Source organism: Bacillus salacetis (genome assembly GCF_003581585.1).
GTDB classification, from domain to species: Bacteria; Bacillota; Bacilli; order Bacillales; family Bacillaceae_B; genus Rossellomorea; species Rossellomorea salacetis.
Genome location: NZ_QXIR01000029.1, coordinates 1 through 57,405, shown reverse-complemented (window position 1 = coordinate 57,405; position 57,405 = coordinate 1). Strand labels below are relative to the sequence as shown.

Sequence of the window (57,405 nt, the reverse complement as noted above, 5' to 3'; positions counted from 1 at the left end):
CATACTAAACCCCAAGCATACGGAGATGGATGAAAGAACGGAAGCGTTATTATACGCTGCGGCGAGAAGGCAGCACTTGGCAGAGAAAGTCATTCCTGCTTTGGAAAACAAACAGATTGTCCTATGTGACCGTTTCCTGGATAGTTCACTGGCTTATCAGGGGCATGCAAGGGGAATCGGCATGGAAGAGGTATACAGCATCAATCAATTCGCTATAGGAAATACAATGCCGGATATAACGCTGTACTTTGATGTTGAACCGGAAGTAGGGTTGCAGCGCATCAGTAAACATCAAGGCAGAGAAGTGAACAGACTCGACCTGGAAACTCTGGAATTCCATGAACGTGTCCGCGAGGGCTACTTAATGCTTCTCGAAAAATTTCCTGATCGTATAAAAAAAATTGATGCAGGCAAGTCTTTTACTGAAGTTTACCAACATGCGTTCAATATAGTGGAGAAATATATAGCCGCGAGACCAGTCAAATAAAGGCTGGTCTTCTCTGGACTATAGAGCCTTTTTCGAAAGGTTGTTTTAATTTTCCAATATTTATTTAAAAAGTTTGAACATGATCAGATATTATGTAAGGAATATTCTTGCTATAATGGATATAAACAGATTTTCGGAAAGAGTCACTCGAAAGGAAGTGGAAGAGATGAAAATGATAATGGCAGTTGTACAGGATCAGGATAGCAATCGTCTTTCCAATGCTTTGATGGATCATAATTTCAGATCAACGAAATTGGCCAGTACCGGTGGATTCCTGAAATCCGGAAATACCACCTTTTTAATCGGCGTGGATGATATAAGGGTTGAAAAAGCCCTCCAGGTCATCAGGGATAACTGCAAGTCCAGGGATCAAATGGTGGCTCCGGTTTCCCCTATGGGCGGCAATGCCGATTCATACGTCCCTTATCCAGTAGAAGTCGAAGTTGGCGGTGCAACCGTGTTTGTCCTGCCTGTGGAACAGTTTCACCATTTTTAAAAGTGAGGGAATCGGGATATGAAAATCAATCAAGATCTCCGCGTCGGTGTCGATAAGATCCGTACCGATCAAAAGCCGAACCCTGAAGGTTCTGTAAAGTTCAGCGCGCTGGTCGGAAAACAAGATCAGAAACTGCAGATGGAACAGCTTGGAAAGCTGATGGGGGATATCACCAGTGCAGGAGAAAGGCTTGCCCGATCAAGGACCTTTAAGGACCTGGCTAAATATAAGACCCTGGTCAAAAGGTTTGTGAAAGAGGCAGTCGATTATGGCATGAACCTGAAACAATCCCATACCTGGAACCAGCATGGGGAAGGCAGGAAGCTTAATATTGTCGAGAATGTGGACCATAAGCTGATGGAACTGACAGAAGATATTCTAAATGAAGAAAAACAGTCAATTGATATTTTAGGAAAGATAGGCGAAGTAAGAGGCTTATTAATTAATTTATATACGTAAGTGAGTGATCGCGATTGTCCATGACCTGGGAAGAACTCAATGAAATACAGCCTGTTGTCCTGCAAATGCTGGCCAACAGCATTACAAGAGATCGAGTGGCGCATGCTTATCTCTTTGAGGGAGAAAGAGGAACGAGGAAGAAAGATATTGCCGTCCTCTTTGCTAAGTCGCTTTTGTGTGATCAGCCAGTGAATGGGATAGCGTGCGGCAAGTGCAATAACTGTAAACGGATCGACAATCAAAACCACCCTGATGTGCATGTGGTTGAACCGGATGGGCTTTCCATCAAGAAAGATCAGATTCGCGCTTTGCAGAGTGAATTCAGCAAAACAGGGGTTGAGTCCAAGCAGAAAATTTACATTGTTTCACATGCCGACAAGATGACCCCTAATGCAGCCAACAGCTTGCTGAAGTTTTTGGAGGAACCTTCTTCAGAGACAACAGCGATCCTGATGACAGAACAGGTTCACCGGATCCTGCCCACCATCATTTCACGCTGCCAGGTTGTTTCATTTCAGCCACTACCTAAAGAATTGATAAAGGACAGGCTGATTTCTGAGGGAATCAATCCCGGTATGGCCGCCTTGACAGCAAGTTTAACTAATAATTACCAGGAAGCATTTGAATTAAGCAGCGAAGACTGGTTTGCACAAGCAAGAATAATAGTGTTAAAATTGTATGAAGTCCTCCGCAAAAGTCCATTTCAGGCAATGATTACTTTGCAGGAGGATTTTAACGAGCATTTCAAAGAGAAGCATCAAATAGATCGAGCATTGGATCTTTTACTGCTTATATATAAAGATCTCCTATATATACAGATAGATAAAGGGGATAAGCTGGTTTACCCGGATAAGAAACAGGATTGGGAGTCAGATGCGCTTCAGGTTTCCACAAACAGTCTGTCTGGGAAGATGACAGCCGTACTTGAAGCAAAACGGAAGCTTAACGCAAATATGAATACTCAGCTGTTATTGGAACAGCTTGTGCTAAAATTACAGGGGTGATTTCCTTTGTACGATGTTGTAGGCGTACGCTTTAAAAAAGCGGGTAAAATATATTATTTCGATCCAGGCGAACTGGCAATCGAAAAGAATGATTATGTCATCGTGGAAACAGTCAGGGGAGTGGAATATGGGAAAGTTGTCGTCGACCGCAAGCAGGTTGGCGAAAACGACGTAGTCCTTCCTCTGAAAAAAGTTATAAGGCTGGCCGATCATAAAGATCAGATGGCTGTCCAGGAGAATAAAGATGCGGCAGAAGAAGCTTATGAAGTCTGCTGCAATAAAATTACCGAACATCAGCTGGATATGAAACTGGTTGATGTGGAATATACATTCGATAGAAATAAAGTAATCTTCTATTTCACGGCAGACGGCAGGGTGGACTTCCGTGAATTAGTCAAGGATTTGGCATCCATTTTCCGTACCCGCATCGAACTTCGTCAGATCGGCGTCAGGGACGAAGCAAAAATGCTTGGCGGAATCGGCCCTTGCGGCAGGATGCTTTGCTGTTCAACTTATTTGGGAGATTTTGAACCAGTTTCAATTAAGATGGCGAAAGATCAAAACCTTTCTCTGAACCCGACGAAGATCTCCGGTTTATGCGGCCGTCTCATGTGCTGCCTGAAGTATGAGAATGACGAATATGAAGCGGCCAAGGAAGAACTTCCGGATGTGGGAGAGGTAATCAGCACGCCGCATGGCAAAGGCAGAGTAGTCGGTCTCAACATTTTAGAACGTGTCATCAAAGTCGATATCAAAGAGGCTGAACGTGTTCTTGAATTTACTTTGGATGAAATCTCAAACGAAAGTGCCGTCTCAATTCAAGCCACAGAGTAACGGGGTGGAGTTTAGTGGATAAAAAAGAGTTCTTTGATTCAGTCAGTAATATGGAGCAACAAATAGGACAGCTTTACCAGCAGCTGGGTGAGTTAAAACAAGTCTTAGCGGAAATCTTAGAAGAGAATAATTCCCTTCAGCTGGAAAACGATCATTTGCGCAGAAGACTGGAGCAAACAGGGAACTCTTCGAAAGGCGCTGCACGTAAAGGTAAAAAGGGATCCAAGCAGTCTCAGTCCGAGGATAAATCATTGGATGTCGGTGAAGGCTATGACAATCTTGCCCGGCTGTATCAGGAAGGATTTCATATCTGCAATATCCACTTCGGCAGTCCCCGTAAAGATGAAGATTGTTTGTTTTGCTTATCTTTTCTTAATAAGAAATAGCTATCACTTTAAGCCTTCCTGTCCAGCAGGAAGGCTTCGTTTTTACATATAAGCAGCCTCATGAGTAAATATAGCAGGATGCCAGACACTAAAAAACAATATATTTTACATAGACGTGTACGGAGGGGAAGAGATGGTTGAGTTGAAGGAAGATGAAAGGCTGGATTATTTATTGGCGGAAAACTTAAGGATCATCCAAAGTCCTTCGGTGTTTTCATTTTCGCTCGATGCCGTATTGCTTGCGAATTTTGCAGGCATCCCGAAGCGGAAAGGGAAAATCATCGACTTATGCTCAGGGAACGGAGTGATTCCTTTGATGCTGAGCAATCGGACCAGTGTACCGATTACAGGGGTGGAGATTCAGGAAAGATTATTTGAGATGGCCAATCGAAGCATCGATTATAACCAGCTGGGAAACCAGATTTCCATGATTCATGGAGACCTTAAAGATATGCCTGCCCTTTTTGGAAATGATAAATTTGATGCGGTTACATGCAATCCCCCTTATTTTTCAAAAAGTGAAAAAGTAAAAATCAACAGTAATGAACACTATGCGATTGCCCGCCATGAATTGCTTTGTACACTCGAAGATGTGGTGAAGACGGTGAGCTTCCTCCTTAAGCAGGGAGGAAAGGCTGCATTTGTACACAGGCCGGGAAGAGGAGTGGATCTTCTCACTCTTATGAGGGAGTATCGTATAGAACCGAAGAGGGTTCGGTTTGTTTATCCCAATCAACAGAAGGAAGCCAACACGGTGCTGGTGGAAGGGATCAAGGATGGAAGCCCGGATTTGCAGGTCTTGCAGCCCCTGGTCGTATATAATGAAGAAGGCAGTTATGGGAGTGAAGTCCACCGTATGCTGTATGGACATGAGTAAAGCCCCACTATTGAAAAGAAGGTGAAGAGGATGAAAACACAAAAAAGCTTTCTGGATACTGAAGCAGGATCTCTGTATCTTGTGCCGACACCCATCGGCAATCTGGAAGACATGTCTTTCAGGGCTGTCAGGATATTAAAAGAGTGCGATGTAATTGCTGCAGAAGACACCCGAAACACGAAGAAGTTATGTAATTACTTTGAGATTGACACCTATGTCGTCAGCTATCATGAGCATAATAAAGAAGCAAGCGGTGAGAAGCTGCTTGAACGAATAGAGAATGGTGAAACAGTTGCCCTTGTGAGTGATGCAGGTATGCCGTGTATTTCCGATCCCGGCTATGAAATCGTGAAGGAGGCGGTGACCAGGGGGATAGCCGTCATTCCCCTTCCCGGTGCAAACGCAGCCCTGACAGCCTTGGTTGCCTCCGGGCTGGTCCCGCAGCCATTTTACTTTTATGGCTTTCTATCGCGCAATAAGAAGGAAAAGCGGAAAGAACTTGAAACGCTTTCCAAACAGAACAGTACGCTGGTTTTTTATGAATCGCCGCACAGACTGAAAGAAACCTTGAAAGAAATGAAAGAAATCCTCGGCAATCGTTCCATAGTCTTATCACGTGAACTTACCAAGAAATTCGAGGAGTTCATCAGAGGGTCCCTTGAAGAGGCATTGGAATGGTGCAGTGAGGGAGAGGTCAGGGGAGAATTCTGTCTTATTGTAGAAGGTAATCCTCATAAAGAAACAGATGTTGAAGAAAGCTTTTGGTGGAGTGAGCTTACGCCTGCACAACATGTTCAGCAATATATAGATGAAAAAGCCATCACCCCGAAAGAAGCAATCAAGATGGTGTCCAAAGAAAGAGGGCTCCCGAAAAGGGATGTCTATCAAGCGTTCCATATTGAATGAAACCAAAACATCCTGCCTTCAAGCTTGTTTAGTTTTCAATTAAAATACAGAGTGCTAAACTGAAATGGAAATAACTTTCCAAAGGAGTTACCTATGACACAACCGATGAACGAGAAATTATATAAGGCGCTTATAGAAAATAAATCAGATTTGGCCGATCAATGGTTGAAGATGAGGGGAAAGAAACCCAACTCCATCTATTCTTATGATGCTGATGAAAAATATGAAATGCTTCTAAGGGAACAAAATAAACTGACGACCCAAACAATCGCCAGCTCCTTGTTGGAGGATAAAGAAGAATACTTTAAGAATCGAGAACAATGGGCATCCATGGTAGCCAGAAGTCGGGCGGACTTAGGGACTCCTATTTATGAAGTGCTTGAATCAGTGCACCAATTCAGAGCGGTCATCATGGACTTCTTAAATGAATTTACAGAGGATGAAGAAGAAGAGATCACGAACAAGCAGCTGCAGGAATGGAATCAGTCCATTCACACCGCCTTTGACCTGTTAATCCAGGAGTTTTCAAAAATGTACTATGATATCACCCGGGATCGAATGAAGGCCCAACATGAATTGATTGCAGAGCTTGGTTCTCCTGTGATCCCTGTCGGGGAGGCAATTGCTGTCCTTCCGTTGATAGGGGATATCGATACGGATAGAGCAGCAAGAATAATGGAATCTGTACCAGCCAGATGCATGGAAGAACAAGTCGATATGCTTTGTATCGATTTATCTGGTGTACCTGTAGTCGACACCATGGTTGCGCACCAGATTTATAATATCATTCAAGCCTTATCTCTTCTGGGAATAAAAACCGCGTTATCCGGAATCAGGCCGGAAGTGGCAATGACGTCCGTCCAGCTTGGAATCGATTTAAAAGAGATCAACACCTTTCATTCCTTAAAGCAGGCTTTGAAGAAAATGGGCCAAACAAATTGAATATGAAAAAAAGCACCCTGGGGAGGTCCTTTTAAAAGGTACCGTTCTTCAGGGTGCTTTTACATGCATTCTTCATCTATTATTTTTCAATTTGGAAAGAGCTTTGAATTTCTTTAACGATCTTTTCAGCGCCTTCACGGCTTAAGATCAGCTTTCCATCTGCTAATTTGATGTTATCATCAGATACTTCACCTGTTACATGGCAAGTCATGCTAGGCTTATATTTCTTAAGGATAATTCTTTCATCATCCACATAAATCTCCAAAGAGTCTTTCTCGGCAATTCCCAACGTACGGCGCAATTCAATTGGAATTACTACACGTCCAAGTTCATCTACTTTACGTACAATACCAGTTGATTTCATATTAATAAACTCCCTTCCAAATAATAATGTATTTTAATTCGTCATTTTTCGACATCTTTTTTGAATATGAATCTATAATAACAGCGATTCCAAAATCCGTCAATAATAAAAATTGTAAATTTTTTTATTTTGTATCTCGAAACAAACCTGATTTTACAAGGTTTCCATAAGTTTGATACTGTTAAAATTTCCAATTTATTATTATTATCAGAAAACAAATATAAGTAAACCTGTGTCGAATCAAAAGTTTACATATATCTTAATTCGACAAAATACGACATAAAAATAAAATGCATGTCGAATGAAAAGCTCTCCAACCCTCCCTTAGTTGCAGAATCGGCTTATTTTAGGTATATTTTGAGGATACAAGAGGTTATGATGTATTTATTGCAGCAGTTAAATAGCAGGGGTCTTTCACCTGTCGAATCAATAAAATACACTAGGAAAAATTGATAAGGGAGGAACAGCAATATGAAGGAGAAGCTAAAAACCTTCTATCTTACAACGCCAATTTACTACCCCAGCGGGAATTTACATATTGGACATGCCTATACAACAGTAGCAGGAGATGCAATGGCCCGCTATAAAAGAATGCGCGGTTTCGATGTAATGTATCTGACTGGTACTGATGAACACGGCCAGAAAATCCAGAGAAAAGCGGAAGAGAGCGGAATTACACCGCAGCAATATGTGGATAATATTGTGTCAGGCATACAGGACCTATGGGAGAAGCTTGACATATCATATGACGACTTCATTCGTACAACTGAAAAGCGCCACAAAGATATTGTCGAGAAAATCTTCAGCCGTTTGCTCGAACAGGGGGATATCTATCTTGACCAATATGAAGGATGGTATTGCACGCCGTGCGAATCCTTCTTTACAGAACGCCAGCTTGAGGATGGAAAATGCCCAGACTGCGGACGCCCGGTTGAAAAAGTAAAAGAAGAATCTTACTTTTTCAAGATGAGCAAATATGCAGACCGCCTGATTGAATATTATAATGAAAATCCTGAATTTATCCAGCCGGAGTCCCGCAAGAATGAGATGATCAATAACTTTATCAAGCCGGGACTGGAAGATCTGGCTGTGTCACGAACAACATTCGATTGGGGAGTGAAAGTGCCCGGAGATCCTAAGCATGTCATTTATGTATGGATCGATGCACTTTCCAACTATATCACTGCCCTGGGATATGGGACAGAGAACGATGCCAAGTATCTGAAATACTGGCCAGCCGATGTGCATCTGGTCGGAAAAGAAATTGTCCGCTTCCATACGATCTATTGGCCTATCATGCTTATGGCACTGGACCTTCCGCTTCCAAAGAAAGTCTTTGCTCATGGGTGGTTATTAATGAAAGATGGAAAGATGTCGAAGTCGAAAGGAAATGTCGTCGATCCTGTCACATTGATTGACCGATACGGTTTAGATTCCCTTCGTTATTATTTATTGCGTGAAGTTCCATTCGGATCCGATGGAGTGTTCACTCCGGAAGGTTTTGTCGAAAGGATCAACTTCGACCTTGCCAATGACTTAGGGAACCTTTTGAATCGTACTGTAGCTATGATCAACAAGTACTTTGATGGTGATATTCCAAACTATAATGGATCTGAAGGCCAGTTTGATAAAGAACTACTGACAGTCAACAAAGAAACGGTTGCCCATTATGAAGCAGCGATGGAAAAGATGGAGTTCTCTGTCGCGTTATCGAGCCTGTGGCAGCTGATCAGCCGTACGAATAAGTACATCGATGAGACCCAGCCGTGGGTATTGGCTAAAGAGGAAGAACACAAAGATGAATTAGGAAATGTAATGGTCCATCTTGCTGAAACACTGCGTCGTGCTGCGGTCATGCTCCAGCCGTTCCTGACGAGAGCACCTAAGAAAATCTTTGAACAATTAAACGTGGACCAGGAAGAGTTGACAACTTGGGAAAGCCTTGAAGAGTTTGGCATCATTCCTGCTGGAACAAAGGTTGTCAAAAAAGGAGAACCGATTTTCCCAAGGCTGGATATTGCTGAAGAAGTTGAATATATTAAAGAAAAAATGCGCGGCACTGCTCCTCAGCCAGAAGAAGAGGCGGAGAAAGCAGAAGAGGTACCGGAACCGGAGGAAATCACAATTGATGATTTCATGAAGGTGGATTTCCGTGTTGCCACTGTGATTAAAGCAGAACCTGTGAAGAAGGCAGATAAGCTTCTGAAAATCCAATTGGACCTTGGTTATGAAAAACGCCAAGTTGTTTCCGGGATTGCGAAATTTTATAAACCTGAGGATCTTATTGGCAAAAAAGTCATCTGTGTGACCAACCTTAAACCGGTTAAACTGCGCGGAGAACTATCCCAGGGAATGATTCTTGCGGGAGAGAAAGACGGTGTACTATCATTGGCAAGTGTGGACCAGTCTCTTGCAAATGGTGCAAAAGTTAAATAAACCCGTTATAGGGAGAGTGTTCCACGTGAAACACTCTCTTTATTTTTTCCAATAAATGTTTAGTGCGTTTTAGAGAGGGTAACAATAAATTTGCACCAGCTTTTCTTTAGTCAATTGGTGTGCAGGTGCAACGAAAGCTTTCTGGGAAAAACCATTTATCATTTAAGAAATGCGTAATTTGTAATGAAATCCCATTTGTTATGAAAACGTTACATAGGTGAGAAGCTTGTCATAGAAGAATATTATAAAATAGTACTATTAAAAGGAGTCTAATTATGCTGTTTGATACTCATGTGCATTTGAACGCAGAGCAATTTGATGAAGATCTTGAAGAAGTGATTGGACGAGCACAAGATGAAGGAGTCCGGAACATGGTGGTAGTCGGGTTTGACCGCCCCACCATCAACAAGGCAATGGAGCTCGTTGAGAGGTATGATTTCCTTTATGCTGCCATTGGCTGGCACCCGGTCGATGCCATTGATATGACGGATGACGACCTAAAGTGGATTGAAGAATTGTCTGCTCATCAAAAAGTTGTGGCAATAGGTGAAACAGGATTGGATTACCATTGGGATAAATCCCCAAAAGATGTACAGCAGGAAGCTTTCCGCAAACAGATCAGGCTGGCTAAGAAGGTCAAGCTGCCGATTGTCATACATAACCGTGAAGCTACACAGGATATTATTGATATTTTACAAGAGGAAGATGCGAAGGAAGTAGGCGGCATCATGCATTGTTTCAGCGGAAGTCCGGAAACAGCCCGTGTCTGCCTCGAAATGAATTTTCTCATTTCATTAGGGGGACCAGTGACGTTCAAGAACGCAAAAAAACCGAAAGAAGTAGCAGAAGAGGTGCCTCTTGATAAGCTTCTGATTGAGACAGACTGCCCGTATCTTGCGCCTCACCCTTACAGGGGGAAGCGTAACGAACCTTCTTATGTCAAACTGGTTGCTGAGCAAATAGCCGAATTGAAAGGCATCACACTTGATGAAGTGGCACAAAGCACAACACAAAATGCAAAAAAAATATTCGGCATAAATTGATAAGTGAATTTGTCGAGGTTTGTGAAAGCTTGTCCCGCTTTCATTAAAAAAACTAAAGTTCTACATTTTCCATCTCTTTCATAGGATAACCATGTCGAGAAGTTATCCTTCCCTTTTAGTTTGGGTTTTTGCATAATGGCGATATGTTCCCAAAACTATCAGACTCATAAACTAAGGGGGTTAGGCTTGACAAGTGTATTACTAGTCTAATATAATCACTCCGAGAAAAGGAGGCGTTTTTCATGAGTGATAATAACATGAAAAACCTGTTTTCCAAGTCGATGAAAAAAAGGAAATGGGCCATTCTGTCCGTAGGTATAATCGCATTTGCGGCAGTTTTCGGTTACCTTCTGTTCGAGGGGACGAAGAAGTCGGTTGCGTTGACGCTGAATGGCGAAGAAAAGGAAATTAGGACACACGCAAATACGATACAAGATATTTTGCAAGATATGAAAATTCCTTTGCAATCAGAAGACTATTTGTATCCTACAGGATCGACCGAGGTTACAAATAACATGAAAGTGGTTTGGGAACCGGCAAAACAGGTAGAAATAAAGGTTGGAAGCGAGGCCAGGAAGGTCTGGACAACAGCTGAGACAGTCAAGGAACTGCTGGCTGATGAAAAGATCGAGATTGGTGAGCATGACAAGGTCAATATGAGCCTTGACGAGAGAGTAACAGAGGAAACAAAAGTTGAGATAGCACCTGCATTTCCAGTGAAGCTGGTTGATGGCGGAAATGAAAAGGCTGCATGGTCAACTTCGACTACGGTCGCTGACTTTTTAAAGCAACAAGGAATCACACTAGCGGAAGAAGACCGAGTGGAACCCAAGTTAGACAGCAAAGTTAATGCAAATGATGTCGTAAAAGTCGTTCGAGTTGAAAAAGTCACCGATGTAGTGGAAGAACCGAAGGAGTTTACTGTAGTCACCCGGAAGGATTCCGGCCTTACAAAAGGCAAGGAGGAAATCGTTCAGGATGGACAGCAGGGCTTGATTGAAAAAAAGTATGAAGTCGTTAAGGAAAACGGAAAAGAAGTTTCACGAAAGCTAGTCAGTGAAAAGACTGTCAAAGAAAGCCAGGATAAGATCGTCAATGTCGGTACAAAAGTACTGGTTGCACAAGTATCGCGCGGCAGTTCATCCAGTTCGTCGTCTTCAAGCAGTGCATCATCCAGCCCAAGCAGCGGAGGCAAGGAATTCTATGTCAGTTCTACCGCATATACTGGCAGCTGTAACGGCTGTTCGGGTGTAACAGCTACAGGAATCAACCTGAAAGCCAATCCAGGGGTCAAAGTGATTGCTGTAGACCCTTCAGTCATTCCATTGGGAACGAAGGTATATGTTGAAGGATATGGATATGCAGTTGCTGCCGACACGGGCGGAGCGATTAAAGGAAATAAGATTGATGTATTCTTCTCTTCCAAATCTGACGCATACCGTTGGGGCAGGAAACAAGTGAAAATAAAAATCTTGAACTGAGTTACAGGGCAGGGGGATTTCCTCCTGCTTTTTTTAATTGCCTTTCGTAAACTTTGTTGCTATTCACTATAAATTTCAACTAATATCCTTGTAAATCGTCGTGAAAACCCCTGTGAGCAGGAAAGAAAAGAGCTGCTCGTTCTTTTTCGAGAGTGAAATCTTTGTATTACAGGGGAAAAATCCGGAACCTGGGACTTTCCGAAAGCAACAATATATGCGAAAACAGCCTTAATTGTATAGGGGCTATAAAATTCCCGGGTTGTAGATACAGGACTTCCGCATCCGGCTCCTGCGCCCTCGTAGTCATAAGCCAATCCCTCAAGAAGGTTAAAGAACATTCTTCCCGCCAGCTCGTCTTGCACTTTTGTTCTTTTCTTTTCTCTTTAACCTATAAAACGATATAATAACCATTACAAGGAAAATACCATGTTACTTATTAGACGGAACAGATTACAAAAATGTTTCAATTTTTTTGGAGGAAATATGAAAATCAAAGAAATTATTGTGGTGGAAGGCAGGGATGATACAACCGCTATACGCCGCGCTGTGGATGCTGACACTATTGAGACGAATGGATCGGCTGTTTCCAAGGAAACTTTATTGAAAATTAAACATGCCCAGGAAAAAAGAGGGGTCATTATTTTTACAGATCCTGATTATCCTGGTGAACGAATAAGAAAAATAGTAAGTGACAATGTACCGGGATGCAAACATGCTTTTATCGCCAAGCGGGATGCCCTCCCGAAAAACGGCAGGGGTATAGGAGTGGAGCATGCATCACCGGCTGTGATACAAGAGGCACTGAAGGAAGCACATATCATGAATGAAACACTCCATGAGGAAATCAGTGTAGATGATCTGATCGATGCCGGTCTTATCGGCGGACCGAGGGCCAAGGCAAGAAGAGAGCGGCTTGGGGAAATGCTGCGTATTGGCTATACCAATGGGAAGCAGCTTCATAAAAGATTAAAGATGTTTGAAATCACACAAAAAGAGTTTGCTGAAGCCATAAATATGATTTTACAGGAGGAAACAGATGCATAAAGATATTGCGACCCCTATACGTACAAAAGAGATTTTAAAGAAGTACGGCTTCTCGTTTAAAAAGAGCCTGGGCCAGAACTTTTTGATTGACCCCAACATTTTAAGAAACATTACAGAATACGCCGGCCTGACGGAGAAAACAGCTGCTATTGAAATCGGTCCGGGAATCGGTGCCCTGACCGAACACTTAGCTCGTTCAGCAGGAAAGGTCCTTGCATTCGAAATTGATCAGCGGCTTCTGCCAATCCTTGCCGATACACTTTCTCCGTACAGCAATGTAACAATCGTGAATGAGGACATTTTAAAAGCTGATGTAGGGGAAATGGTTGAAAAGGAATTGACAGGATATGAAGATATCATGGTCGTGGCCAACCTCCCGTATTATGTAACAACCCCGATCATCTTGAAGCTTCTGACGGAGAACCTTCCGATCAAGGGCATCTGTGTGATGCTGCAGAAGGAAGTAGGAGACAGGATAGCGGCGAAACCAGGTACCAAGGAGTATGGCTCCTTATCCATCGCCATTCAGTACTATACGGAAGCAGAGACGGTCATGACGGTACCAAAGACAGTGTTCATGCCTCAACCTAACGTTGACTCTGCCGTCATCAGACTAATCAAAAGAGATAAGCCTGCAGCGGAAGTTCACGATGAGGAATTTTTCTTCCAGGTAACGAGGGCTTCTTTTGCCCAAAGGCGAAAAACCATTTTAAACAACTTAACAAGCCAGCTGCCGGACGGAAAACAGAAGAAGGAAGGAATATTGGCATCTTTGGAAAAAGCCGATGTTGATCCGGGAAGAAGGGGAGAAACGCTCAGTATTCAAGAATTTGCGAAATTAAGCAATGAACTACTTCCATTATTTAAATAGAAGCAAAGGACCGGGGCTAGCCCCGGTCCTTCTTTATGGCTCATTGTCCCTTGTGCAGCACATTTGTCGCACTCAGTAAATTTCCGTCTGGGTCCCTGAAGCCAAAACCGCCACTGCCGTTCTCAGGATGCACATTCAAAGGCCCTGCTTCTATACCCCTTGTATTTAGCCACTCATGAAATCCCTTTAGATCAGCTGTATAAAAATCTATGATACTATGCTCCACATCGTTATTGGTATTTCTAAAAGATATCCGGTCTATTTCTTCGGTTTCAACCATAAATATAGTCGGTACCCCTTTTTTCCTGAACGTCAACATCGCATTCCTTTCACCTTTGAACTCAACTTCAACACCAATAACCTCTTTATAAAATGGAATCGCTTTGTCCAGGCTGCTGACCGGAATCTCTATCGTCGCCACATGTGTAATAAATTCAGGCATTAAGTCATCCTCCTTTCTTTAAAAGGCTCTTTTCGTAACCTTTTGCTATTCAATATAAACCTTCAAATAATCTCCTGGTAAATGGCCGTCATATTCCCGGGAGCAGGAAAGAATAGAGCTGCCCGTTCTTTTTCGAGAGTGTAACCTTTTGAATACAGGAAAAAATCCGGGACCCGGGATTTTTCCACAAGCAACAATAAATGCGAAAACAGCCTTTTAGAAAGGCTCTATTTAAAATGAAGCCGAAAAATAATGACTCACCCGGCTGCTTTTCTTAATCCAGTTAAAGCCAGGCTTTAAAAAAGCTAAATATAATGTTCGCTGAAATGTCTGGAAATCCTTCATATCTTTTTGAAAATAATTGAATGGAAGTTATCGCTCCATTGGAATCTTTAAGGGAAGTAAGCATATGGCAGCGCCGGATGCTGCACAGCGTTGGCGGTTGACACCGTTTTTCGGGCTGGTGCATAGGTTACTAAAGGAAGTTTTATTTGAAGGATGTATTATCCAATGGAGTTGACGCCAGTGAAATTAGAGGTCAATGCAATCGTCGGCCGGAAGTCTCACCAGTGTGACATATTATTCAGGATCATCGATATTTTAGAATCGGGCGGCGTTCGAACAGCGATTTTATATGGAGAAGACTACAGGCTGGTTGCAGATGCCCCGATTGATGATCTTGAGCTTATCGATCCCCGTGAATATAAGAGGAGGACCAAGGAGTTCAGGTCGATGGAACAGCAGTCGCTGGAGCTTTTCCGGCAGGATATCGATCTGCAGAAACAGAAGCAGGAGTACAGTTCAACCAACGCTTACCGTGAAGAATACAATTACTTTCATGTACCGGGAAAGGTGCTCCACTTGGATGGAGACCAATCTTATTTGCAAAAATGCCTTGATTTATATGAGAAAATAGGGGTACCTGTTACAGGAGTTCACTGCAATGAGAAAGAGATGCCAGAGAAAATCGGCCCGCTCATTGAAAAATACCGGCCCGATATTCTTGTGATAACGGGTCATGATGCCTATACAAAATCCAAAGGCAAAAAGTCGGACATAAATGCCTACCGCCACTCCCGTTTCTTTGTCAACACTGTCAAGGAAGCAAGGAGGCGTGTGCCTCACCTTGACCAGCTCGTAATCTTTGCAGGGGCGTGCCAATCACATTTTGAATCATTGATCCATGCAGGAGCTAATTTTGCCAGTTCTCCGCTTCGTGTCAATATTCATGCGCTGGATCCTGTCTATATCGTCGCAAAGATCAGCTTCACAGCGTTTACCGAACCGGTCAATGTCTGGGATATCTTGAGAAATACATTGACTGGCGATAAAGGGCTGGGCGGCATTGAAACACGGGGCGTGCTGAGAACGGGAATGCCATATAAGCCAGTCGAAGATGAGTAAAGAAAAAGCCGTATGAAGTCATTCAATACGGCTCTTTTAGTGTTAACCGGCTCTTCACTGGTGCCGGATATTCCAGATAGGATAGGATCATGTGTTGGAAATTGATTTTCGGGGTATTATACCTAAAAAAATGAATAGTAAGGTAAATATAAGGTGGAAAAGTGGAAAAAACATTCGACAAAATCCTATAAAACCCGGCAAAAGGATGCTGTAAAAATTACATACATAATATGAAAGTACTAGGGGAAAGATAATATTGTTGAAAAAAAAAGCATTTTGTTGAATGAAAAGCATTGACAGAGTTTAAATGTTATTGATAAAATTATAAATTTATTTGACTTTCGCTACATAAAGTGTTATACTAATCATAGTGAGGTGGAAGCGTAATGCCAAAAACATTAGCCGACATAAAAAAATCCCTTGATTCTAATTTAGGAAAACGTTTGATGCTTAAAGCCAATGGCGGACGTCGCAAAACGATTGAACGTTCTGGTGTGTTAGCAGAAACTTATCCTTCAGTCTTCGTTGTACAATTAGATCAAGATGAAAACGCGTTTGAAAGAGTTTCTTACAGCTATGCAGATGTACTCACTGATACAGTCGAGTTAACTTTCTATGATGAAGCAGCAGGAGCAATGATCCTAGAGCAGTAAACAACCAAGTTTGCTGCTTTTTTATTTGCGTGCAATATGTATTATTTATTTCAGGGGACCTGTATTCAGGTCTTTTTTGCATTTTACCAATCCAGCTCCAGCGCCTAGCCCCTCGGGGTCAAATAACCCGAAGAGAATAAAAGGAAATGGCGCCTTTTTTTCTCTTCGGAACATTTGCCTGTCGGGACTGATCAAGGCGCTTCCGCTTTTTATCAATCTAGCTCCAGCGCCTAGCCCCTCGGGGTCAAATAACCCGACGAGAATAAAAGGAAATGGCGCCTTTTTTTCTTTTCGGAACATTTGCCTGTCGGGGCTGATCAAGGTGCTTCCGCTTTTTATCAATCCAGCTCCAGCGGCCAGCGCCTAGCGGATTTCGGTCATCCTCCTTGCGATTAGTCAACATCAACTCACTTCCGTTCGTTGTGTTTCCTATATCTCATACGGAAGCCCTGAAATCCGTACGGCGCTGAACGGCCGCTTCCGCTTTTTATCAATCCAGCTCCAGCGCCTAGCCCCTCGGGGTCAAATAACCCGAAGAGAATAAAAGGAAAGGGCGCCTTTTTTTCTCTTCGGAACATTTGCCTGTCGGGGCTGATCAAGGCGCTTCCGCTTTTTACCTTGCAATGTTTTTGTTTTTTTGTTCATGCTAAGGTTGCGGCCCTTAGTTAAGGAGGAATGGTGATGAGCAGAAGACGTGGTGTAATGTCTGACCGTTTGAAGGAAGAAATTGCAAAGGAACTTGGCTTCTATGATACTGTCCAGCGTGAAGGCTGGGGAGGTATCCGGGCGAAGGATGCCGGCAATATGGTCAAAAGAGCAGTGGAGCTCGCGCAAAGAGGGATGATGAACAACCAGCCCTGAGATTCCTGAGAAAAGTGATATCGCTGATTGCCGCATATAATGGACCGGCTTTATGAAGGGAAAAATCCTCCATGCCGGTCCATTTTTCTATTCAATCAGAAAAAAACTGAAGCAAAACGTGTGGATTATGAATTTTCTTTCCTGATAAAGGCTAGCATGAGAGTAAACTATGCAAAAAAGTCGGGGGTTTTGACGCATGCCAAACAAGGAATATGCTAAAATAGTCTTCATAGATATTTCCACGAAAAGCATAATGCGAACGAATGGAGCATTTCAACTTTAAATTTATCAATTTAAGGGTATATGCTCAGTGAATTGGTTTGTAAAAGTAGGTGATTTATATGAGAACGTTAGTAAAGGCGCCAGCTAAAATCAATCTTACTCTTGATGTCCATCATAAGCGCCCGGATGGTTATCATGAGGTCGAAATGATTATGACGACCATTGATTTGGCGGATCGGATTGAATTGAATGAGTTGAAAGAAGACACGATTGAAATCCTGTCACATAATCGTTTTGTTCCGGATGATCAGCGTAATCTTGCCTATCAGGCAGCTCATTTATTGAAAGACAGGCTGGGGATCAAAAAGGGCGTATCAATTTCCATTGATAAAATCATCCCGGTAGCGGCAGGACTTGCGGGAGGCAGCAGTGATGCAGCGGCTACACTGCGAGGCCTGAATGATTTGTGGAATCTGGGCCTTTCCCTGGATGAACTCGCTGTGCTTGGTTCCGAGATAGGTTCCGACGTATCCTTCTGTGTTTATGGAGGGACTGCACTGGCAAAAGGCAGAGGAGAGAGAATCCAGCATATCGCGGCGCCGCCAAACTGCTGGGTTATCTTAGCCAAGCCTTCCATTGGGGTATCCACAGCTGATGTATACAGAAATCTTAAGCTTGATCACGTTCGCCATCCTGATACCAAGGGAATGCTGTCTGCTTTGGAGAATGGTGACTATGGCCGTATGTGTTCAAGCTTGGGCAATGTTTTGGAGTCAGTAACACTGAAGATGCATCCTGAAGTACAGCAGATCAAAGATCAGATGGAGCGTTTCGGTGCTGATGCAGTTTTGATGAGCGGGAGCGGCCCTACGGTATTTGGCTTAGTCCAATATGAATCCAGGCTGCCGAGAATCTATAACGGGCTTCGCGGGTTTTGTGACCAGGTTTTTGCAGTCAGGATGCAGGGTGATCGAAACATACTTGCTTAAAACCGTATATTAATGATATATTTAGCACATAATATTCGGGTTTTAAGGAGGTAGACGATGAAGTGAAATTCAAAAGAAGTGAACGGCTGATAGACATGACGCACTATTTACTTGAACGTCCGCATCAACTGGTGCCTCTTACATTCTTTTCTGAACGGTACAGTTCCGCCAAGTCTTCCATCAGTGAAGATCTTGGGATCATTAAAGAAACCTTTGAGACGCGCGGGGTAGGAACTGTCCAGACTGTGCCCGGCGCAGCTGGCGGTGTAAGGTACATTCCTAAAGTAAGTGCTTCGGACGCCAAAGAAGCAATAGATGAGTTATGCGGACACCTGGCCAATCCGGACCGGCTGCTGCCGGGTGGTTATTTGTACATGACTGATCTGCTCGGGAACCCCCGTGCTATGGACAAAGTAGGAAAGCTCTTTGCATCTGCTTTTTCTGAAAGTGATATTGATGTAATCATGACTGTTGCCACAAAAGGGATACCGATTGCCCATGCCATTGCAAGCCATATGAACGTTCCTGTAGTCATTGTCCGAAGGGACAGCAAAGTGACAGAAGGGTCGACTGTAAGTATCAACTATGTGTCAGGTTCCACAAAGCGGATCCAGACAATGGTACTTTCGAAGAGAAGCTTAAAGGAAGGTTCTAAAGTCCTGATCGTTGATGACTTCATGAAAGCCGGGGGGACGGTCAACGGCATGAAGAACCTGCTTGAGGAATTTTCCGCGCAATTATCGGGAATTGCTGTCCTGGTAGAAGCTGAAAAGGCAGATGAGCGCCTGGTGGATGAGTATATATCTCTTGTGAAATTGTCTGATGTAGATGTCAAAGAAAAACAAATCAATGTATCAGAGGGCAATTATTTTCAGTCAAACATCTCATTTCTTAAAACGGGAGGAAATTAATATGAGAAGCATTTCCACATCCAAAGCTCCAGCAGCAATCGGACCCTACTCTCAAGGCATCGTCGTTAACAATTTATTCTACAGTTCCGGCCAGATTCCTCTGACAGCAGAAGGTTCAATGGTTTCAGGATCTGTTCAAGATCAGACTCATCAGGTATTTCAAAACCTGAAAGCAGTATTGGATGAGGCAGGGGCATCTCTTGAAACCGTTGTGAAAGCAACTGTCTTCATCAAGGATATGGGCGATTTTGGGGCCATCAATGAAGTTTATGGCGAATATTTTGATACTCATAAGCCGGCAAGGTCATGTGTAGAGGTAGCCAGACTGCCAAAAGATGCCCTTGTGGAAATTGAAGTCATTGCACTGGTAAAATAATAATGAAGAAAACAGGCAGCTGCGTAAAGCGTGCCTGTTTTCTTTTTTAGATATTCCTGCAGGCAAGTTTAAGCATAGAGAAAAACATTCAGTCAGGCCATTTCCAGATATTTAGGACCAGAATGCATAGACATTTTTATGATTTAGTCCATTTTCACTGTTTCGCGGCCGATTATTTCAAACTCTGTAATGAAGTCACTCAAAATCCTCTCTGAACTTCATTGGAAATACTGCTGCACAGCCATTTAAACACGGAAATTGAAAGGTGATAAACAAGGTCTTATTCCCTATCTGGTACAGTTTAAACCGTCTTTTGGCCGAAGAATTCTAAAAAAACGGAAATTTTTCAAAAAATTTTACAAATTAAGAAGGATTTGAGAAAAATACGTTGAATAGATTAAGTAGATTTCATCTAGGGAAAAAGGTGGTGAACACAGTGGAAGTAACAGATGTCAGATTACGCCGTGTGAATACCGATGGTCGAATGAGAGCCATTGCTTCCATTACACTAGACAATGAATTTGTCGTTCATGATATTCGTGTAATTGATGGCAACAACGGATTGTTTGTGGCAATGCCGAGCAAACGCACTCCTGATGGGGAATTCCGTGATATCGCTCATCCTATCAATTCAGGTACCCGCGGTAAGATCCAGGAAGCCGTTCTTACAGAATACCATCGTTTAGGTGAGATGGAAGAAGTGGAACTCGAAGAAGCAGGAAGTGCTTCTTAATAGAATATTGACAGCAGGAGCCTACTTCAATAGTAAGGCTCTTTTTTTTATCCTCTCTACATTATCATCGAGCCTGCTTAAATTTACATTTCCCTCCAGCAGTCCGATGCCATTATTACAACCTGATATTTTCCCTAGTCATGCATATTCACGCCTTGGGTTGTCAAATATGTGTATTTTATAGAGATTCCTTGAAATATACAGGTTTTTAGGATATATTCGTAATGGAAAAAAGGATAATGGAGGGCCCTATATATATGACCAATCGATATGCCGTGATCTTAGCAGCAGGACAGGGAACCAGAATGAAATCCAAGTTATATAAAGTGTTGCATCCGGTTTGTGATAAGCCGATGGTGGAACATGTGGTAGATCAAATCACCGCGCTTGAAATAAATAAGGCCGTTACGATTGTAGGCCATGGTGCTGAGCTTGTTCAGACCCACCTTGAGGGCAGAAGCGAGTTTGCCCTGCAGGAGGAACAGCTTGGAACTGCTCATGCAGTCATGCAGGCTGAAGATGCTCTTGGCACATTGGAAGGCACTACTATTGTTGTTTGTGGAGATACTCCGCTGATTAAGGCTGAAACAATGGAAGCGCTTTTAAAGCATCACGATGAATTGAAAGCGAAAGCGACCATCCTGACAGGAAAGCCGGAAGATGCCGCTGGTTACGGAAGGATCATCCGCAACGAGGAAGGTTTAGTGGAGAAGATTGTTGAGCATAAGGATGCTTCCGAAGAGGAACGCCTCGTAAAGGAAATCAACACAGGTACGTACTGCTTCGACAACAAAGCATTATTTGAAGCACTGAAAAAAGTGTCTAATGATAACAGCCAAGGCGAATACTATTTACCGGATGTAATCGAAATCCTCAAAGAAGAGGGTGAAGTTGTCAGTGCCTATCAAACGGATGACTTCGAAGAGACACTGGGTGTCAATGACCGTGTTGCACTGTCACAGGCTGAGCAGATCATGAAGAGACGCATCAATGAAAAGCACATGCGCAATGGAGTTACATTCATTGATGCAAATACTGCTTACATCGGAGCAGATGTAGAAATCGGGCGCGACACTGTCATCCATCCCGGCACTGTAATTAAAGGCAGCACTGTGATCGGGGAGGATTCAGTCATTGGACCTCATACAGAAATCAAAGATTGCAAGATCGGAGACAATACGGTGATCAAGCAATCGGTTGCCCATGACAGTGAAATTGGCTCTGATGTCAATATTGGACCGTTTGCCCACATCCGCCCGCAGTCGCAGGTAATGGATGAGGTAAAGGTCGGCAACTTTGTGGAACTGAAAAAAGTTAAATTCGGCAAGGGCAGCAAAGCATCCCACTTAAGCTATATCGGCGATGCCGAAGTGGGTGAAGATGTAAACATCGGTTGCGGATCGATTACGGTCAACTATGATGGTAAGAACAAGCATCTGACTAAGATTGAAGACGGCGTCTTTGTCGGGTGTAATTCAAATCTGGTAGCTCCTGTCACTATTGGAAAAGGCGCATATGTAGCTGCCGGTTCCACCATTACAGAGGATGTTCCCGGAGAAGCCCTGTCTGTTGCCAGAGCCCGCCAAGTGAATAAAGAGAACTATGTAAATAAATTGAATCTTAACAACAACTAATTTGGAGGTTGCCATGCCTAACAGTTACTCTAATTCTAAACTGAAAATCTTTTCTTTGAATTCAAACCCTGCTCTTGCAGAAGAGATCGCAAAAGAAGTGGGAGTTCCCCTTGGCCAGTGTACAGTAAAACAATTCAGTGACGGAGAAATCCAGATCAATATTGAAGAAAGTATCCGCGGCTGCGATGTTTTTGTTATCCAATCAACAAGTGCCCCTGTCAACGAAAACTTGATGGAACTGCTGATTATGGTTGATGCCCTTAAGAGGGCTTCCGCAAAAACAATCAATATTGTGATGCCATACTATGGTTATGCAAGACAAGACCGTAAAGCGCGTGCGCGTGAGCCAATCACAGCCAAGCTTGTAGCGAATCTTCTTGAAACTGCCGGGGCCTTTCGTGTCATTACTCTTGATCTGCATGCACCTCAGATCCAGGGTTTCTTTGATATCCTGATCGACCATCTGATGGGTGTGCCAATCCTGGGCGATTACTTCCTTGAAAAAGGCTTCAACTCTGAAGATGTTGTTGTTGTCTCGCCTGACCATGGCGGGGTGACAAGAGCCCGTAAATTAGCTGAAAGATTGAAAGCGCCGATTGCGATTATCGATAAGCGCCGTCCGAAGCCGAATGTTTCTGAAGTCATGAACATCGTAGGTAACATCGATGGAAAGATTGCGATCCTGATTGATGATATCATCGATACAGCTGGTACAATTACACTCGGAGCCAATGCCCTGGTTGAAAATGGAGCAAAAGAGGTTTACGCTTGCTGTACACATCCAGTTCTCTCAGGCCCTGCAATTGAAAGAATCCAGAATTCAAAAATCAAAGAATTGGTAGTAACAAACTCCATTCCTCTAACTGAAGATAAAATGATTGATAAAATCGAGCAGCTTTCTGTTGCCCCTCTAATAAGCGAAGCCATCATCCGTGTTTACGAGGAACAATCAGTAAGTACATTGTTTGATTGATCAACACAAAAAACCAGACGGGCCCTCCCGCCTGGTTTTTCTAATGGGCTGTATGAAAAGGAGCAAAAGGGCATGGCAGACCGTACTTCCGGTGGCCAGAGTACCAAATCAGCACTGGAGGAAGACTTGCTTTTCCAGCATTAGAAAAGAGAAATTAGCAGCAGGCTGTTTATTTATCCCTGATTTAGGGTATTTTCTATATAGAGACTATTCTAGAAACTGAGGAAGGGGTTTTATTCATGGCTGTAGAACTAAAAGCTAATAGCCGTACAGGCGGCAAACGATCTGATTTAACCAAACTTCGACATCAAGGGAGTATTCCTGCAGTAGTATACGGATATAAGACTAAGAACACACCTATTGCAATTGACTCTATTGAATTCATTAAAACGATGAGAGAGGCAGGACGCAATGGCATCATCTCTCTGAACATCGATGGAAATAAGCAGAATGTAGTATTAAGTGAATATCAGCAGGATCATATCAAGGATGCAGTGACACATGCTGATTTCCTTGCTGTTAATATGTCCACTGAAATGGATGCTGATGTCCGAATCGAGCTTGTTGGCGAGTCCGCGGGTGTTAAGGACGGTGGCGTCTTGCAGCAGCCGCTGCATGATGTGTCTGTAACAGCAAAACCATCTGACATACCTGACAGCATCCAGGTCGATATTTCGGGGCTGCAGGTGGGAGAGACGATCACGGTCGGAGATATCAAAGGAAAGCACTCCTTTACCATCAACACAGAGGATGAACGCACAATCGCATCTGTTCTGGCACCTCGCCAAGAGGAAGAAATCAGCTCCGGCGAAGAGCAGGAAGCAGGCCAGCCTGAGAATGAGGAAGGCCGTGAGACAGAAGCAAGCGATGAGAGTGAAGGAGCTTAAGATTGGTATAAATATATTTCCAGACGCAGCCTTTGCGGGTTGCGTCTTTTATCATTTATACTTATGGTATTGGTAGTGCAAGAAAAAATGAGGTGGAAAATCATGAAATTAATAGTCGGGCTTGGGAATCCAGGATCTCAATATGACCGCACAAGACATAATATCGGCTTTGAAATAATTGATGAGCTGGCCAAACGGTTTGGCAGCCCCCTGAATCAATCCAAGTTCAAAGGGGTCTATACCAGCGTCCATCACAAAGGTGAAAAGGTCATATTACTCAAACCTCTTACATATATGAACTTATCGGGAGAAAGTATTGTTCCTCTGATGGATTACTTTGATATCGATGAGGAGGATTTAGTGGTGATCTATGACGACCTGGACTTGCCGGTCGGAAAATTACGTCTTCGCCAAAAGGGAAGTCCCGGCGGCCATAACGGAATGAAATCCATCTTAGCGCACCTGGGAACTCCGCAATTCAACAGGATCCGTGTGGGTATTGACCGTCCGCCAAGCGGTATGAAGGTCCCTGATTATGTACTGGGGAAATTCACCCCGGAAGAATGGGAAACGATGCAGGAAGTCATCAAGTCCGGTGCAGATGCCTGTGAAGAGTGGCTGGAAAAGCCTTTCCTTGAAGTAATGAATAAATTTAACTGAGTTTGAAGCTGAATAACTCTTTCAGAACCCGTTCATACTAATGACAGGTGTTTTTTGAAGGAGGAAGATTATGGCGATTCATTATTACTGCCGCCATTGCGGTTATAAAGTCGGAAGCCTGGAACAAGTTTCAGTGCATTCAGAACAAGTCGGTCTGCATAAGCTTTCTGAAGAGGACCGCATGGATATGGTATCATATGAACAAAATGGAGATATTCATATCAAAACGATATGCGAGGACTGTCAGGAGTCGTTAAATCGCAATCCGGATTATCATCAATCAGATTACCTGATCCATTAGAGGGCTTTGGTCTGCACCAAAGCATTTTTCTATTGATATAGGACCTGTGGTTCTTAATGGTTTGGAGTCAGTTAATAGACTGTGAGCAAAAGGATCGAGAATTTATTATAGAGATTTTAGTGAAAATAGGAATAGAGAGGAGGAATACTCCCTTGAAAAGTATATTATACTTCATTGGACAGAATGAAGAATTGCAGGCTTTGGCCGCCGGTGTGGAGGAAGGCCTTGGGGAACAGCTTGTTGCAGGGTTATCCGGATCTTCCCGAAGTGTGTTCATCGCTTCTATGTTTCAAAAAACGGGGAAATCAGCGATTGTCCTTACCCACAATCTGCTGCAGGCACAAAAAATCTATGACGATCTTCTTCAATTTTTATCTGATGAGGAAGTTTATCTATATCCTGCCAATGAATTGATTGCTGCTGAATTGAGTGTTGCAAGCCCGGAGCTGAAGTCGCAGCGTATTGAAGTATTAAACAAGCTTGCCCTTGACCAAAAAGGGATATTCGTAGTTCCTGCTGCCGGATTAAGAAAGATTCTGCCGCCTAAATCATTATGGAAGTCCATGCAGCTGTCATTCACACTGGGTGAAGATGTCGACTTGGACAATCTTTTAGATCAGCTGTTAGTCATGGGTTATCAGCGCAGTGAAATGGTCGGGACACCAGGAGAATTCAGTTTGAGGGGCGGTATTCTTGATATTTTCCCTCATACACTGGAAACCCCGGTGCGTATCGAGTTATTTGATACAGAGGTCGATTCCATTCGGTCTTTCTCATTGGAGGATCAACGTTCCATAGAAAAGCTGAAGGAAGTGAATATCGGTCCGGCGTCAGAAACCATTATGAATGGCGGACATCTGGAAAATATCATAGATAGGCTGGATGCCGGGTTATCCAAAAGCCTGAAAAAGTTAAAAAGTGACGGAGTTAAAGAAAAGCTGACTCAAAATATCGGCTATGAACTGGAACAACTGAAGAATGGCCAAAAGCCGGAGCAGGTATATAAATATCTTTCCTTTGCATATGAGGAAGCTGCTAGCTTGCTAGATTATCTTCCGGAAGATGGCATATTCCTCCTTGATGAGCTGGGAAGAATCCAGGAAATGGGCGATTCGTTAGACAAAGAAGAAGCAGACTGGTATACGTCCCTTCTACAAGAGGGCGAAATCGTCCATGATGTGGCAGTGTCCCACAGTCTTTCGAAGCTGCTGGTTCAGACTGATCTCCCGAAGGTTTATTTCTCTTTGTTCCTGCGCCATATTCCGAATACCAGCCCGCAGAATATATTCAACATTTCCAGCAAGCCAATGCAGAGTTTTCATGGGCAGATGCATGTCCTGAAAGCGGAGCTTGACCGCTGGAAAAAAGGGAATTTCACTATCATCCTGCTGGGACCGGACGAGGACCGAATGAAGAAGCTTCAGAGGGTGCTGGATGATTATGATATCGAGGTAGCGGTAGTGCCGGATGGAGGCAGGCTGTTAAAAGACCAGGCACAGATAATAAACGGTCACCTTACAAATGGTTTTGAGCTGCCGATAATGAAAATAGCTGTTTTGACAGAAGAAGAGCTCTTCAACAAAAAAACGAGAAAAGCTCCGCGAAAACAAAAACTCTCCAATGCGGAAAGGATCAAAAGCTATTCCGAACTGAAAGTCGGCGACCATGTAGTCCATGTCAATCACGGAATCGGAAAGTACTTGGGAATTGAAACCCTGGAGATCAATGGGGTTCATAAGGATTATCTGCACATCAAATATCAGGGGAATGACAAGTTGTATGTTCCTGTCGAGCAGTTTGACCTTGTGCAAAAGTACGTTGCATCTGAAAGCAAGGAACCTAAGCTGTATAAACTTGGCGGCTCTGAATGGAAAAAGGTAAAGAATAAAGTTGAATCTTCTGTTAAGGACATTGCAGATGATCTTATAAAGCTGTACGCAGAGAGGGAAGCGTCCAAAGGCTATGCATTCTCCCCTGATGGAGACATGCAGAGAGAATTCGAAACCTCTTTTCAGTATCAGGAAACCGAGGATCAGCTCCGCTCCATTGAAGAAATCAAAAAAGATATGGAACGAGAACGTCCAATGGACCGGCTGCTTTGCGGGGACGTTGGTTATGGTAAAACGGAAGTCGCCATCCGGGCTGCCTTCAAAGCCGTCGTGGATGGAAAGCAGGTTGCCCTGCTGGTGCCGACTACCATCCTTGCGCAGCAGCACTATGAAACAATGAAAGAAAGGTTTCAGGATTTCGGCCTGGAGGTAGGTCTGCTGAGCAGATTCCGTACAAAAAAGCAGCAGACAGAAACGATAAAAGGAATTAAAGCAGGTACCGTCGATGTAGTCATTGGTACGCACAGAATTTTATCAAAAGATATCCAATATCGTGACTTAGGCCTTCTGATCATTGATGAGGAACAGCGGTTCGGAGTCACGCATAAAGAGAAGATCAAACAGCTGAAGACAAATGTCGATGTTTTGACTCTGACGGCGACACCGATCCCCCGGACATTACACATGTCCATGCTTGGGGTGAGGGATCTTTCAGTCATTGAAACGCCGCCTGAAAACCGTTTCCCGGTGCAGACCTATGTAATGGAGTACAATGGCGTCCTGATCAAGGAAGCGATCGAACGTGAGCTTGCCAGGAATGGGCAGGTGTACTTCCTGTATAACCGGGTGGAAGATATAGAGCGGAAAGCAGAGGAAATATCCATGCTTGTGCCGGATGCAAGGGTGGCATTCGCCCATGGGAAAATGAATGAGAACGAGCTGGAATCAATCATCTTAAGTTTCTTGGATGGCGAGTATGATGTCCTTGTCACGACGACCATCATTGAAACGGGTGTCGATATCCCGAATGTCAATACGCTGATTGTATATGATGCCGACCGGATGGGCCTATCCCAGCTGTATCAATTGAGGGGCAGGGTCGGCCGTTCCAACAGGGTAGCTTATTCTTATTTCACCTATCGCAAGGATAAAGTGCTAACAGAAGTTGCTGAAAAAAGGCTGCAGGCCATTAAAGAGTTCACCGAATTGGGTTCCGGCTTCAAAATTGCTATGCGTGATTTGACGATTCGCGGAGCCGGTAACATTCTTGGTGCGCAGCAGCATGGATTCATTGACTCTGTCGGTTTTGATTTGTATTCACAGATGCTGAAAGAGGCCATTGAAGAAAGAAAAGGCGACCTTCCAAAAGAGAAGGAGTATACCTTTGAGGTGGATATGGAAATCGATGCCTATATACCTGATGACTATATCAAGGACGGCCATCAGAAGATCGAGATGTACAAGCGTTTCCGTTCGGTTTCTTCTTTGAAGGAAGTGGAAGAGCTGCAGGACGAAATGCTGGACCGCTTTGGAGAATACCCAGAAGAAACAGCATACCTTTTCCAGATTGCTGAAATGAAAGTGTATGCAAGGCAGGCAAAACTGGAAAGCATAAAGCAGAATAAAAAAGAAATATCGATCTACATGTCCCCTGAAGGCACTCAGGAAATAGACGGAAGCAAAGTGTTCGACATCTGCAATAAGCACGGACGCGCTGTCGGACTGGGCATGGAAGAGCAGAAATTGAAAATCACGATCAATACGAACAAAATGAAGACATCCCAATGGTTCAATATTGCCTACGATATTGTGAAAAACATCCAGTTTGCCAGGAAGGATGCAGAAGTCCACTCCTGATTTAATATATCCGGTCGCAGCCGGGGGCACTGAAACAGCCAAAGAGAAATGAAAAAGGCAGAATCGTTCATATCAATGAGCGATTCTGCCTTTTTTAAATGTTGCTGGGAAAGTGTCGGTTTCTTCTTCAGCTGCGCAGCTCCTCGGGGCTGGCGGCATGGCAAAAGGAAAGAAAAGGTGAATTTGCCGGTATTGCCGGCTTACTGTCGTCATTCCTATATCTCATGCGGAAGCCATCCAATCCGTACGGCGCTGAACGGCCGCTTCCGCTTTAAACATTTGCCTGTCGGGGCTGATCAAGGCGCTTCCGCTTTATATCAATCCAGCTCCAGCGCCCAGCCCCTCGGGGTCAAATAACCCGAAGAGAATAAAAGGGAAGAGCGCCTTTTTTTCTCTTTGGAACATTTGCCTGTCGGGGCTGATCAAGGCGCTTCTGCTTTATATCAATCCAGCTCCAGCGCCTAGCCCCTCGGGGTCAAATAACCCGAAGAGAATAAAAGGGAAGAGCGCCTTTTTTCTCTTCGGAACATTTGCCTGTCGGGGCTGATCAAGGCGCTTGCGCTTTATATCAATCCAGCTCCAGCGCCCAGCCCCTCGGGGTCAAATAACCCAAAGAGAATAAAAGGAAAGAGCGTCTTTTTTTCTCTTTGGAACATTTGCCTGTCGGGGCTGATCAGGCGCTTGCGCTTTTTAGTCAATCCAGCTTCAGCGCCTAGCCCCTCGGGGTCAAATAACCCGAAGAGAATAAAAGGGAAGAACGCCTTTTTTCTCTTCGGAACATTTGCCTGTCGGGGCTGATCAAGGCGCTTGCGCTTTATATCAATCCAGCTCCAGCGCCTAGCCCCTCGGGGTCAAATAACCCGAAGAGAATAAAAGGGAAGAGCGCCTTTTTTCTCTTCGGAACATTTGCCTGTCGGGTCTGTCAAGGCGCTTCCGCTTTATATGTAACCAAATTGTAATAGGGTAATTTTGTTTAATTTGGACGAGCCCGGGTATTTAATTAAAGAAGCTGCTGTTGGTAAAATAAACCTCAACTAGAACAAAAACGTAATTGCAGAAAAAATATTGTATTGTGTATAGAAGTTTCCTGTTGAAGGATACTAAAGTCAAGTTTGGTAATGAATACAAAAGTAATTACCGAAAAAAATCATCTGATGAAAGTGAGGCAACTATAGATGAAAGCAACTGGTATTGTTCGTCGTATTGATGATTTGGGTCGTGTCGTGATTCCAAAGGAAATCCGCAGGACACTAAGGATTCGCGAAGGTGATCCGCTGGAGATTTTCGTAGACAGAGACGGCGAGGTCATCTTGAAGAAATACTCACCAATCAGTGAGTTAAGCGACTTTGCAAAGGAATACGCTGAAGCATTGTATGACAGTCTTGGAAGTTCCGTAATCATCTCAGACAGGGACGCCGTAATCACAATTGCTGGCGGCTCTAAGAAGGAATATTTAAATAAGAATATCAGTGACCTCATTGAGAAACAAATGGGAGAACGAAATTCTGTACTACACACTCAGCAAGGCAAGATTGAGTTGGTGGATGGCGTTGAAGAGGAAGTATCTTCTTATACAATCGCTCCGATCATCGCCAATGGAGATCCCATCGGAACAGTAACCATTTTCTCGAAGGACAAGACCGTTGGTGAAGTTGAGCAAAAGGCAGTCGAAACGGCAGCTGGCTTTTTAGCAAGACAAATGGAATCATAAGATAGGAGCGGTGAATTGCCGCTTCTTTTTTTTGTGTTTTTTCAGCGAACCCTGAATACTGAAAATGAAAGTCATGGGAGAAATTGTGTTATAATACAGTACATTAATTAGCATAGGAAGGCAGGAAACAACGATTGCCTTATGAAAATAGCTCAAAAAAATTGATGATGGGCACATTTATCTTGACGGCTGCAGCTTTAATCACCAAGATTCTTAGTGCTGTTTACCGTATACCTTTTCAAAATATAGTCGGAGATATAGGGTTCTACATTTATCAGCAGGTCTATCCGTTCTACGGCATAGCCCTTGCTCTTTCTACATATGGATTTCCTGTCATCATTTCCAAGATGATTGCAGAACAGCAGGAAGAAAAGAATGAAAAGGGAGTCCGGGCTGTCATACACTCTTCCTTTCTTTTTCTCGGCGTTACCGGAATCCTCTGGTTTCTGCTCATTTACTTTAGTGCGGGTTCCATAGCTTCCTTAATGGGTGATCCCCACCTTGAAGTTTTGATCGAGTTGATCAGTGTGACATTCTTGCTGCTGCCTTTTATATCAGGACTCCGAGGTTTTTACCAGGGTACGGGAAACATGATTCCCACTGCCTATTCCCAGGTGGGGGAGCAGCTTGTCAGGGTCATCACGATAATTTCCTTTTCAGCCGTACTCACCGCTAAAGGGTATTCTTTATATATGGCAGGGGCAGGCGCCTTGTTCGGCTCGCTTACGGGAGGGCTCATTTGTATCCTCATCCTGCTTGCCTTTGTATGGAGGGATAATACCCGGATGTTCTTTCCGGTGAGGCTGATGGCTAACCATAAGGAAATCTGGCTGAGGCTTTTAAAGCACGGAACAGCGATATGTGTGAGCGGGATGCTTCTTGTGCTGCTTCAGTTGATCGATGCTTTGAATGTATACTCGCTGTTATTGAAGTCGGGGGTGTCGGATGATGTGGCTAAACAGTTAAAAGGAATTTATGACCGGGGACAGCCTTTTATCCAGCTGGGGACTGTGGTCAGTACATCGCTTTCCTTAACGCTGGTACCTTTGATTACAACCGCCTTCCGGAAAGGTGATAAGCTGGAAATGAATGAGAAAATCAGGCTTGCTTTAAAAATAGGCAGTCTTGCAGGGTTTGCGGCTGCTCTCGGGCTGATCAATATTATAGAGCCTACCAACAAGATGCTGTTTCAAAACAGCCTGGGTTCGGATGTGATTGCAGTCTTCTGCATATCGATTTTATTTAGTTCGATTATTTTAACCGTTTCCGGCATCCTTCAGGGAATGGAGCTGATTTATTTCCCTGCATTGACCATTTTGGGAGGGCTTGCCGTTAAATTCATGTTAAATATCCTATTTGTCAGCCGTTACGGAACGATGGGCGCTTCGGTATCAACCGTCATTGCCTTAGCGGTGATGACGATTGTTCTGGTAATCAGGCTGAGAAAGCAATTCACCTTCTTATTTCTGTCCCGTCGATTTTATATTGTGGCGGGGACAGCAGGTTTGGGAATGACAGCCTTTTTGCAGCTTTATTTCTTCTTGTTTGAAATGCTCGCAAGTGAAAGTACCAGGCTGCTCGCCACCATTCAATCCCTTACAGGAACGGCGGCAGGTGGTGCCATATTTATTTTGATCATTATAAAAGGGAACGTGTTTACGCCCAAAGAACTCGAGCAGCTGCCGATGGGAAACAAACTGAAATCGGTATCTGAACGGATAAATTAATATCATGGAGGTAAGGTATGCATAAGATTACGGTTGCCGGGCTGGGTGCTGGTGATTTGGACCAGTTGCCGCTTGGTGTATATAAGCAGCTGAAAGGGGATAGACGAACCTATCTTCGGACGGAACATCACCCAGTGGTAGCACAGCTGAAAGAAGAAGGTTTCGTTTATGATTCCTTTGACGAGGTCTATGAAAAGAATGACAGTTTTGAAAAGGTGTATATTGAGATCGTAGAAGAGCTAAAGGTAAAAGCAAAGGATAATGAAATTCTTTATGCAGTACCAGGCCATCCCCTGGTTGCGGAAAAGACAGTGCAGCTGTTGATTGAGGCCTCGGAACAGGAAGGCTTCGAGCTTGAGATCATCGGAGGGCAGAGCTTCCTTGATCCTTTGTTTGCAGCAGTGAAGGCTGACCCGATTGAAGGGTTTCAACTTCTTGATGGGACCGACCTGAACCTGGAGGACATCAAGATGGATCAGCATCTGATCATCGGACAGGTCTATGATGCGTTTGTTGCTTCTAATGTCAAGCTGACTCTGATGGAGTTATATCCTTATGACTACAAGGTGAAAATCGTTACAGCTGCCGGAACGAAAGACGAGCTGGTCAAAACATTGCCTTTGGTCGAACTCGATCGTGAAGTGGAGCTGAATAACCTTACAAGCTTATATGTGCCTCCTGCTGCCGAAATGACCATGAGGTACAAACAATTTTCCACCTTCAGGCAGATCATTGCGCGCTTAAGAGGACCGGGCGGCTGCCCATGGGATATTGAGCAGACCCACCATTCATTGAAAAAATATTTGATAGAAGAAATTTATGAGCTATTAGAAGCCATCGAAGAAGAAGATACCGATCATATAATCGAAGAACTCGGGGATGTCCTTCTGCAAATCATGCTGCATGCGCAAATCGGTGAGGATGAAGGGATGTTTTCCATCAATGAGGTGATTGAAACCGTTGCTGAAAAAATGGTCCGGCGCCATCCGCACGTATTCGGTGATGTCACTGTAGAAAGTTCAGCCGATGTAAAAGCCAATTGGGAAACCATAAAGAAAGCAGAAAAAGGCGAAAAGGAAAATCCGTTGCTGAAGGGGGTTGCCAAGGGATACCCGTCCTTGATGAAGGCCTATGAGTATCAGAAAAAGGCTTCAAAAGTCGGGTTTGACTGGGAGCTGGCGGATGATGCGTGGGAAAAAGTAAATGAAGAAATAGAGGAATTCCGTATTGAAGCAGCGAAAGGGGATAAACACAGACAAACAAGCGAGTTTGGCGACCTGCTGTTTTCGTTGATCAATATCGCGCGCTTCTATAAAATCCATCCTGAAGAAGCATTGGCCATGGCCAATACTAAATTTTTCAACCGTTTTTCCTTTGTCGAAGAAAAAGTAAAGGACAGCGGAAAGACCTTCGAGGACTTTTCATTGAATGAACTCGATGGATTCTGGAATGAAGCAAAAGAAAAAGGGATTCACTGATCAGAGTTGAAATTTATACAATTAAGGAGAGATTGATAATGGCAACAATGCGTTTAGATAAATTTTTGAAAGTATCACGCCTGATTAAAAGACGTACACTTGCAAAAGAAGTCGCTGATAAAGGCAGAATCACGATCAACGGCCTGCAGGCGAAAGCCAGCTCCAACGTAAAAGTGGGGGACGAATTGCAGATCCGTTTCGGACAAAAAGTGGTGACCGCAACGGTTGACCGCCTGCAGGAATCCACACGAAAAGAAGAAGCAGGTACGATGTATACCATCACCAGCGAAGATAGAGTGCCAGAAGAAGAGTAAGTTGTAATCCGGGAGCTTGTTCTATTTCCCTTCCTTCCGCATACATATAATTACAAAGCCTGTACTTTGTGAATGTGGGGGATGAAAATGAATCAATATCATGATAATGGAAGTAACAAAGGAACCATGCAGGAACATGATGTCATGATGAGAGGCAGACGCCTGTTGGACATCTCGGGGGTGAAACAGGTAGAGAGCTTTGATAATGAAGAGTTCCTGCTCGAAACCGTGATGGGGTTCCTGTCCATCAGAGGGCAGAATTTGCAAATGAAGAACCTGGATGTAGATAAGGGAGTCGTCTCCATTAAGGGCAAAGTATTCGATATCGTCTATCTGGATGAACAAAGCGGAGAAAAGGCTAAAGGGTTCTTTAGCAAACTATTCCGATGACACTTTCGATCCAATTTTATACCATGCTGGCTATGGTCGGCATGGGCAGTGTTTTTGGAGCGACCCTGGATACGTATAACCGTTTTCTGAACAGAAAGATAAGAAAACGCTGGCTTGTTTTCCTGAACGATATTTTGTTTTGGATCCTGCAAGCCCTTTTTATTTTTTATATCCTGTTCTCTGTCAATTTCGGCGAAGTGCGTTTTTATATTTTTGTCGCTTTATTGTGCGGGTTCACCGGTTATCAGGCCCTTCTCAAAGACCTCTATAAGAAGCTGCTGGAGAAAACGATTCAAGGCTGCGTTTCCTTCTACAATTTCTTGGTGAGAATGTTGAAAAACCTGGTATATTCGCCGATAAAATGGATGGTGCTGCTTCTGGTGACGATCCTCCTGGGATTTGGTAAAGGGATATGGTCTGTATTTGGGTTTCTGATAAAAGCAATAATTGCCATATTGAAAATCGTGTTTACTCCATTCTTCTGGGTGGTAAAATTAATTTCGAGGCTTATCCCTAAAAATCTTAAAAAATTCGTCGAGAAGTTATATAATAAATTTGCAGGATATTTATTTCCATTTGTGAAAGTTATTAAGACAAAGCTGAAAAAATGGTTTAAGAGATAAGGAGGTGCAAGAGATGAGCAAGGAAAGAAATATCACATCCATGGAAAATGCTTATGTGCGACAGCAGGAACTTAAAAAGAAGATCAGCCACCATAGAAAAAAGAAGCTTTTCCGCCGACTGGCATTATTATTCATTCTTGCCATTACGATAAGCGGATTTCTTGTCTCGACCCTCATCTCACGCGCTTCGGTACTTGAAGAAAAAGAAGCCGAAAAAGCAAAGCTTGAAGCTAAACTGGAAAAACTGGAAAGACAGCAGGCCATTCTCGAGGATGAAATCATCAAACTGAATGATGATGAATATATCGCGAAATTGGCCCGCAGAGATTATTTCCTTTCTGACGAAGGGGAGATCATCTTTAATATTCCAGAACCTGAAAAGAAAAAGGAAGAAGAGTAGTCTTATTGACACTCTTTTTTTTATTTGGCTATAATATATAGTAAGGTTTATTTTTTTATAATTTTAAGGAGGAGCATTCTTTTTATGTCAATTGAAGTAGGCAGCAAGGTACAGGGTAAGGTAACAGGGATTACAAATTTTGGAGCGTTCGTAGAATTGCCGGAAGGTGCAACAGGTCTTGTCCACATTAGTGAAGTTGCCGACAATTATGTAAAGGATATCAACGAGCATCTAAAAGTCGGGGATGAAGTAACGGTAAAAGTCATTAATGTTGAGAAAGACGGAAAGATCGGTTTATCCATCCGGAAGGCTAAAGACCAGCCGCAACGCCCCCAGCGCCCGCAGCGTCCTCAGCGTCCACGCAATAACAAAATGAATGACACTCGTACAAAAGAAAATTTTGAACAAAAGATGGCGCGTTTCCTGAAAGATAGTGAAGACCGCTTATCTTCATTGAAGCGCCATACAGAATCCAAGCGTGGCGGCCGAGGAGCAAAGAGAGGATAACTTGCTGTCTATTTATATATAGCAGGTTTAGAGAATAGGTTCACAGAACCCCTGTTGAAAACAACCATCTGCATTTCTCCCTGGAAAGCAGATGGTTGTTTTTTTGTTTGCATGATTTTATTAAAGGGCCCTTTTCAATTTGGCCAGAATATGTAAAGCAAAAAGCTGCCGTCACCGCCGGCAGCTTTTTTATTGGTTTTTTTTAAAGGCTGTTCCTACATCGCTCTCGGAAAATAAATAGCAGCTCTTTTTCTTCCTGTTTAGAGGGGTTTCACGGCAAATTACCAGGTTATAATTATTATTTGAAATCTGTATTGAATAGCAGCAAATTTTATTTTTCAAAACCACAATGAAAAGCTGAATAATGGGACGGGTGATATTGAAATAAGATACTAACTGGTCCACAGGCAATAAAAAAAACACGACAGGATGATTGTCGTATTTCCGATATGACCCGTACGGGATTCGAACCCGTGTTACCGCCGTGAAAGGGCGGTGTCTTAACCGCTTGACCAACGGGCCAAAGTAATATGGTAGCGGCGGAGGGGATCGAACCCCCGACCTCACGGGTATGAACCGTACGCTCTAGCCAGCTGAGCTACACCGCCATATTGAGAAGATGTCTTTAAGACACAAGTAATATAATACATAGGATTAAAAAAATTGTCAACAGATTTTTCGAGAAATATGTCAGATGGCTTTTGCTACTCATTTAAAACGGGTCAATGTTGGATAAGAAAGTGCATCCACAGCACGGTTTGAATTTCCACAGCCATTTCGCAGAAAGAAGTCGAACTTTTCTTTCAAATCAAACCGCTCTTTTGACAAACTTTTAAGCTTGTCCGATTTATAATGTTCCCAAGAATAAGACCAGGGGGAGAGAAGAGTATGGAAAAAATTGAGCAAAGCGTCATGGAACCGGTGGGGAAAGTAGACATTGAACATACAAAAACAGAGTTCTCTATGGGCATGAAGGTTATTATGCAGAAGTTGGAGTGGTTTTTCGTTCAAAAAGGGTTTGTTCTCTTCGGTCTTGGTTTTCTTCTTGGACGCGCACTGATCCTTTCACATCTGACCCCGTTCGCCATGCCATTTTTCGCAGCTGTTTATATGGTGCGGAGAGATCGTGCTCCTGTGGCTTTAATGGGACTGCTGGCCGGATCGCTCACACTATCGCTCACTAATATTACGTATACGTTTGCCAGTACGATTTTATTCCTCATTATTTTCAGGGTCACGAGGAAATTCCAAAAAAATGAGTTGAAGGCTGTCCCTTATTTTGTATTCTTCACAACAATAACTGCAAACCTCACATTTGATTACATAACAAACGGACAAATGATGACCGTGTATGATGGGGCAATGGCGGGAGTTGAAGCGACCCTTTCATTTATTCTTACCCTGATTTTCATCCAGAGTGTCCCTCTTTTCTCAATCAGTAAACGCAAGAAATCGATGAGGACAGAAGAGGTTGTAAGCCTGATTATCCTGCTTGCTTCGGTCATGACAGGGACAATTGGATGGTCCGTTTATAATCTTTCTATAGAACATATTTTATCAAGATACCTTGTATTGCTGTTTTCGTTTGTGGCTGGTGCTACTGTCGGTTCAACCGTGGGGGTCGTGACGGGATTGATTTTCAGTCTTGCCAACGTGGCCAGTTTCTATCAAATGAGCATGCTCGCATTTTCAGGTCTGCTTGGAGGCTTGTTGAAAGAAGGAAAAAAGGCAGGGGCAGCCATTGGGCTCCTTATCGCTACTCTTTTGGTAGGGATGTACGGGGAAAGTGACACATCATTGACCAAAACGCTTTATGAGTCTGGAATTGCGATACTGCTTTTATTCCTTACACCTGCAGCACTTACAATGAAATTGGCTAAATATATACCGGGAACCGCTGAGTACAATCAGGAACAGCAGCAATATATCCGAAAAGTCCGTGATGTCACAGCAAGCAGGGTTGAGCAGTTTTCGTCTGTCTTCCAGGCATTGTCGAACAGTTTTGTCAGCTTGGAAGAGCAGATGGAGAATGATGATGTGGACGAAAGGGAATTCGATCAATTTTTGAGTAATGTTACCGAGAAAACATGCCAGACATGCTTCAAGAAAGAACAATGCTGGGCAAGGAACTTCAACCAAACGTATGATTTGATGAAAGATGTCATGTTCGAAGTCGATCAGGGCCATGTCCCGGTGAATGGAAAAGTGGGGAGGGAACTAGAGAAGCATTGCGTCCGCTCAAAAAAAGTACAGGACGTCATATCCCAGGAACTGACGTATTACCAAGCCAATTTAAAGTTGAAGAAGCAGGTGCAGGAGAGCCGGAAACTTGTTGCAGATCAGCTATTGGGTGTGTCTGAGGTAATGGGAGACTTTGCGAGGGAGATTCAAAGAGAAAGAGAGAATCACCAGCAGCAGGAGGAACAGATTTTGGAATCCCTGCAGGATTTTGGCATGGAGATAGAAAATGTAGAAATTTATTCCTTGGATAAAGGGAATGTAGATATTGAGATGGTCCTTCCCAATGGAAATGGACACGGAGAGGGAGAAAAATTGATTGCCCCGATGCTGTCGGATATCCTCGGGGAAAATATTATCGTTCAGAAAGAAGATGCTGCAGCGTTTCCAAGCGGTCACTGCCAATTGACGTTTGGTTCTGCTAAAGCCTATGTGGTGGATACAGGGGTGGCCCATGCTGCCAAAGGGGGAGGATTGATTTCCGGTGACAGCTATTCAATGATTGAATTGAGTGCCAGTAAATATGCTGTCGCCATCAGTGACGGGATGGGAAATGGAGAACGTGCCCATTATGAAAGCAATGAAACTCTGAGTCTTCTTCAAAAAATCTTACAATCCGGAATAGAAGAGAAAGTGGCAATTAAGGCAGTGAACTCCATTCTATCATTAAGGACGAATGATGAAATCTTTTCGACGCTTGATTTGGCAATGATCGATCTGCAAGATGCTTCTTCGAAGTTTTTAAAAATAGGTTCGACTCCGAGCTTTATAAAAAGAGGTGACAAGGTGGTGAAGGTGGAGGCCGGAAACCTCCCTATGGGTATTTTTTATGAATTCGATGTAGATGTAGTAAGTGAACAGTTAAAGGCAGGCGATCTGCTGATCATGATGAGTGATGGTGTATTTGAAGGGCCGAAACATGTTGAAAATTATGATATGTGGATGAAACGGAAGATAAAAGAGGTCGGCACGGATGACCCGCAGGCAATGGCAGATATCATTATGGAGGAAGTGATCAGGACAAGGTCCGGTGAAATAGAAGACGACATGACAATTGTCGTCTCTAAAATTAAGCACAACACACCAAAGTGGAGTTCAATCCCTGTGCAGAAATTCAAAAGGAAGGAGCAGGTATCTTAATTGAAGAAGTAATTGTTTCATATATTGAAAGGAGGTCGCCTAATATTCAGTTTGGTAATTGTGTTTGCAACTGAAGGTGGAAGGGCTTGGAGCAGCGGGCTGTCCGGTTCAAAATCCTTCGAACTGTACGGCGCTGAACAGCTGCTTGCGCTTTATAGTCAATCCAGCTCCAGCGCCTAGCCCCTCGGGGTCAAATAACCCAAAGAGATAAAAGGAAAGAGCGCCTTTTTTCTCTTCGGAACATTTGCCTGTCGGGGCTGAGCAAGGCGCTTGCGCTTTATATTCAATCCAGCTCCAGCGGCCAGTGCCTAGCAGATTTCGGTCTCTCTCCTTGCGATAAGTCAACATCGACTCACGTTCGTTCGTCGTGTTTCCTTTATCTCATGCGAGAGCCCTGAAATCTGTACGGCACTGAACGGCCGCTTCCGCTTTATAGTCAATCCAGCTCCAGCGCCTAGCCCCTCGGGGTCAAATAACCCAAAGAGATAAAAGGAAAGAGCGCCTTTTTTCTCTTTGGAACATTTGCCTGTCGGGGCTGAACGAGGCGCTTGCGCTTTTTAGTCAATCCAGCTTCAGCGCCTAGCCTCTCGGGGTCAAATAACCCGAAGAGATAAAAGGAAAGGGCGCCTTTTTTTCTCTTCGGAACATTTGCCTGTCGGGGCTGAGCAAGGCGCTTGCGCTTTTTAGTCAATCCAGCTTCAGCGCCTAGCCCCTCGGGGTCAAATAACCCAAAGAGATAAAAGGAAAGAGCGCCTTTTTTCTCTTCGGAACATTTGCCTGTCGGGGCTGAGCAAGGCGCTTCCGCTTTATAGTCAATCCAGCTCCAGCGCCTAGCCCCTCGGGGTCAAATAACCCGAAGAGAATAAAAGGAAAGGGCGCCTTTTTTTCTCTTCGGAACATTTGCCTGTCGGGGCTGAGCAAGGCGCTTGCGCTTTTTAGTCAATCCAGCTTCAGCGCCTAGCCCCTCGGGGTCAAATAACCCAAAGAGATAAAAGGAAAGGGCGCCTTTTTTCTCTTCGGAACATTTGCCTGTCGGGGCTGAACGAGGCGCTTGCGCTTTTTAGTCAATCCAGCTTCAGCGCCCAGCCCCTCGGGGTCAAATAACCCGAAGAGAATAAAAGGATAGAGCGCCTTTTTTTCTCTTCGGAACATTTGCCTGTCGGGGCTGAGCAAGGCGCTTCCGCTTTTTAGTCAATCCAGCTCCAGCGCCTAGCCCCTCGGGGTCAAATAACCCAAAGAGATAAAAGGATAGAGCGCCTTTTTTTCTCTTCGGAACATTTGCCTGTCGGGGCTGAGCAAGGCGCTTGCGCTTTTTATAGTATATTTCCCCTCTAATCCGGCGATGATGGTAACAAACTAAGTTAGAGGAGGGGAATCTGTTGAAGACAGGTACACTTCGACAAGTTCTATTAATAACGGATGGTTGTTCCAATCAAGGGGAAGACCCGGTGGCGATGGCGGCACTGGCAAAGGAACAAGGGATTACGGTCAATGTTATTGGTGTGATGGAGAATGATTCGATTGATGAAAGAGGCATGGAGGAAATAGAAGGGATCGCCATGTCGGGCGGAGGCGTCAGCCAGATTGTCTACGCCCAGCAGCTATCCCAGACTGTTCAAATGGTGACAAGAAAGGCGATGACTCAGACCCTTCAGGGAGTAGTCAATAAAGAACTGAAGCAGATACTGGGGAAAAGTACTTCCATGGAGGAACTGCCACCGGAACAGCGAGGCGAAGTGATGGAGGTGGTGGATGAACTGGGAGAATCCGCCGACCTTGAAGTGTTGATTCTTGTCGATACATCGGCGAGCATGAAACATAAGCTTCCAACGGTTAAAGAAGCCTTACTGGACCTATCCTTAAGCATGAATGCAAGAATGGGAGATAATATGTTCTCAGTCTTTGTATTTCCCGGGAAAAGAAAAGATGTCGAAAAACTGCTGGATTGGACGCCTAAGCTTGAATCGCTTACGAGTGTTTTCTCCAAACTTTCAACAGGAGGCATAACACCGACAGGTCCGGCAATAAGCGAAGCTATTTCTTCTTTCAAGAAAAAACGTTCATTAAGGGGTTTGCTCTCACGTGATGATGAACAATACTTTGAAGAAACAATTTAAATTTTCTTCGGGAACAAGGATCACGGGAAAATGGCATAAACAACAATATACTATAGTGAAAGAACTTGGATACGGGGCCAACGGTATTGTCTACCTTGCTCGCACCGGTGCTGATTATGTAGCGCTGAAGATGAGCGACAGTTCGATGTCGGTAACTTCCGAAGTGAATGTATTGAAGGCTTTTGCCAAGGTCCAAGGAGCTCCCCTTGGACCTTCTTTGCTTGATGTGGATGACTGGGAAATCAGCGCCAGAAGGATCCCTTTTTATGTAATGGAATACATCCAGGGACCCGACCTGCTGACTTTTGTCCAAAACAAAGGATTTTCCTGGACTGGTGTACTGGTTGTGCAGCTGTTGAACGACCTTGATCGAATACACCAGGAGGGCTGGGTTTTCGGGGATCTGAAACCCGATAATCTGATTGTGACTGGTCCGCCCTATAAGATCCGCTGTATAGATGTCGGGGGAACAACAATGAAGGGAAGGGCCATCAAGGAGTTCACCGAGTTCTTTGACAGGGGATACTGGCTTGGCCATTCAAGGAAAGCAGAACCTGCATATGATTTGTTTTCTGCTGCGATGATCCTGATTAACCTCTCCTATCCAAAAAGGTTTAACAAGAGCGGTGCCGGGGGAATAGACCAATTACGGAATGCGGTGATGGCCAAGCCTGAACTGAAGAAGCTCAAAGGTCCGATTCTGGGTGCTCTGGAAGGAAAGTTCACTACAGCGCTTGAAATGAGGCAGTCCATGCTGAATACTTTATCGGTAAAAGCCGATGCGCATAGCAAGCCGGCTGCAACAGGAACCAGTGGGAGGGCCATCACAGCCACACGCCAGCAGGTCAAGAGGCAGAAATCCGGCGGCGGATTCCTTGAGACCATTCTGGTGGTAATGATTGTGTCTCTCCTATATGTTCTTTATATCTATGGAGAACTTTTGTGAATGTCCTCAAATGTGAAATGAGACTGGAATACTGGTAAAATGAGTGAAAAAGGTTCAGGAAGAGGCATTATGCAGAATTACGAAAGAAAAGTTACAGGCTTTATCAAGAAACACAGCTTAATCCGGGAGGGAGACTCCATCCTGGCTGCAGTATCAGGCGGCCCGGATTCACTTTCTCTTCTTTATTTCTTAAATAAGTATAAACGGCTTTGGGATGCAAGGATTGCTGCTGTATGTGTTGATCATATGTTCAGAGGGGAGCAATCTTATGAAGAACTGCTCTTTGTGAAAAAGACATGTGAAAAGATGGGCATCCCCTTTTATGGTGAACGTGTGAACGTTCAGGAGATCCTGGAAGAGTCGAATACAGGGCTGCAGGAAGGCGCCAGGAACGTCAGGTATGAGATCTTTGCAAAGGTAATGAAAGAAGAGGGATTTACAAAGCTTGCTTTTGGCCATCATGGCGATGACCAAGTTGAAACAATCTTAATGAGGATGACCAGGGGAAGCAGCGGGCTGTTAAAGGGAGGCATCCCGGTCAGGAGAGTCTTCCATGGTGCTGAAATCATCCGGCCTCTCCTTTGTCTTTCCAAAGAGGAAATATCTGTATATTGCTCGGATAATGGACTCGAGCCGAGGCTGGACCCCAGCAATGAAAAGCTGGACTATACAAGGAATCGTTTCCGGCAGAAAGTGCTGCCGTTCCTTAAGCTGGAAAACCCTCAGGTCCATCTCAAATTTCAACAATTCAGTGAAGAAACTGCCGAGGATGAAGAATACCTGCTTGCGATGGCGGAAGAAAAAATGGATAGTGTCATTACGAAAACAATGGATGAGGCCGTTATTGATATACAAGGATTTCGGATGATGCCTCTGCCTTTACAAAGAAGAATGATTCATCTAATATTAAATTATCTTTACAAAGAAAGGCCTTCATCATTATCATCTATACATATTCAAGATGTGGTAGCAATAATAATGAAAGACAGCCCCTCTCTGAGTCTCGACCTTCCGGGAAACCTCAAAGCAATTCGTTCCTATAATCAATGTATACTTACATTTGATGGAAGAGCAGAGGGCACTAGTGATTTTTGTTATACATTGAACATAGGTGAGAGAATTGAATTGCCTGGGCAGCGGGCTTTCGCTTTGCAGAAAGCTGAAAATCATTCCCAGGAGGGGGATTCCGTCTTATTCGATAAGTCGAGGGTCGCTTTTCCCTTCAGGATACGGAACCGGAGACCGGGAGACCGTATAAAAGTTAAAGGGTTGAATGGTACCAAAAAGGTAAAAGATATATTTATCGATGAGAAGATTCCAGTCAGTCACAGGGATACATGGCCGGTTGTCGAAGATAATAATGGAGAAATCCTTTGGCTTCCCAAGCTGAAAGTGTCATCGCTTTCCTGTGAGGAACCAAGTGATATCAATGACTGTGTAAGGTTAATCTTTTCAGAGCAAACATCTTCCTAGGAGGCAGACCAAGTGTTGAACAAAGATATTGAGAAAGTGCTTATTTCAGAAGAAGAACTTCAAGAGAAAGTCAAGGAGCTGGGTGCCGAGCTTACTGAGGAATACAAAGACGGTTTTCCTCTGGCAATCGGTGTTTTAAAAGGTGCAATGCCTTTTATGGGTGACCTGCTTAAACGGATGGATACATACTTGGAAATGGATTTCATGGATGTTTCCAGTTACGGGAACTCAACCGTCTCATCCGGCGAAGTGAAGATCGTCAAGGATCTTGACACTAAGGTAGAGGGAAGAGATATCCTTATTATCGAAGATATCATTGACAGCGGTTTGACTCTTAGCTATCTCGTTGAGCTGTTCCGCTATCGTAAAGCAAAGTCAATCAAAATCGTGACCCTTTTGGATAAGCCGTCCGGAAGAAAAGCGGATATCAAGGCCGATTATGTAGGGTTCCTCGTACCAGATGAGTTTGTAGTCGGATATGGACTTGATTACGCAGAAAAGTACCGTAACCTGCCATATATCGGAGTGCTTAAACCTGAAGTGTATACAACCGGCGAATAAGTATATTCTAAAGAAGGATGTGCTACTGCAAGTATGTGCCCTTCAAGACAGCTAATTTGTTGTAATACCATGATTTTCTATGATACTATTTTATATAGCTTTTTTACCGTGGGAGGAGGTAAGGGATGAACCGGATCTTTCGAAACACCATATTCTACTTACTAGTATTTCTCGTCATAATAGGTGTGGTGAGTTACTTTAACAACAGCAACGAGCCAACAGAAAACATTAAATATAACGAATTCATCACTCACTTGGAAGATGGTGAGGTAGAGTCGTTCTCCATCCAGCCTGAAAGAGGGGTTTATCAGGTTAGGGGAAAACTGACCGGATATAGTGAGGAGCAATATTTCCTTACAAATGTACTGGGTAATGATGCAGGAGTATTGGAACGTATCAATGCAGCTGCAGCTGAAAGCGGCATTGAAGTCGATGTCCTGATGGCTAAGGAAACAAGCGGCTGGGTATCTTTCTTTACCACAATCATACCGTTTGTCATTATCTTTATTCTTTTCTTCTTCCTGCTCAACCAGGCCCAGGGCGGCGGAAGCCGTGTCATGAACTTTGGTAAGAGTAAAGCCAAGCTTTACAGCGAAGAAAAGAAAAAGGTCCGCTTCAAAGATGTTGCCGGAGCGGACGAAGAGAAAAACGAACTTGTCGAGGTCGTGGAATTCCTTAAAGACCCGAGAAAGTTCTCTGAAGTCGGCGCACGTATTCCTAAAGGGGTTCTTCTTGTTGGACCTCCGGGTACAGGTAAAACATTGCTTGCACGTGCCGTTGCCGGAGAAGCAGGAGTACCGTTCTTCTCTATCAGTGGTTCCGACTTCGTAGAAATGTTTGTCGGTGTCGGTGCCTCACGTGTACGTGACTTGTTTGAAAATGCAAAGAAAAACGCCCCGTGTATCATCTTCATAGATGAGATTGATGCAGTGGGACGCCAGCGTGGAGCAGGTCTTGGCGGAGGACACGATGAGCGTGAACAGACGTTGAATCAGCTGCTCGTTGAAATGGATGGATTCGGAGCGAACGAAGGAATCATCATCGTAGCTGCGACGAACCGTCCGGATATTTTGGATCCAGCCTTGCTGCGTCCTGGCCGATTTGACCGTCAAATCACTGTTGACCGTCCTGATGTCAAGGGCCGTGAAGCGGTGCTGGGAGTGCACGCAAGAAACAAACCGCTTGATGATTCCGTGGACTTAAAAGCGATTGCAATGAGAACACCTGGATTCTCCGGAGCAGATTTGGAGAACTTGTTGAACGAAGCGGCGCTGGTAGCTGCCCGTTCGGATAAAAAGAAAATTGACATGCGTGATATTGATGAAGCAACAGACCGCGTCATTGCCGGTCCTGCCAAGAAGAGCAAAGTTGTCTCTCAAAAGGAACGCAAAATCGTCGCATTCCACGAAGCCGGTCATACAGTTATCGGACTTATACTGGATGAGGCAGATATGGTTCACAAAGTTACAATCGTACCGCGCGGCCAGGCTGGCGGTTATGCCGTAATGCTTCCAAAAGAAGATCGTTACTTCATGACAAAGCCGGAGCTGCTCGATAAAATCACAGGATTGCTTGGCGGACGTGTAGCTGAAGAAATCATCTTTGGTGAAGTATCCACAGGCGCACATAATGACTTCCAGCGTGCGACAGGCATCGCCCGCAGAATGGTTACCGAGTTCGGTATGAGTGAGAAACTTGGACCACTTCAGTTCGGTTCCACACAAGGCGGACAGGTATTCCTTGGAAGAGACATTAACAACGAACAAAATTATTCAGATGCAATCGCATATGAGATTGATCTTGAAATTCAGCGCTTCATCAAGGAATCTTATGAAAGAGCCAGAAAGATCCTTACAGAAAACCGCGAAAAACTGGAACTTATCGCCAAAACATTGTTGGATGTTGAAACATTGGATGCCGGCCAGATCAAACATCTAATGGATCACGGTAAACTGCCAGACCGCGGATACGGTGAACCTGATAAAGTTTCTGACAAAAATGATGATGTGAAAGTGAACATCCAAAAGAAGGATGAAACAGAAAAAACATCAGAAGAGTCAGTCGAAGATGACAAGAAAGAATAGTCACAGAAAAAGACACCAGTCTGCTGGTGTCTTTTTTGTGCGCGTTGTTAGTCAGGTATAAGTGTGCAAGATACTCCTATGAAAAGACTCAACAATTAGAGGGAAACAGCTAATAACTGAACACACCTTGTTGTTTTTTAAGCTATACCTGCAAAGTTGATTAGAGTGGAGGGGTTCATGACCTCCAGCGGCCACAGCCTGGGAGAATTGGTTCTCCCTCGTTGAGATAAGTCCACGCAACTCTCGTGGTTCATTGTATTTCTTTTATCACAAGCGACAGCCAACCAATCTATCCGTCACTAAACGGCTGCCTCCGCTTTTTAGTTCAACGCCCGCCCCGCGAAGTCGTGAATCCCGGAACGGAGATCAACGGACTTCCAAACACGAACCGAAAACGATGTTTTACAAGACAACAGTTTTCACCAATTGGATGCAATTGTGGTATGATGTTGGCAGAATAAAATCAATGTATTAGTAGGTGAAAAAAGTGATTTTTGTCTTGGATGTAGGGAATACCAATATAGTGCTTGGAGTTTATGAAGGGGACGAATTAAAATATCATTGGCGTATGGAAACCAATCGCCATAAAACAGAAGATGAATATGGAATGATTGTGAAAAACCTTCTTGAACATGTCCAATTATCATTGGATGATATCGAAGGGATTATCATATCATCTGTAGTTCCCCCTATTATGTTCTCCTTGGAAAGAATGTGCAAAAAATATTTTGACGTTACACCGTTGGTAGTAGGCCCTGGAATCAGAACAGGATTGAATATAAAATATGAAAATCCCCGTGAAGTCGGTGCTGACCGTATTGTCAATGCAGTGGCAGGGATAAAAGAGTATGGCGGGCCGTTGATTATCGTTGATTTCGGTACGGCGACCACCTACTGCTATATCAATGAAGATAAGCAATATATGGGAGGGGCGATCGCACCTGGAATCGGCATTTCGACTGAAGCGCTTTATTCGAAGGCTGCGAAGCTTCCACGAATCGAAATCGGACGGCCAGAACATATCATTGGAAAGAATACCGTCTCTGCGATGCAGTCCGGAATTCTGTACGGATATGTAGGACAAGTCGAAGGCATCGTAAAAAGAATGAAAGCGACAGGGGACAGTAATCCATTGGTCATCGCTACTGGCGGACTTGCCCAGTTAATTTCAAAAGAGTCGGATGTCATCGATGTGGTAGATCCATTTCTGACATTAAAAGGTTTGAAGCTCATTTACGAAAGAAACAGCATAGTATAGGAGGAAATGATATGAGCGATTATTTAGTGAAGGCTTTAGCATTTGATGGACAAGTCAGGGCTTATGCAGTAAGAAGCACTGATACAATAAATGAGGCGCAGAGAAGGCACGGTACTTGGCCGACTGCATCTGCAGCTATCGGGAGATCCATGAGTGCAGGAGTCATGATGGGTGCCATGTTGAAAGGTGAAGAGAAATTAACGATCAAAGTAGAAGGGGACGGCCCGCTCGGCGCTATTATTGTAGACAGCGATGCAAAAGGAAATGTAAGAGGCTATGTTACCAATCCTCATGTCCATTTCGATTTGAATGAGCATGGAAAACTGGACGTCAGAAGAGCTGTAGGGACTTCAGGCACATTATCAGTCGTAAAGGATATCGGTATGCGTGATCATTTTACCGGACAAGTACCGATTGTTTCAGGTGAACTAGGCGAGGATTTCACCTATTATTTTGTAACCTCTGAACAGGTGCCGTCATCAGTTGGTGTTGGGGTACTGGTCAATCCTGACAATACAATTCTTGCTGCAGGCGGTTTTATCATACAATTGATGCCGGGTACGCCTGATGAAACAATTACGGAAATTGAGAACAGGCTGCAGGCAATCCCACCTGTCTCAAAGCTCATTGAAAAAGGATTGACTCCGGAAGAGTTGCTTTTCGAACTTCTTGGTGAGGAGAATGTAAAGATTCTTGATAAGATGGGTGTTCAATTCGAATGCCGTTGTTCAAAGGAACGTTTTGGGGCAGCGATTGCAAGTCTGGGTCCGGATGAAATCCAGGAAATGATTGATGAAGAAGGCGGAGCAGAAACCCAATGTCATTTCTGTAATGAGACGTATCATTATTCTGCTGATGAATTGACTGAGTTGAAAAATGAGGGGAATAATCTGCAGTAACATCTAAGGGGATGGGTGCAAAGGTGAGATTGAAGAGATCGGTTTTAGTGGGAATTATATTCATTCTGCTGGCTGCCAATGCTGTGACACTGCTGCTTTATTTCGCGAAATCAGAAGCGGACGCAGGCTCTTCAAGGCTGGCTGGAACCGAAACAGCAGCTGCGGTAGGAAAAGAGACCATCAGCCGGGAATCGTGGATGTATGAAATGGAGCAGCGTTATGGAAAAGAAGTCCTGAGAGAGCTGATCAATCATAAAGTGATGCGACAGCTTGCGGAAAAATATGATATTAAGGTGACGGATGAAGAACTTGATAAGGAAATCACCTTAATAAAAAGTATCTATAACAGTTACGATAAAGATTTAATGGGCAGTGAAGCAATATTAAAGGAAAGAGTCAGGACCGAGCTGCTTTTGGAGAAAATCGTCACGAAAGACGTGGATATACCGGATAAGGAAATTGAGAAATACTACAACGAGAATCAAGACCAATATTCAATCCCTGAAATGTTCAACCTATCACAAATCGTTGCGGAGACCCGGGAAGAAGCAGAGCAAATGGCAAAAGAAGTTAAAGACGGTTCAAATTTTCAGGCCCTTGCAATGGAAAGATCCATTGATGATGTTTCAGCTGTCCAAGGCGGAAATATCGGATATATCCCTGCCGGGTCGCATATATTATCAGGGGATGCAGCCGATGTAATACAAACGCTTGATAAGGGAGAACTATCAAAGGTGGTAGAGCTGGAAGGGAAGTATTACATCTTCCTTCTGAACGATAAGCTTGATCCCCATGATTATTCCCTGAAAGATGTGAAAGACCAAATCCGCCGGAGACTCGCTATGGAGCAAGTTGAAAAATCAATGAAACCGGAAGACTTCTGGAAAGAATTAAATGTTGAGTGGTTTTATAAAGAGAGCCTTTAATCTATTATCTAAAAGAAGTCAGGTTACTGCCTGCTTCTTTTTTCAAATACTACCTATTTAGTAGTGAAGTTTAAGGAAGGAAAATCATTTCAATCCGATTAATTGACACTTTGACAGAAAATTGATAATTTTAACTAAAACCCAATCAATTTACTTGGGATTAGGAGGGGTAATATGGCAAGAATAGCAAACTCCATCACAGATCTAGTAGGTCAAACGCCAATTGTAAAACTGAACCGCCTCGTAGACGAGAACAGTGCAGATGTTTATTTGAAATTGGAATATATGAACCCTGGAAGCAGTGTTAAAGACAGAATCGCCCTTGCGATGATTGAAGCTGCAGAAGAATCCGGGAAATTAAAATCCGGCGATACGATAGTTGAACCTACAAGCGGCAACACAGGCATCGGACTTGCAATGGTCGCTGCTGCCAAGGGATATAAAGCCGTGCTTGTCATGCCGGATACGATGAGTATGGAGAGAAGGAACCTTCTTCGCGCTTATGGGGCAGAATTAGTGCTTACCCCCGGATCTGAAGGAATGGGCGGTGCTATCCGGAAGTCCGAAGAGCTGGCTGATCAAAAAGGATACTTCATGCCTCAGCAGTTCAAAAACGAAGCGAATCCTGAAGTTCACCGCAGAACGACAGGAAAGGAAATTGTGGAGCAGATGGACAGCCTTGATGCGTTCATTTCAGGTATCGGCACTGGCGGTACCATTACTGGTGCAGGCCAAGTACTGAAAGAAAACTTTCCGAATGTAAAAATTTACGCTGTTGAACCGTCGGATTCCCCGGTTCTATCCGGAGGAAACCCAGGCCCTCATAAAATCCAGGGGATTGGAGCAGGGTTTGTACCTGACACGTTGAACACTGAGGTGTATGATGAGGTTCTCACTGTCCAAAATGAGGAAGCATTTGAATATGCGCGCCGTGCTGCAAAGGAAGAAGGCATCCTCGGCGGAATCTCGTCAGGTGCAGCCATAAGTGCTGCATTGAAAGTTGCCAAGGAACTCGGCAAAGGAAAGAAAGTACTGGCGGTCATCCCTAGTAATGGTGAAAGATATCTCAGTACTCCGCTGTATCAATTTGAAGATTGATTCTCAAGGATCAGGAATTATTCCTGGTCCTTTTTTGTGCTTTTTAAAGGCTCTTTTCTTAGAATTCGCTGATAGTCAAATGAAAGATAACACTCTGATTCATTCTGGAAATCCCGGCCTGCAAGAAAGAATAGAGACTCTCTGCCAATTCCTTGATAACCACTCCAGTTCCCCGGGGGAAATCCGGCTTATGGAATTCTTCCGGAAACGCCAATTCGTAGGCAAGACAGCTTTTTTGAAAAAAGTCTGAATGCCCAAGTACCACCGTTACCCAGTGGATAACTGTGTATTTTAACTATGAAACAGCGCTCGTATTCATGTATGATGGAAGAAGAGAATTACTAGGAGAGTGAGCCATCCATGGAGACTGAACAACTTCTTTATGAAAAAATCCGTTCTTCAAAAACAGCCTTCTTCCAAGCCTATGAACTCCTGACTGAGGATATCAGCCACCACATCCTCTTGGAAAGCGGACGGGGAGGGAGATACAGTGTTGCCGGGTTTAATCCTGCATCCATAATGGATGCGAAGGATAATAGAGTGAAGATAATAAAAAATGGGAGTATCGAGTTCATGGATGGAGATCCGCTCGATGTGTTATACAGCCATTTGCATAAACGACACAAGGAGAGGGATCCGCTGCTTCCTGATTTCCAGGGCGGGGCCATTGGGTTTATCAGCTATGATTATGTCCGGCAGATAGAGAGGCTGGAATCCAAGGCTGAGGATGATTTGGAAACTCCAGATCTCTATTATATGGTGTTCGATCAATGGGCCGTATATGACCATCAGTCGGAAGAGATCTGGGTTATGGCTGATAGAGAAGGTGCCGAAACCTTTGCCGGTTATTCAGATGGATGGAAGGGAGCGCTTGAACAGTCCCTTCATGAAGAAAAAGTCCCTGAAGGCAACTTTCCGATTGATCGGAAAGTCGCCATGGATGAGGATGAATTCATTTCAGCGGTAGAAAGAATCCAGCATTATATCAGGGAAGGGGATGTATTTCAGGTCAACCTATCTGTGCGTCAGTCCCAGGAGTTAAGTGCCTCCCCCTATGAAATATATAAGAAGCTTCGGGAGTTGAATCCATCCCCTTATATGAGCTATGTTCATACCCCCGATTTTCAAATTGCATCAGGATCGCCTGAGCTTTTGGTGAAAAAGAAAGGGTGCGAGGTCAGCACCAGGCCGATTGCCGGCACACGGTCACGTGGTAGAAATGAAGCCGAAGACCAAAGGCTTGCGGCTGAATTGATCCAGAATGAAAAGGAACGGGCCGAACATGTCATGCTGGTGGACCTTGAACGAAACGACCTTGGCCGGGTATGCCGGTACGGCTCGGTTGAAGTAAACGAATTCATGGTCATAGAAAAGTACTCCCATGTGATGCATATCGTCTCTAATGTAAGGGGACTAATAGCGAGTAATAAAAACGGCAAGGATTTAATCAGGTCTGTTTTTCCGGGAGGAACCATAACCGGGGCTCCTAAGGTAAGGACAATGGAAGTCATAGAAGAACTGGAACCGGTGAGGAGAGGGATCTATACAGGTTCCATCGGCTGGATCGGTTATAACGGAGATATGGAACTGAACATCGTCATCCGGACGCTGTTTGCGAAAGATGGACAGGCTTATATCCAGGCTGGTGCCGGTGTAGTCATAGATTCCAATCCAAAGCATGAATACGAAGAGTCTTTGAAAAAGGCAAAGGCGGTTTGGAAAGCAAAAGAATTAGCAGAGGGTGCAAACGTATGATCTTAATGATTGATAACTTTGATTCTTTTACATACAACATCGTTCAATTTTTAGGAGAACTCGGCGAGGAGATAGTCGTCAAGCGAAACAATGAAATCAACATTGCTGAAATCGAGCTGCTCGCACCTGATTATTTGATGATTTCACCAGGTCCATGCACTCCGAACGAAGCAGGGATCAGCCTCCAGGCAATTGAGTATTTTGCCGGAAAAATCCCTATATTCGGCGTCTGCCTTGGCCACCAGGCCATTGCTCAGGTGTTTGGAGGAAAGGTAGTGAAAGCGGAAAGGTTGATGCATGGTAAGACTTCATCTGTCACTCATGACGGGAGGACGACGTTTGAAGGGATTTCAAACCCGTTTCAAGCCGGACGTTACCATTCATTGATCGTGGAAAAAGAAACACTTCCGGACTGCCTTGAGATAACCGCTCATACAGATGCTGAGGAAATCATGGCTGTCCGTCATAGGCACCTTCCCATCGAGGGAGTCCAATTTCATCCGGAGTCCATCATCACAGAGGAAGGGAAACGTCTGCTCGCGAATTTTCTTAAGGCGCATAAAACGGCTGCTTTAACCGTTTAGGAGGGAGGCAGGATTATGTATGTATTTTTCAACGGGAAGATCCTTAATAAAGAAGAAGCGAGGATTTCCCCCTTTGACCATGGCTTTCTGTATGGGATGGGCTTGTTTGAAACGATGAGGACGTATGGCGGCCATCCTTTTTTGCTGACAGACCATCTGGAGCGGATGCAAAGCGGCTTGAAGATGCTGAACATCAACTTGGACTTGAAGACACTTGATATATCCGGCATGATATCTTCCCTTTCTGAAAAGAATGACCTGCAAGATTCCTACCTCCGTTTGAATATTTCAGCAGGGGTCGGGGAGATAGGATTGCGGACTGAACCTTACGAAGAACCGAATATCCTTCTTCTCCAAAAAAAGCTTCCCCCTTTGGAACCTCTCAGGGAGAAGGAAGCTGTTTTGCTTGAGCTTGCGAGGAATACGCCTGAAACGCCAGTAAGGCTTAAATCTCATCACTACTTCAATAATATAGCAGCGAAAAGGGAAGTTGGAGGAGACCCGGGAAAAGAAGGCCTGTTTTTAACAAAAGAGGGCTATATTGCTGAAGGAATCACATCGAACATATTCTGGGTACGGGAAGGGAAGCTCTTTACGCCTTCACTCGAGACAGGAATATTGAATGGAATTACCAGGGAGTATATTATTGAGTTATCTAATAGATCAGGGATCCCCTGCGAGTCAGGCTTGTACAGACTGGAAGATCTCCTTCATGCGAGTGAAGCTTTCTTTACAAACTCTGTCCAGGAAATCATCCCGATCCGATCTTTCGCCGGAAAGGGCTACCCTGGTAAGAACGGAAGAATCACCAACGCCCTTTATACTTATTATGAGCAGCACTCAGGGATGCTGTCTACGAAAAATGAACTGCGGGGAGCTGACAGAAATGACTTCAATGATTAAAGCGGGACCCTACCAGCTCGACTATCAAAATCGCACACAAATCATGGGTATCCTGAATGTGACGCCAGACTCTTTTTCAGACGGCGGCCAGTATAATGGATTGGAACATGCGGTCCAGCGTGCCAAGGAGATGGCTGCAGAAGGAGCGGACATCATTGATATCGGGGGAGAATCGACCAGGCCTGGTCATGATCCTGTACCGGAAGATGAGGAAATCCGTAGAGTCTGCCCGATAATCGAAGCCATCTCAAAAGAAGTGGATATCCCTATTTCAATAGATACATACAAAGCGGGTACAGCGAGGAAAGCACTTCAAGCAGGGGCCCATATCATCAATGATGTCTGGGGTGCCAAGCGGGACCCTGAGATTGCGGTAGTGGCTGCTGAATTCAATGTCCCGATTATCCTCATGCACAACCGGGAAAATATGGACTACACAAATTTTATAAAAGATGCTTTAAATGATATACAGGAAAGTATCGATATTGCGCTCGGGGCAGGGGTGCCGAAAGAGAACATCATCCTTGATCCGGGAATTGGATTTGCTAAAGACCTTAAGCTGAATCTGGAAATGATGAGGAATCTTGACCGCCTTGTAGACATGGATTTCCCTGTCCTGCTGGCAACATCGAGAAAGCGGATGATCGGGACGATTCTGGACCTCCCTGTTGAGGAACGCATGGAAGGAACGGGTGCGACAGTATGCTTTGGAATTCAGAAGGGCTGCCAATTGGTACGCGTCCATGATGTGAAAGAAATCAAAAGAATGGCAGGCATGATGGATGCCATGCTTGGAAAGGGTGAATATGGTGGATAAAATCAAAGTGAATGAAATGGAATTTTACGGCTACCATGGTGTTTTTCCTGAGGAAACAAAGCTTGGCCAGAGATTCCGTCTGAATGTGACACTTGATGTAGACCTATCGGAAGCAGGTAGGACAGATGATATCGGGGATTCGGTCAATTACGGTGAGGTTTATTCACTCTGCAAGGATGTAGTAGAGGGGAAACCGTATAAGCTGCTTGAAGCATTGGCAGAAAAACTGGCGGAAAGGATTCTTGATGGATTCTCTAAAGTCGAAAACTGTACCATCGAGGTGATTAAACCAGATCCGCCGATCCCGGGACATTACCGTTCAGTATCAGTTGAGATCATCAGGGGGCGCTGAAATGGAGTCTATCGCATACCTTTCATTGGGGTCAAATGAAGGAAACAGGGAGCAATATTTAAAAGAGGCCATAAAGCGGTTAAATCAAGACCCGGAAATAGAAGTGGCAGGGATTTCTTCCATCTATGAAACTGACCCTGTCGGTTTTACAGAACAAGGCCAGTTTCTGAACCTGGTGCTGAAAGTAAGGACATCCTTGTCAGCAGAGAGACTGCTGCAGCAGTGTCTTCGTGTTGAAAAAGATCTTGGGAGGGAAAGGGAGTTCCGATGGGGACCGCGTACCATAGACCTTGACATATTGCTCTATAATCAAGAAAATATTGAAAAAGAAGACCTGATTGTTCCGCATCCACGGATGCATGAACGCGCATTTGTGCTCGTGCCTCTGACAGAGTTGTCCCAGACAATCAACCACCCTAAGTTCAACACCCCTGTGAGTGCTCTTCTGGATGAAATACCTGATAAAGAAGGAGTTCGGTTATGGAAACAGATAAATGGGGAAGACGAATACGTGCATTCAGAAAACTGAAAGGCTTGACCCAGGAGGGACTAGCCAAAAAACTTGGCATTTCCGTTTCTGTTCTCGGTGAAATCGAAAGAGGCAGCCGTCTGCCGACTGAAGACTTCCTTAAGAACGTAGCGGAAATCCTCGGAATACAACGGGAAGACCTTGAACCTTCTGACGAATAGAATACGTGGAACTTCTAAAGAGCAGCAAAGTTTATGAAAGAGATCCTAATAGCAAAGATATATTCAGGAGGTTAGCCTGAGTCGGACTGAAAGCTTATTGGCTGTCGGTCCTTTTTTCTTTGAATCTCCCCTTGCGGAACGCAGGCAGCTGTCTGCTTTGCGTGCCGTGAATTCTGCTTACTATTAAGAACCGGTCATCCGCCTTTTAGTTTGGAGAAGATATCCTGTGGATTTCAACCTTTTTCAATTAAAAAGACCTTTAGGGGTGTTCGAAATACATATATTGTGTAAAATAGTAGGGTATAAAATCATATAAGCTAATTTAATTAAGGCTCTTCTCGTAAAAGCTAAATGAAGTTCGTGCTGTTTCGGAACAATAAAAACGGAAACAGCTTTATTTAAAACTAGCAGACAGAATAGGAGTGAAAGTAATGAGTCACGAAGAAATCAATGACCAGCTGCGGGTGAGACGTGAAAAAATGGATACCCTTCGTCAAAAAGGATTGGATCCATTCGGTAAACGTTTCGATCGTTCACATACTTCCCAAGAAATAAAAGAACAGTTCGACTCTTTCACAAAAGAAGAATTGGAAGAGAAAGAAGCTTCCGTGACTTTAGCCGGAAGAATCATGACCAAAAGAGGAAAAGGAAAAGCGGGCTTTGCCCATATCCAGGACCTAGCAGGCCAAGTTCAGATCTATGTCCGCAAAGATGCGGTCGGCGATGATGAATATGAAGTCTTTAACACAGCGGATCTTGGTGACCTTATCGGGGTTACGGGAACAGTCTTCAAAACCAAAGTCGGTGAACTGTCCATTAAAGCGAAGGAATTCATCCTTCTGACAAAGGCACTCCGGCCGCTGCCGGAGAAATTCCACGGCTTAAAAGACGTGGAGCAGCGCTACCGTCAAAGATATCTTGACTTGATCACAAGCCAGGAAAGCAAACAGACATTCATTGCCCGGAGTAAAATCATCCAATCCATGAGAAGGTACCTGGATAACAACGGATATCTGGAAGTGGAAACGCCAATGATGCATGCAATCGCAGGGGGAGCATCTGCCCGTCCGTTCATTACGCACCATAATGCCTTGGATATGCAATTATATATGCGTATCGCTATTGAACTTCACCTGAAAAGGCTGATTGTAGGCGGAATGGAAAAAGTTTATGAAATCGGAAGAGTGTTCCGTAATGAAGGTGTGTCCACCCGCCATAACCCTGAATTCACCATGATCGAGCTGTATGAAGCATATGCCGACTACCGTGACATCATGGCCCTTACTGAGAATCTTATTGCTCATATTGCGAAAGAAGTTTTTGGTTCCACTACTGTACAGTACGGTGAGTATGAAGTGAACCTTGAACCGCAATGGACGCGTCTGCACATGGCGGATGCCGTTAAGGAACATACAGGAGCAGACTTCTGGAAGGAAATGAGTGATGAGGAAGCACATGCACTTGCAAAAGAGCATGGAGTGGAAGTTAAGCCTTCTATGCAGTATGGACATGTCCTGAATGAATTCTTTGAGCAAAAAGTAGAGGACAAGCTGATTCAGCCGACATTCATCTACGGCCACCCAGTCGAAATCTCTCCGCTTGCGAAGAAGAATGATGAAGATGGACGCTTCACTGACCGCTTCGAATTGTTTATTGTCGGGCGTGAACATGCAAATGCCTTCACTGAGTTGAACGATCCTATCGATCAAAGAGAAAGATTCGAAGCTCAACTGAAAGAAAGAGAACAAGGAAATGATGAAGCCCATATGATGGATGATGATTTCATCGAAGCACTGGAATACGGGATGCCGCCTACAGGCGGACTCGGGATCGGTATCGACCGTCTGGTCATGCTGCTTACAAACTCACCTTCCATCAGGGACGTTCTATTATTCCCGTTAATGCGCCACCGCGACTAATCATAAATGCCCCGGCTGTCATCAGCCGGGGTTTTTTATTTTTATTTCAAAAAAGTATTGCATGGTATCTGAATAGGTGGTATATTATTATCTGTTGCCGCAAAACACGGCAGTTAACAAAAAAACATTTCA

At 44.1% G+C, this 57,405-nt stretch carries 58 protein-coding genes and 2 tRNA genes (1 of these 60 only partly in view); 54 read left to right on the top strand and 6 right to left on the bottom strand.

The annotated features are described in order from the left end of the window. From tmk to D3H55_RS17985, 9 genes are all read left to right on the top strand, one after another. Positions 1–487: the 3' portion of a dTMP kinase gene (tmk, locus tag D3H55_RS18025; RefSeq protein ID WP_119548699.1), read on the top strand. Its footprint begins 158 nt before the window's first position; only the last 487 of its 645 coding nucleotides appear in the window; the start codon falls outside the window, past its left edge; its stop codon occupies positions 485–487. 166 nt (positions 488–653) lie between these two features. After that, positions 654–983 carry a cyclic di-AMP receptor DarA gene (gene darA / locus D3H55_RS18020; protein WP_119548698.1) on the top strand — a complete coding sequence of 110 codons (330 nt, stop codon included), beginning with the start codon at positions 654–656 and terminating at the stop codon, positions 981–983. A gap of 18 nt (positions 984–1,001) precedes the next feature. Further along, positions 1,002–1,442: a YaaR family protein gene (locus D3H55_RS18015; RefSeq protein ID WP_119548697.1), complete on the top strand. Its 441-nt coding sequence runs from the start codon at positions 1,002–1,004 to the stop codon at positions 1,440–1,442. A 20-nt stretch (positions 1,443–1,462) separates the two neighbouring features. Then, on the top strand, positions 1,463–2,446 hold the full coding sequence (holB, locus tag D3H55_RS18010; RefSeq protein WP_119548708.1) for a DNA polymerase III subunit delta': 984 nt from the start codon (positions 1,463–1,465) through the stop codon (positions 2,444–2,446). Between the two features lie 6 nt (positions 2,447–2,452). After that, the gene (locus D3H55_RS18005) at positions 2,453–3,280 is read left to right on the top strand and encodes a PSP1 domain-containing protein (protein ID WP_119548696.1); all 828 of its coding nucleotides are present in this window, start codon (positions 2,453–2,455) and stop codon (positions 3,278–3,280) included. Between the two features lie 14 nt (positions 3,281–3,294). Then, the gene (gene yabA / locus D3H55_RS18000; protein WP_119548695.1) at positions 3,295–3,666 is read left to right on the top strand and encodes a DNA replication initiation control protein YabA; all 372 of its coding nucleotides are present in this window, start codon (positions 3,295–3,297) and stop codon (positions 3,664–3,666) included. A 133-nt stretch (positions 3,667–3,799) separates the two neighbouring features. After that, positions 3,800–4,543 (top strand): tRNA1(Val) (adenine(37)-N6)-methyltransferase, encoded by a 744-nt coding sequence (locus D3H55_RS17995; RefSeq protein ID WP_119548694.1) that lies wholly within the window; start codon positions 3,800–3,802, stop codon positions 4,541–4,543. Positions 4,544–4,573: 30 nt separating this feature from the next. After that, positions 4,574–5,449 (top strand): 16S rRNA (cytidine(1402)-2'-O)-methyltransferase, encoded by an 876-nt coding sequence (gene rsmI, locus D3H55_RS17990; RefSeq protein ID WP_119548693.1) that lies wholly within the window; start codon positions 4,574–4,576, stop codon positions 5,447–5,449. A 105-nt stretch (positions 5,450–5,554) separates the two neighbouring features. Next, positions 5,555–6,391: an STAS domain-containing protein gene (locus tag D3H55_RS17985; RefSeq protein WP_240628660.1), complete on the top strand. Its 837-nt coding sequence runs from the start codon at positions 5,555–5,557 to the stop codon at positions 6,389–6,391. Positions 6,392–6,470: 79 nt separating this feature from the next. Here the strand turns inward: D3H55_RS17985 and abrB are convergent, their stop codons facing one another. Next, entirely contained in the window at positions 6,471–6,761 is a 291-nt protein-coding gene (gene abrB, locus D3H55_RS17980; protein WP_205685507.1) for a transition state genes transcriptional regulator AbrB, read from the bottom strand. 465 nt (positions 6,762–7,226) lie between these two features. Between abrB and metG the strand changes: the two genes are divergently transcribed. The 5 genes from metG (at position 7,227) to rsmA (ending at position 13,630) form a co-directional block, all read left to right on the top strand. Then, the gene (metG, locus tag D3H55_RS17975; protein ID WP_119548690.1) at positions 7,227–9,191 is read left to right on the top strand and encodes a methionine--tRNA ligase; all 1,965 of its coding nucleotides are present in this window, start codon (positions 7,227–7,229) and stop codon (positions 9,189–9,191) included. A gap of 275 nt (positions 9,192–9,466) precedes the next feature. After that, positions 9,467–10,234: a TatD family hydrolase gene (locus D3H55_RS17970; protein ID WP_119548689.1), complete on the top strand. Its 768-nt coding sequence runs from the start codon at positions 9,467–9,469 to the stop codon at positions 10,232–10,234. A gap of 242 nt (positions 10,235–10,476) precedes the next feature. Continuing rightward, a complete protein-coding gene (locus D3H55_RS17965; protein WP_119548688.1) occupies positions 10,477–11,715 on the top strand; it encodes a G5 and 3D domain-containing protein in 1,239 nt (412 codons plus the stop codon). A 483-nt stretch (positions 11,716–12,198) separates the two neighbouring features. Further along, positions 12,199–12,759: a ribonuclease M5 gene (gene rnmV, locus D3H55_RS17960; RefSeq protein WP_119548687.1), complete on the top strand. Its 561-nt coding sequence runs from the start codon at positions 12,199–12,201 to the stop codon at positions 12,757–12,759. Further along, positions 12,752–13,630, top strand: coding sequence for a 16S rRNA (adenine(1518)-N(6)/adenine(1519)-N(6))-dimethyltransferase RsmA (gene rsmA / locus D3H55_RS17955; RefSeq protein WP_119548686.1), 879 nt, complete (start codon positions 12,752–12,754; stop codon positions 13,628–13,630). Before rnmV ends, rsmA begins: the two co-directional genes overlap by 8 nt. Positions 13,631–13,670: 40 nt before the next feature. Here the strand turns inward: rsmA and D3H55_RS17950 are convergent, their stop codons facing one another. Beyond that, positions 13,671–14,072, bottom strand: a complete 402-nt coding sequence (locus tag D3H55_RS17950; RefSeq protein WP_119548685.1) for a VOC family protein — start codon at positions 14,070–14,072, stop codon at positions 13,671–13,673. A gap of 510 nt (positions 14,073–14,582) precedes the next feature. Here D3H55_RS17950 and yabG point away from each other — a divergent pair. Further along, complete coding sequence (gene yabG, locus D3H55_RS17945) at positions 14,583–15,476, top strand: sporulation peptidase YabG (RefSeq protein WP_119548684.1); 894 nt, start codon at positions 14,583–14,585, stop codon at positions 15,474–15,476. Positions 15,477–15,862: 386 nt separating this feature from the next. After that, the gene (gene veg, locus D3H55_RS17940; protein ID WP_006837798.1) at positions 15,863–16,129 is read left to right on the top strand and encodes a biofilm formation stimulator Veg; all 267 of its coding nucleotides are present in this window, start codon (positions 15,863–15,865) and stop codon (positions 16,127–16,129) included. A gap of 45 nt (positions 16,130–16,174) precedes the next feature. On the opposite strand, the gene D3H55_RS17935 is transcribed toward veg, so the two are convergent. Then, the gene (locus D3H55_RS17935; protein WP_240628652.1) at positions 16,175–16,429 is read right to left on the bottom strand and encodes a hypothetical protein; all 255 of its coding nucleotides are present in this window, start codon (positions 16,427–16,429) and stop codon (positions 16,175–16,177) included. Positions 16,430–16,810: 381 nt separating this feature from the next. Here D3H55_RS17935 and D3H55_RS17925 point away from each other — a divergent pair, with 381 nt between their 5' ends. From D3H55_RS17925 to D3H55_RS17825, 20 genes are all read left to right on the top strand, one after another. Beyond that, a complete protein-coding gene (locus D3H55_RS17925) occupies positions 16,811–16,990 on the top strand; it encodes a small, acid-soluble spore protein, alpha/beta type (RefSeq protein WP_119548683.1) in 180 nt (59 codons plus the stop codon). 341 nt (positions 16,991–17,331) lie between these two features. Continuing rightward, positions 17,332–18,201, top strand: coding sequence for a 4-(cytidine 5'-diphospho)-2-C-methyl-D-erythritol kinase (ispE, locus tag D3H55_RS17915; protein ID WP_119548681.1), 870 nt, complete (start codon positions 17,332–17,334; stop codon positions 18,199–18,201). Positions 18,202–18,263: 62 nt separating this feature from the next. Then, a complete protein-coding gene (gene purR, locus D3H55_RS17910; RefSeq protein WP_119548680.1) occupies positions 18,264–19,112 on the top strand; it encodes a pur operon repressor in 849 nt (282 codons plus the stop codon). A 1-nt stretch (position 19,113) separates the two neighbouring features. After that, a complete protein-coding gene (locus D3H55_RS17905; RefSeq protein ID WP_119548679.1) occupies positions 19,114–19,488 on the top strand; it encodes a RidA family protein in 375 nt (124 codons plus the stop codon). Positions 19,489–19,924: 436 nt separating this feature from the next. Beyond that, positions 19,925–20,221, top strand: coding sequence for a septation regulator SpoVG (spoVG, locus tag D3H55_RS17900; RefSeq protein ID WP_119548678.1), 297 nt, complete (start codon positions 19,925–19,927; stop codon positions 20,219–20,221). Positions 20,222–20,478: 257 nt separating this feature from the next. Continuing rightward, positions 20,479–21,855, top strand: coding sequence for a bifunctional UDP-N-acetylglucosamine diphosphorylase/glucosamine-1-phosphate N-acetyltransferase GlmU (gene glmU, locus D3H55_RS17895; RefSeq protein ID WP_119548706.1), 1,377 nt, complete (start codon positions 20,479–20,481; stop codon positions 21,853–21,855). Between the two features lie 13 nt (positions 21,856–21,868). Beyond that, the gene (locus D3H55_RS17890) at positions 21,869–22,828 is read left to right on the top strand and encodes a ribose-phosphate diphosphokinase (protein WP_119548677.1); all 960 of its coding nucleotides are present in this window, start codon (positions 21,869–21,871) and stop codon (positions 22,826–22,828) included. Between the two features lie 239 nt (positions 22,829–23,067). Then, entirely contained in the window at positions 23,068–23,715 is a 648-nt protein-coding gene (locus D3H55_RS17885) for a 50S ribosomal protein L25/general stress protein Ctc (RefSeq protein ID WP_119548676.1), read from the top strand. 102 nt (positions 23,716–23,817) lie between these two features. Continuing rightward, a complete protein-coding gene (pth, locus tag D3H55_RS17880) occupies positions 23,818–24,375 on the top strand; it encodes an aminoacyl-tRNA hydrolase (RefSeq protein ID WP_119548675.1) in 558 nt (185 codons plus the stop codon). A 70-nt stretch (positions 24,376–24,445) separates the two neighbouring features. Continuing rightward, complete coding sequence (gene fin, locus D3H55_RS17875; RefSeq protein ID WP_119548674.1) at positions 24,446–24,676, top strand: anti-sigma-F factor Fin; 231 nt, start codon at positions 24,446–24,448, stop codon at positions 24,674–24,676. A 152-nt stretch (positions 24,677–24,828) separates the two neighbouring features. Next, positions 24,829–28,362 carry a transcription-repair coupling factor gene (mfd, locus tag D3H55_RS17870; protein WP_119548673.1) on the top strand — a complete coding sequence of 1,178 codons (3,534 nt, stop codon included), beginning with the start codon at positions 24,829–24,831 and terminating at the stop codon, positions 28,360–28,362. 98 nt (positions 28,363–28,460) lie between these two features. Next, positions 28,461–28,637 carry a hypothetical protein gene (locus D3H55_RS24480; RefSeq protein ID WP_168413160.1) on the top strand — a complete coding sequence of 59 codons (177 nt, stop codon included), beginning with the start codon at positions 28,461–28,463 and terminating at the stop codon, positions 28,635–28,637. 900 nt (positions 28,638–29,537) lie between these two features. Then, the gene (gene spoVT, locus D3H55_RS17860) at positions 29,538–30,074 is read left to right on the top strand and encodes a stage V sporulation protein T (RefSeq protein ID WP_119548672.1); all 537 of its coding nucleotides are present in this window, start codon (positions 29,538–29,540) and stop codon (positions 30,072–30,074) included. Positions 30,075–30,238: 164 nt separating this feature from the next. Continuing rightward, on the top strand, positions 30,239–31,801 hold the full coding sequence (locus D3H55_RS17855; protein ID WP_119548705.1) for a putative polysaccharide biosynthesis protein: 1,563 nt from the start codon (positions 30,239–30,241) through the stop codon (positions 31,799–31,801). A 17-nt stretch (positions 31,802–31,818) separates the two neighbouring features. Next, positions 31,819–33,279: a bifunctional methyltransferase/pyrophosphohydrolase YabN gene (yabN, locus tag D3H55_RS17850; RefSeq protein WP_119548671.1), complete on the top strand. Its 1,461-nt coding sequence runs from the start codon at positions 31,819–31,821 to the stop codon at positions 33,277–33,279. A gap of 47 nt (positions 33,280–33,326) precedes the next feature. Next, positions 33,327–33,593 carry an RNA-binding S4 domain-containing protein gene (locus D3H55_RS17845; RefSeq protein ID WP_119548704.1) on the top strand — a complete coding sequence of 89 codons (267 nt, stop codon included), beginning with the start codon at positions 33,327–33,329 and terminating at the stop codon, positions 33,591–33,593. Between the two features lie 87 nt (positions 33,594–33,680). Further along, positions 33,681–33,983 carry a sporulation protein YabP gene (gene yabP, locus D3H55_RS17840; RefSeq protein ID WP_119548670.1) on the top strand — a complete coding sequence of 101 codons (303 nt, stop codon included), beginning with the start codon at positions 33,681–33,683 and terminating at the stop codon, positions 33,981–33,983. Beyond that, positions 33,980–34,606 carry a spore cortex biosynthesis protein YabQ gene (yabQ, locus tag D3H55_RS17835; protein WP_119548669.1) on the top strand — a complete coding sequence of 209 codons (627 nt, stop codon included), beginning with the start codon at positions 33,980–33,982 and terminating at the stop codon, positions 34,604–34,606. Before yabP ends, yabQ begins: the two co-directional genes overlap by 4 nt. 13 nt (positions 34,607–34,619) lie before the next feature. Beyond that, positions 34,620–35,006: an FtsB family cell division protein gene (locus tag D3H55_RS17830; RefSeq protein WP_119548668.1), complete on the top strand. Its 387-nt coding sequence runs from the start codon at positions 34,620–34,622 to the stop codon at positions 35,004–35,006. Positions 35,007–35,090: 84 nt separating this feature from the next. Further along, positions 35,091–35,513 carry a S1 domain-containing RNA-binding protein gene (locus D3H55_RS17825; RefSeq protein ID WP_119548667.1) on the top strand — a complete coding sequence of 141 codons (423 nt, stop codon included), beginning with the start codon at positions 35,091–35,093 and terminating at the stop codon, positions 35,511–35,513. 450 nt (positions 35,514–35,963) lie between these two features. Here the strand turns inward: D3H55_RS17825 and D3H55_RS17820 are convergent. Both D3H55_RS17820 and D3H55_RS17815 read right to left on the bottom strand, forming a co-directional pair. After that, positions 35,964–36,035: transfer RNA gene (locus D3H55_RS17820), tRNA-Glu, on the bottom strand. 9 nt (positions 36,036–36,044) lie between these two features. Next, a tRNA-Met gene (locus D3H55_RS17815) sits at positions 36,045–36,121 on the bottom strand. A gap of 280 nt (positions 36,122–36,401) precedes the next feature. Between D3H55_RS17815 and spoIIE the strand changes: the two genes are divergently transcribed. Beyond that, positions 36,402–38,891: a stage II sporulation protein E gene (spoIIE, locus tag D3H55_RS17810; RefSeq protein WP_119548666.1), complete on the top strand. Its 2,490-nt coding sequence runs from the start codon at positions 36,402–36,404 to the stop codon at positions 38,889–38,891. Positions 38,892–39,848: 957 nt separating this feature from the next. Here the strand turns inward: spoIIE and D3H55_RS24475 are convergent. Beyond that, positions 39,849–40,043: a hypothetical protein gene (locus D3H55_RS24475; protein WP_168413159.1), complete on the bottom strand. Its 195-nt coding sequence runs from the start codon at positions 40,041–40,043 to the stop codon at positions 39,849–39,851. Between the two features lie 227 nt (positions 40,044–40,270). Here D3H55_RS24475 and D3H55_RS17790 point away from each other — a divergent pair, with 227 nt between their 5' ends. The 17 genes from D3H55_RS17790 to lysS all read left to right on the top strand — a co-directional run bounded on the left by D3H55_RS17790 (position 40,271) and on the right by lysS (position 57,273). Further along, positions 40,271–41,008, top strand: a complete 738-nt coding sequence (locus tag D3H55_RS17790; RefSeq protein ID WP_119548665.1) for a vWA domain-containing protein — start codon at positions 40,271–40,273, stop codon at positions 41,006–41,008. Next, complete coding sequence (prkT, locus tag D3H55_RS17785) at positions 40,977–41,954, top strand: serine/threonine protein kinase PrkT (RefSeq protein ID WP_119548664.1); 978 nt, start codon at positions 40,977–40,979, stop codon at positions 41,952–41,954. Before D3H55_RS17790 ends, prkT begins: the two co-directional genes overlap by 32 nt. A 69-nt stretch (positions 41,955–42,023) precedes the next feature. Next, on the top strand, positions 42,024–43,427 hold the full coding sequence (gene tilS / locus D3H55_RS17780; protein WP_240628650.1) for a tRNA lysidine(34) synthetase TilS: 1,404 nt from the start codon (positions 42,024–42,026) through the stop codon (positions 43,425–43,427). A gap of 12 nt (positions 43,428–43,439) precedes the next feature. Next, complete coding sequence (gene hpt, locus D3H55_RS25045; protein ID WP_240628649.1) at positions 43,440–43,988, top strand: hypoxanthine phosphoribosyltransferase; 549 nt, start codon at positions 43,440–43,442, stop codon at positions 43,986–43,988. A gap of 125 nt (positions 43,989–44,113) precedes the next feature. Next, complete coding sequence (gene ftsH / locus D3H55_RS17775) at positions 44,114–46,072, top strand: ATP-dependent zinc metalloprotease FtsH (RefSeq protein WP_119548663.1); 1,959 nt, start codon at positions 44,114–44,116, stop codon at positions 46,070–46,072. 487 nt (positions 46,073–46,559) lie between these two features. Further along, the gene (locus D3H55_RS17770; protein WP_119548662.1) at positions 46,560–47,330 is read left to right on the top strand and encodes a type III pantothenate kinase; all 771 of its coding nucleotides are present in this window, start codon (positions 46,560–46,562) and stop codon (positions 47,328–47,330) included. 11 nt (positions 47,331–47,341) lie between these two features. Further along, on the top strand, positions 47,342–48,229 hold the full coding sequence (gene hslO / locus D3H55_RS17765; RefSeq protein ID WP_119548661.1) for an Hsp33 family molecular chaperone HslO: 888 nt from the start codon (positions 47,342–47,344) through the stop codon (positions 48,227–48,229). Positions 48,230–48,240: 11 nt separating this feature from the next. Continuing rightward, positions 48,241–49,155: a peptidyl-prolyl cis-trans isomerase gene (locus tag D3H55_RS17760; protein WP_119548660.1), complete on the top strand. Its 915-nt coding sequence runs from the start codon at positions 48,241–48,243 to the stop codon at positions 49,153–49,155. 174 nt (positions 49,156–49,329) lie between these two features. Further along, positions 49,330–50,253, top strand: coding sequence for a cysteine synthase A (cysK, locus tag D3H55_RS17755; protein ID WP_119548659.1), 924 nt, complete (start codon positions 49,330–49,332; stop codon positions 50,251–50,253). A 360-nt stretch (positions 50,254–50,613) separates the two neighbouring features. Beyond that, a complete protein-coding gene (locus tag D3H55_RS17745; protein WP_119548657.1) occupies positions 50,614–52,008 on the top strand; it encodes an anthranilate synthase component I family protein in 1,395 nt (464 codons plus the stop codon). Then, entirely contained in the window at positions 52,005–52,592 is a 588-nt protein-coding gene (gene pabA, locus D3H55_RS17740; RefSeq protein WP_119548656.1) for an aminodeoxychorismate/anthranilate synthase component II, read from the top strand. The genes D3H55_RS17745 and pabA overlap by 4 nt, the downstream gene beginning before the upstream one ends. 15 nt (positions 52,593–52,607) lie before the next feature. Further along, complete coding sequence (gene pabC / locus D3H55_RS17735; protein WP_119548655.1) at positions 52,608–53,495, top strand: aminodeoxychorismate lyase; 888 nt, start codon at positions 52,608–52,610, stop codon at positions 53,493–53,495. Then, entirely contained in the window at positions 53,479–54,312 is an 834-nt protein-coding gene (folP, locus tag D3H55_RS17730; protein WP_119548654.1) for a dihydropteroate synthase, read from the top strand. Before pabC ends, folP begins: the two co-directional genes overlap by 17 nt. Next, positions 54,305–54,664 carry a dihydroneopterin aldolase gene (gene folB, locus D3H55_RS17725; RefSeq protein ID WP_119548703.1) on the top strand — a complete coding sequence of 120 codons (360 nt, stop codon included), beginning with the start codon at positions 54,305–54,307 and terminating at the stop codon, positions 54,662–54,664. Before folP ends, folB begins: the two co-directional genes overlap by 8 nt. Before the next feature lies 1 nt (position 54,665). After that, positions 54,666–55,193, top strand: a complete 528-nt coding sequence (gene folK, locus D3H55_RS17720) for a 2-amino-4-hydroxy-6-hydroxymethyldihydropteridine diphosphokinase (RefSeq protein WP_119548653.1) — start codon at positions 54,666–54,668, stop codon at positions 55,191–55,193. After that, positions 55,145–55,354 carry a helix-turn-helix domain-containing protein gene (locus D3H55_RS17715; protein WP_119548652.1) on the top strand — a complete coding sequence of 70 codons (210 nt, stop codon included), beginning with the start codon at positions 55,145–55,147 and terminating at the stop codon, positions 55,352–55,354. Before folK ends, D3H55_RS17715 begins: the two co-directional genes overlap by 49 nt. 422 nt (positions 55,355–55,776) lie before the next feature. Next, complete coding sequence (lysS, locus tag D3H55_RS17710; RefSeq protein WP_240628647.1) at positions 55,777–57,273, top strand: lysine--tRNA ligase; 1,497 nt, start codon at positions 55,777–55,779, stop codon at positions 57,271–57,273. Positions 57,274–57,405 lie beyond the last annotated feature (132 nt).

Excerpts from the sequence above, each read along its gene's own strand:
- prkT (WP_119548664.1), top strand. The coding sequence starts at position 40,977 with ATGATGAACAATACTTTGAAGAAACAATTTAAATTTTCTTCGGGAACA.
- D3H55_RS17845 (WP_119548704.1), top strand. The coding sequence starts at position 33,327 with ATGCGTTTAGATAAATTTTTGAAAGTATCACGCCTGATTAAAAGACGT.
- yabN (WP_119548671.1), top strand. The coding sequence starts at position 31,819 with ATGCATAAGATTACGGTTGCCGGGCTGGGTGCTGGTGATTTGGACCAG.
- D3H55_RS17970 (WP_119548689.1), top strand. The coding sequence starts at position 9,467 with ATGCTGTTTGATACTCATGTGCATTTGAACGCAGAGCAATTTGATGAA.
- rsmA (WP_119548686.1), top strand. The coding sequence starts at position 12,752 with ATGCATAAAGATATTGCGACCCCTATACGTACAAAAGAGATTTTAAAG.
- veg (WP_006837798.1), top strand. The coding sequence starts at position 15,863 with ATGCCAAAAACATTAGCCGACATAAAAAAATCCCTTGATTCTAATTTA.
- D3H55_RS17935 (WP_240628652.1), bottom strand. The coding sequence starts at position 16,429 with ATGTTCCGAAAAGAAAAAAAGGCGCCATTTCCTTTTATTCTCGTCGGG.
- D3H55_RS17905 (WP_119548679.1), top strand. The coding sequence starts at position 19,114 with ATGAGAAGCATTTCCACATCCAAAGCTCCAGCAGCAATCGGACCCTAC.
- D3H55_RS18015 (WP_119548697.1), top strand. The coding sequence starts at position 1,002 with ATGAAAATCAATCAAGATCTCCGCGTCGGTGTCGATAAGATCCGTACC.
- glmU (WP_119548706.1), top strand. The coding sequence starts at position 20,479 with ATGACCAATCGATATGCCGTGATCTTAGCAGCAGGACAGGGAACCAGA.
- D3H55_RS17995 (WP_119548694.1), top strand. The coding sequence starts at position 3,800 with ATGGTTGAGTTGAAGGAAGATGAAAGGCTGGATTATTTATTGGCGGAA.
- metG (WP_119548690.1), top strand. The coding sequence starts at position 7,227 with ATGAAGGAGAAGCTAAAAACCTTCTATCTTACAACGCCAATTTACTAC.
- D3H55_RS17715 (WP_119548652.1), top strand. The coding sequence starts at position 55,145 with ATGGAAACAGATAAATGGGGAAGACGAATACGTGCATTCAGAAAACTG.
- darA (WP_119548698.1), top strand. The coding sequence starts at position 654 with ATGAAAATGATAATGGCAGTTGTACAGGATCAGGATAGCAATCGTCTT.
- D3H55_RS17985 (WP_240628660.1), top strand. The coding sequence starts at position 5,555 with ATGAACGAGAAATTATATAAGGCGCTTATAGAAAATAAATCAGATTTG.
- spoIIE (WP_119548666.1), top strand. The coding sequence starts at position 36,402 with ATGGAAAAAATTGAGCAAAGCGTCATGGAACCGGTGGGGAAAGTAGAC.
- D3H55_RS17855 (WP_119548705.1), top strand. The coding sequence starts at position 30,239 with ATGATGGGCACATTTATCTTGACGGCTGCAGCTTTAATCACCAAGATT.
- pth (WP_119548675.1), top strand. The coding sequence starts at position 23,818 with ATGAAATTAATAGTCGGGCTTGGGAATCCAGGATCTCAATATGACCGC.
- folK (WP_119548653.1), top strand. The coding sequence starts at position 54,666 with ATGGAGTCTATCGCATACCTTTCATTGGGGTCAAATGAAGGAAACAGG.
- folP (WP_119548654.1), top strand. The coding sequence starts at position 53,479 with ATGACTTCAATGATTAAAGCGGGACCCTACCAGCTCGACTATCAAAAT.
- D3H55_RS17950 (WP_119548685.1), bottom strand. The coding sequence starts at position 14,072 with ATGCCTGAATTTATTACACATGTGGCGACGATAGAGATTCCGGTCAGC.
- ftsH (WP_119548663.1), top strand. The coding sequence starts at position 44,114 with ATGAACCGGATCTTTCGAAACACCATATTCTACTTACTAGTATTTCTC.
- yabP (WP_119548670.1), top strand. The coding sequence starts at position 33,681 with ATGAATCAATATCATGATAATGGAAGTAACAAAGGAACCATGCAGGAA.
- pabA (WP_119548656.1), top strand. The coding sequence starts at position 52,005 with ATGATCTTAATGATTGATAACTTTGATTCTTTTACATACAACATCGTT.
- cysK (WP_119548659.1), top strand. The coding sequence starts at position 49,330 with ATGGCAAGAATAGCAAACTCCATCACAGATCTAGTAGGTCAAACGCCA.
- D3H55_RS24475 (WP_168413159.1), bottom strand. The coding sequence starts at position 40,043 with ATGTTCCGAAGAGAAAAAAAGGCGCTCTATCCTTTTATTCTCTTCGGG.
- rnmV (WP_119548687.1), top strand. The coding sequence starts at position 12,199 with ATGAAAATCAAAGAAATTATTGTGGTGGAAGGCAGGGATGATACAACC.
- spoVT (WP_119548672.1), top strand. The coding sequence starts at position 29,538 with ATGAAAGCAACTGGTATTGTTCGTCGTATTGATGATTTGGGTCGTGTC.
- D3H55_RS17830 (WP_119548668.1), top strand. The coding sequence starts at position 34,620 with ATGAGCAAGGAAAGAAATATCACATCCATGGAAAATGCTTATGTGCGA.
- D3H55_RS17760 (WP_119548660.1), top strand. The coding sequence starts at position 48,241 with ATGGGTGCAAAGGTGAGATTGAAGAGATCGGTTTTAGTGGGAATTATA.
- D3H55_RS17965 (WP_119548688.1), top strand. The coding sequence starts at position 10,477 with ATGAGTGATAATAACATGAAAAACCTGTTTTCCAAGTCGATGAAAAAA.
- D3H55_RS24480 (WP_168413160.1), top strand. The coding sequence starts at position 28,461 with ATGTTGCTGGGAAAGTGTCGGTTTCTTCTTCAGCTGCGCAGCTCCTCG.
- ispE (WP_119548681.1), top strand. The coding sequence starts at position 17,332 with ATGAGAACGTTAGTAAAGGCGCCAGCTAAAATCAATCTTACTCTTGAT.
- rsmI (WP_119548693.1), top strand. The coding sequence starts at position 4,574 with ATGAAAACACAAAAAAGCTTTCTGGATACTGAAGCAGGATCTCTGTAT.
- D3H55_RS17825 (WP_119548667.1), top strand. The coding sequence starts at position 35,091 with ATGTCAATTGAAGTAGGCAGCAAGGTACAGGGTAAGGTAACAGGGATT.
- holB (WP_119548708.1), top strand. The coding sequence starts at position 1,463 with ATGACCTGGGAAGAACTCAATGAAATACAGCCTGTTGTCCTGCAAATG.
- D3H55_RS17745 (WP_119548657.1), top strand. The coding sequence starts at position 50,614 with ATGGAGACTGAACAACTTCTTTATGAAAAAATCCGTTCTTCAAAAACA.
- D3H55_RS17890 (WP_119548677.1), top strand. The coding sequence starts at position 21,869 with ATGCCTAACAGTTACTCTAATTCTAAACTGAAAATCTTTTCTTTGAAT.
- D3H55_RS17885 (WP_119548676.1), top strand. The coding sequence starts at position 23,068 with ATGGCTGTAGAACTAAAAGCTAATAGCCGTACAGGCGGCAAACGATCT.
- D3H55_RS17925 (WP_119548683.1), top strand. The coding sequence starts at position 16,811 with ATGAGCAGAAGACGTGGTGTAATGTCTGACCGTTTGAAGGAAGAAATT.
- fin (WP_119548674.1), top strand. The coding sequence starts at position 24,446 with ATGGCGATTCATTATTACTGCCGCCATTGCGGTTATAAAGTCGGAAGC.
- yabQ (WP_119548669.1), top strand. The coding sequence starts at position 33,980 with ATGACACTTTCGATCCAATTTTATACCATGCTGGCTATGGTCGGCATG.
- hslO (WP_119548661.1), top strand. The coding sequence starts at position 47,342 with ATGAGCGATTATTTAGTGAAGGCTTTAGCATTTGATGGACAAGTCAGG.
- tilS (WP_240628650.1), top strand. The coding sequence starts at position 42,024 with ATGCAGAATTACGAAAGAAAAGTTACAGGCTTTATCAAGAAACACAGC.
- yabG (WP_119548684.1), top strand. The coding sequence starts at position 14,583 with ATGGAGTTGACGCCAGTGAAATTAGAGGTCAATGCAATCGTCGGCCGG.
- pabC (WP_119548655.1), top strand. The coding sequence starts at position 52,608 with ATGTATGTATTTTTCAACGGGAAGATCCTTAATAAAGAAGAAGCGAGG.